The organism is Longimicrobium sp. (genome assembly GCF_035474595.1).
Lineage (GTDB): Bacteria > Gemmatimonadota > Gemmatimonadetes > Longimicrobiales > Longimicrobiaceae > Longimicrobium.
On record NZ_DATIND010000080.1, the window covers coordinates 1 to 54991 of the forward strand.

Below are 54991 nucleotides of genomic sequence, written 5' to 3' on the forward strand. Positions count from 1 at the left end.
GCGATGATGCCGGTCCCGAGGACAATCGGCGCGGTGCGAGCGAACTCGGCCTGCCACGGTCGCACTCCACAGGAAGATGCCACTGAAGTGGCGGCTACAACGGCACGCAGTCCGCCTTCGCGGACTTCATCGGTGCGAGACGACCCGCGGCGCGCCGACTCGCATCACCGCGGCCGCGATGATGCCGGTCCCGAGGACAATCGGCGCGGTGCGAGCGAACTCGGCGCAGGCCGAGTGCGTGCAGTTGTAGCCGCCACTTTAGTGGCATCTTTCCAACACCGGCCTTCGCACTAACGCACCAACGCACTCCCGCACTCCCGCACTCCCGCACTCCCGCACTCCCGCACTCCCGCACTTCTACCGCCGCCGATACTGCTTGCCCGGCAGCGATTCGACCAGCTCGCGCAACTCCAGCCCCAGCAGCGCGGCCAGCACGTTGCTCGGCGCCAGCTCGGCCGCGGCGGCGATGTCGTCCACCGGCCGCGGGTCCGCCGTGAGCGCGGCGTAGACCTTCGCCTCGTCGGGCGCCAGGTCCGCGGGCGGGGGCGGCGGCACGTCGGGGTTGGCGGGCGACGCGGGGCCGGCCGACGCGGTGAAGGCGTGGCCCACGCCGCGCAGCTCCTCCAGGATGTCGGCCGCGGTGGTGACCAGGCTGGCGCCCTCCTTCAGCAGCTGGTTCGTCCCCGCGCTCTGCGGGCTGCCGATGGGACCGGGCACGGCGAACACCTCCTTCCCCTGCTCCAGCGCGTAGCTCACCGTGTGCTGCGCCCCGCTCTTCTCCCCCATCTCCACCACCAGCACGCCCAGGCTGAGCGCGGCGATCAGCCGGTTGCGGCGCGGGAAGTTCCCCGCGTTCGGCTCCTCGCCCGGCGCCAGCTCGGTCAGCAGCAGCCCGCGCTCGCGCACCCGGGCGAACAGCTTCTCGTTCTCCGGCGGATAGACGCGGTCGATGCCGTGGCCCAGGACGCCGACGGTGGTTCCGCCCGCGTCCAGCGCCGCCGCGTGCGCCGCGCTGTCGATCCCCCGCGCCATCCCGCTGACGATGGACAGCCCCGCGCGCGCCAGCTCGCCGGAAAGGGAGATGGCGGTGCGCCGCCCGTAATCCGTGGGCGAGCGCGTGCCCACCACGCCGATGCCGGGCGCGGCCAGCAGCGCCAGGTCGCCGATGGCGAAGAGGAGGTACGGCCGGTCCGGCAGATTCCGGAACGCGTCCGGGTACGCCGCGTCGTCGGGGGTGATGGCCACGGCGCCCGCCTCGCGCAGCGTCCGCATCGCCTCGTGGGTGCGGCGCAGCCCGTCGTCGGTGGCCGCGGCGCGGAGGCGCTTCACGAACTCGCGCCCGAAGCCGGGGACCGCCGCCAGCTCGTCCTCGCGCGCGGCCAGCACGCGCTCGGCCGAGCCGAAGCGCGCCAGCAGCGCCGACAATCGCGCCGGTCCGATGCCGTCGACGATCGCCAGCCGGAGGATGGGTTCCAGCGCGGAGGAGGAGAGGGGCATCCGCGGGCCTCAGGGGCGCCAGGGCTCGGGCTGGTCGTCGTGCGCCTTCTCCTCCTCCACCGCCTTCGCCGCGTGCTGCCACAGCCCTTCCAGCAGCGTGTCCAGCCCGCGCCGGGCCACCGAGGAGATGACGAACTGCCCCCACGCCTCGGGCGCGTCGACCCGCGGCGTGGGCCAGTCGGGCGGGAGCAGGTCGGCCTTGGTGAAGACGACCGCGTGCGGCTTGGCGGCCAGCTCGGCCGAGTAGGCGCGCAGCTCGTCCATCAGCCGCGTGTACTCCTCCTGCGGCTCCAGCGCGTCGGCGGGGATCATGATGGCCAGCGTGCGGGTGCGCTCGATGTGGCGCAGGAACTGGTGCCCCAGCCCCTTCCCCTCGTGCGCGCCCTCGATGATCCCCGGGATGTCGGCGACGACGAAGGTGCGGTGCCCGGGGAGCTGCACCACGCCCAGGTTGGGCGTCAGCGTGGTGAACGGATAGTCCGCCACCTTCGGCGTCGCGGCCGAGACCGAGGAAAGGAAGGTCGACTTCCCCGCGTTCGGCTCGCCGACCAGCCCCACGTCGGCAATCAGCTTCAGTTCCAGCGCGATCCGCCGCTCCTGCCCGGCGAGGCCCGAGTCGGCGCGGCGCGGGGCCTGGTTGGTGGAGGTGGCGAAGCGCGCGTTCCCCCATCCCCCGCGCCCGCCCGCGGCCACCACCATCTCCTGTCCGTTCTCCAGCAGCTCGCCCAGCACCTCGCCCGTCTCCACGTCGCGCACCGTGGTTCCCGGCGGCACGCGCAGCACCAGGTGCTCGCCGCTGCGGCCGGTGGAGTTGGTGCCCTCGCCCTTGTTGCCGTTGGGCGCCGCGTACTTCTGCCGATAGCGATAGTCGAGCAGCGTGGACATCTGCCCGTCCGCCCGCAGGATGATGTCGCCGCCGCGGCCGCCGTCGCCGCCGTCAGGGCCGCCCATGGGCGCGAACGACTCGCGGCGGAACGAGGATGCCCCCGGCCCGCCATCGCCCGCCTTGATCTGGATTTCCGCGTAATCGAGAAACACGTCCGCCCACCTCCGGATAAACCCGTCAGGGGGATGAAGATCACCCCTCCCGATCCATCTCTTCTCTCCTCCCCACCGCCGGTTTCGGTAGATGGAGATCGGAGGATCCGCCCCAATGCAGCCCTGCAGTCGCGGAGCGACTTGGTGCTTTTGTTGCCCCCGATTTCAATCGGGGGAAGATGCCAATGGCTCGGGCGATGCCGCCGCCTTCGCGCGGATCTCGCCCCACAGCGCGCGCACCCGCTCCGCCGCTTCGGGGGCGACGAAGCCGCACGCGATCTCCATCGCCTCGTCCACCTCGGCCACCGACGCGCCGGTGTTCAGCGCGCCGCGGAGATGCGAATGCAGCTGGCGTGGCACGTTCCAGACCGCCAGCAGCGCGGCGATGCACAGCTCGCGCACGCGCAGCTCCAGCCCCGGCCGCCCGATCACCCGGCCGTAGCCGCCGGTGACCATCCAGTCCTCGAAATCGGGGTGCAGCGCGCGGACGTTCTCGCGCAGCTTCCCGTAGTTCGCGCCGTAGACGGCGTGGCAGACGACGTCTCCCCGCGCCTCCCACGACGCGGGATCCTCCCCCAGCGCGGGCGGGGCGGGGGAGCCGCCGACCTCGCGCCAGACGCCGAGCGAGTTCAGCGCGTCCGGAAAGCCCACGAACAGGTGCGACTGGAGGATCACCTCCTCCACCGCCGTCGCGTCGGCCGCGCCGCGCGCCTCCTCCAGCGCGCGCCGCACCGCCCCCGCGTCGCGCGTCGCCAGGGCGGCGGCCACGCGCAGCAGCGCGCGCCGCGCCGCGTCAGGCATCCGGCGCCTGCAGGGCGATCGCGGGGCGGATCTGGCCGACCGGCTCGCCGCGCGTGTTCAGCAGCTCGGGATAGGCGTGGTGATGCAGCGCGCCGTAGTCGTCCTCGCTGATCAGGTCCAGCTCGCGCAGCACGCCCAGGATGGCCGGGGCCACCGCCCGCGCGGCGCCGTCCTCCACCTTCAGCGCGATCCCCAGCTCCGCGCCGGGGACGCCCACGCAGTAGACGCCTTCCGCGCCGACCTTGGCGAAGAGCCGCCCCGCCGCCTGCCGCATCAGCTCCGTGCAGATGCGCCCCTCGCCCGCCACCATCTCCGGGTGCGTCGTCATCGCCTCGAAGACCACGGTGGGCGACCGCTCGCCCGCGCGCACCGCGGCCGCGAAGGCGGCGAACGACAGCGCCATCTGCCGCAGCGGCAGCGCGAAGCAGGGCACGCCGCACCCGTCGGTCGCCAGCGCGATCGCCTCTTCCGGCATCCGCGTCCAGCGCGACACCTCGGCCAGCAGGCGCCGCTGCACCGGGTGCTCGGGGCGGTGGTACTCGGCCGGCTCCCAGCCGTGCGCGCGGGCCAGCATCATCATCCCCGCGTGCTTGCCGGAGCAGTTGTTGTGCAGCCGCCCGGGCTCCAGGTGCGCCTCCTCCAGCTTCCGCCGCGCGTCGTCGTCGAACGGGGGGTGCGGCCCGCACGCCAGCGCGTCGCTGGTGACCGCCGCCTTCTCCAGGATGCGCGTGGCCACGCCCGTGTGGTCCGCGCTGCCGGAGTGCGAGCCGCAGCAGAGCGCCAGCTCCTCGGGCGTCAGGCCGTAGCGGTCGTACGCGCCGTCCTCCACCAGCGGAAGCGCCTGCAGCGGCTTGGCGGCCGAGCGGAAGAAGGTGATCAGGTCGGGGTCGCCGGCGCCGGCCCGCAGGCGGCCCTCGGCGTCGACCACGGCCACGTGCACGCGGTGGCGGCTTTCCGGCACGCCGCCGCGCGTGACCTCGATGCTGCACTCCGTCGCTTCGTTCATCCGTTTCCCGGGGTGGCGGTCGCGGGGGGAAGATAAGCGCGCTCCCCGGCGCGGCAACCGCCCGCAGCGGACGCCGCCCGCATTCCGCCACCGGCGCAACAGCCGCTCCATCTCCGTGCCCCATCCCGCAACCAAACAGGGCGCCTCGCAGGGGAGCGCCCGGTTGCATCCGCTTGGCCGCATTCGCGTCAGCCGCCCCAGCCTTCCGGCGTCGCGTCGAAGTCCTCGGCCATGTGGATGAGGCCGCGAGCGCTCCCTGGGCGGCGCGGCTGCCGTGGAATCCGAAGCGAGACGATCTTCGCGACGGGCTCGCCTTCCCGGGTGAGGATCACTTCGCCATGCCGCATCGCCAGATCGACAACGGCGCGAAGCTCATCCGATGCGTCGCCCAGATCGAAGGTGGTGCTCATGGATCCCGCAGGGTTGAGGTGATCATATCTTCAATTAAAGGATGATCTCGACGGAATCCCACAATGCGCAACCAGCCGTTGCTGTCCGTGTTGAGCCGCGCTCCGATGCGGCCGCATCCGCACCGATCCGCGGATCAGGCGCGCGCCACATCTGCCTGCGGGCGCAAAGCGGACGGATATGCACGCGCTCCGGGCCGGGCGTAATCGTTCCCATAAATCTGGAATTTCCGCGTGAACAGGCGATGTTTGCACTCCAATCGCGACGTAGAATGTCTCATGCAAGCCCGTTGCGTCGCCGAACGCACAGGTTTATTGTTGGCTGAAAACGTAAAATCTACGGAGGCGATTCCCATCGCGCGGAGTTCGCGTGTGGGGCCTTCACACCTGGAGCGGAGGCGGACGATGCGCAAGAAGCTCAGCCTGAACGTGGACGAGCTCGCGGTGAGCTCGTTCGAGACCGGCGAGGGTGAAGCGGCCGGGCGCGGCACGGTGCATGGAGAAGCGGCGGCGTGTACCTGCAACGCCTCGTGCGTGTGTCCCAGCGCCATCTACTGGTGCGCGGAGATCGCGTACACCGTGTACTCCTGCGACTACACGAAGAACGCGAGCTGCATCACCACTCCCACGTGAGCGCAGAGGGGTGCGGGCCAGGCCGGTCCGCACCCCTTCCCGCATCTCCCCGATCCTCCGGAGGTGGACCGATGAAGAAGCTCAGCCTGAACCTCGAACGCCTGGCCGTCACCTCGTTCTCCACCTCGGCGGCCGAGGAGGGGCGCGGCACCGTGCGCGCGGCGGCGGACGACTGCACCTGCGCGCGGTCGTGCGCCTGCCCATCGGCGTACTTCTACTGCAACACCAACCCGGTGAACACCATCTACTCGTGCCAGTACACGGCCAACGCCAGCTGCTGGTACTCGAAGGGGTGCACTCCGGCCTGAAGCACCCGCTGCCCGGCCCACCCCGCGAGCAGAACGTTCCCAACCCGCGAAGTGGAGGCACGATGCAACGCAAGAAGAAGCTGGACATGGACGCGCTGGCGGTGGACAGCTTCCAGACCACGGAAGCCGAGGAAGGCCGGGGCACCGTGCACGCGCGCGGGATCGAGCCCACGCCGCCGGAATACGCGTGCACCTGCGCCAACACCTGCCTGTGCAAGACGGCGTACTACCACTGCGGGACCGGATACTACACCATCTACTCCTGCGACTACACGCAGAACGGCAGCTGCGCGGTCACGCAGTGACGACGGGCGGCGGGAGCGGGGCATCGCGCGCCGCTTCCGCTCCGCCCGGAAGGCATTCGTTCCACGGAGGAGCCATGCAGACCCGGAAGAAGCTCGATCTGGACACGCTGGCCGTCGACTCCTTCGCCACGGCGGCGGAGGATGGAGCGCGCGGCACCGTACGCGCGCACGAGAACGAGCCGGACGTGGCCGCGAGGGGGTGCACCTGCCAGGGCACCTGCCTGTGCCCCACCGCCTACTACAACTGCGGCACCGGCCCGTACACCATCTACTCGTGCGAGTACACGGCCAACAACAGCTGCCACGTGTAGCCGGAACGCACGGGTTCATCTCCGCCGGGCAAAGGGACGCAAGCACGATGAAGAAGCTGAAGCTGGACCCCGGGTCGCTCTCCGTGCAGGGATTCGAGACCGCGCCCGCCGCTCCCGCCCGCGGCACCGTGCAGGCGCTGGCCAGGGGCGTCTGCACCGCGCTGGCGAGCTGCCCGTGCGACACCGGCCAGTGGGCATGCGGCCCGTTCACCAACCAATCGTGCGACTACACGCGGGCCGGCAACACCTGCGACTCGTTTCCCACCGAGGTGGACCCGACCTGCATCTGTGCGTGACACGCCGACCCCAACCCGGAGACGGACGATGAAGAAGCTGGAGCTCTCGATCGACCAGCTGGCGGTGGACTCGTTCCCCACCGAAGCCGCCGCGCTCGAGGAGCGCGGCACCGTGCGCGGCGCGGCGGCCCCGTGCACCGCGTTCGACAGCTGCTACTGCAACACCTCGCTGTACCGCTGCGGAACCATCCGGGCAACATACTCGTGCCCGGCCACGCAGATCTGCCTGTAGCGCGGCTCGCAACCGGGAGACGGAAGATGAAGAAGCTGGAGCTCTCGATCGACAGGCTGGAGGTGGACTCGTTCCCCACCGCGGCCGCCGCGCCGCCCGAGCCGGGGACGGTGCAGGGGCAGGCGGCCGACTGCACGTCGCCCGCGACCTGCAAGTGCCCCACCTCGCTGTGGGCGTGCGGCACCGTCGCGTTCACCGCGTACTCCTGCCCGGCGAGCTGGAACTGCGTCTGAAGGAGGAGATGATGAAGAAGAAGCTGGAACTCTCGATCGACGCGCTGGCGGTGGACTCGTTCGCCGCGGGCCAGGCGGAGCGGCGGATGGAGGGAACCGTGCACGCCGCGGCCCGGCCGTGCACGTCGTGGAGCACCTGCCAGTGCCCCACCTCCGCCTACATCTGCTCCACCCAGCCGGCGACCGCCATCTCCTGCCCCGCCACCTCGCTCTGCTGAGCGGCGGGACGGACGAAAAGAAGAGCCGCGGGGGGATCGTCTTCCCCTCGCGGCTCTGCTTATCTATTGGTCACGACGCCGGTGCGGTGACGCTACGAGCGCGCACTCACGCACTTCCGCACTATCTCGTGCTCTGCGCCGTGTTCCGCGCCGGCGGCTGGCAGACCGGCCACGACCCCCGCTGCCCCGTCCGCTGGTCGACGGGGAACTCGGTGCGGCGCTCGCGCGGGAGGCGCTGCGGCTCCTCGCTGGCCAGGTACGCCAGCATGGCCGTGAGCGTGGCGTTCATCCGCACGTCGTCCCACGAGATCTTGTCGTAGGTGTCGCGGTTGGTGTGCCAGGTGTACGTGCCGTAGTCCCACGACAGCGACCCCAGCCCGAACGCCGGCGCCCCCGCGCACACGAACGACGCGTTGTCCGTCCCCCCCGCTGACGGCAGTCCGGGGTCGTTCAGCTGGATGCTGTCCACCAGCGCCGGCGGCAGCATGGCGAACCAGCGGCGGAAGTACGGCGCCACCCCGGTGAAGCCCTGGAACGAGAAGTTGCGGATGCGCCCGGTGCCGTTGTCCTGGTTGAACAGCGCCTGGAGGTTCTGCACCACCTGCGGATGGTCCTCCACGTAGGCGCGCGAGCCGTTCAGTCCCTGCTCCTCGCCCGCCCAGTGGCCGGCCAGGATGGTGCGCGCCGGGCGGGGATACACGGACTTCAGGATGCGCATCGCCTCCATCATCACCACCGTGCCCGTGCCGTTGTCCGTCGCGCCCGAGCCGCCGTCCCACGAGTCGAAGTGCGCCGACAGCATCACGTACTCGTTCGGCTTCCGCGCGCCCCGCATCTCCGCGATCACGTTGCTGGCGGGCAGGTCGCCCGGGAACCGGGCCTGCGCGTCCACCCGCATCCGCGGACCCTGGCCGTGCTCCGCCAGGCGGTAGACCAGGCCGTAGTCCTCGCAGCTCAGGTCCAGCGTGGGCGCGTGCATCGTCCGGGCGTTGAAGATCTTGTCGACGCCCCACCCCAGCGACCACAGGTTGGTGATCACCCCCGCGGCGCCCGCGTCCTCCAGCACCCGCGGCAGGGTGCGCGTGTCCTGCCCCGTCCGGCGGATGCGCGCGGTCCACGCCTCGGCGGCCGCGGCGCGCTCCGTCTTCATCCGCTCGAAGCTCTCGGGCATGGCCCAGCGCGCCCAGTTGCTGTCGGGGCGGCAGGTGGGCTGGGGCTGGGAGATGAGGACGAACTTGCCGCGCGCGCCCGGCAGCCACGCGCGGAACGCCGCCGAGTCCGCCACGTCGGGGAGGATGACGGCGGGCGCGGTGACGGGGCCGTCGGTCCCCGGGCTCCACGCCAGCATGGTGGCCTCGAGGGTGCGCACGCGCGGCGCGACCAGGTCCACGTGCGTGTACCCGCGCTGCCACCCGCGCCAGGTGCCCCACTGCTCGGCGCGCGCGGTGATCCCCCAGCCGGCGTACCTGCGCACGGCCCAGTCGTACGCGGCCTGGATGGCGGGCGAGCCGGTGAGGCGCGGGCCTACCGAGTCCAGCAGCGCCTGCGCCAGCGGCTGCACCTGCGAGCGGTTCATCCCCTCGTCCCAGATGCGCTGCAGGACGGGGTCGCTGCTGGCCCACGCGGGCGCGGGCGGCGCCTGCTGCGCGCGTGCGGGATGGACGGCCAGCGCGCACGCCGCCGCCAGGGCGAACGGAAGGGTTCGCTTCATTCGTGTCTCCTGAGGTGTAAACGGAAGCCGGGGCGACCATGATGGCGCCCCGGCACGGGTTGCTGCAAGGAGATGGCGGGAGATCAGGAGATGGCGGTGCGCGGGGTTCGCGGCGCGGGCGCTCCGCGGAGAAGCCCTTCCGTGCTCAGGTCCTCGTCCACGTCGGGCCAATGGATGCCGAAGCCCGCGCCCGAGACGCGCCAGTTGGACCGCTGCGCCGGCGTGGCGTGCAGCAGGCGCGGGTACCACGCCAGCGGCACCGTGATGGTGCGGCCGTCGGCCAGGTCCACGCTGAGCGTCTCTTCGCCCAGGCGAACGCCCTTCACGCGATCATGCGCCTCCGGTGCGGAAGTAGTCACGTAATCCCCACATAAGTGAAGGACGGAAGATGCACCGCGATATGTCGATAGAGATGAACGCTGTATCGATGGATACTGCCTGACAAGTGGACGATCCGGATAGGCCAGCGGTGGGACTTTTTCTCGATATGAGGCTCGGGATGAGCGGGGGATGAAGCGAGGTGGTACAGGGCTGATGCACGGTGGCGCGGCTCGTGCAATGCGGAGGCGACTCTGGGCGGAGATGACAACCCGTTGCGCAGGAGTGGGTTATGGCGAGTCTGGGACGGAAGCTGATGTGGGCCGTGGTAGGCGGCGCGGTCACCAAGACGGCGCGGAGCATGACGCGCAACGCGCTGACCACCCCCGGCGGCGCGCCGCGGCTGCCGCAGCCCGTGCGCCGCAGCCGCAACATGGAGACGGCGCTGCTGCTGGCCCTGGGCACCGGCGTGGTGCTGGCGCTCGGCGACGTGCTCTCGGAGCAGACCAAGACCACGGCGAGGGTGAAGCAGCCGAAGCCTGCGTACTGAACAGAAGGTGCGAAAGTGCGAGAGTGCGAAGGTGCGAGAGTAAGGGCCACTCTCGCACTCTCGCACTTCTTTTTCGGCTTACTTCACGGTGATGGGGACGAACGCCTCCAGGTCGTCCCACTGCAGGCGCAGCACGCCGCCGCCGGCCTGCGGCTCAAGGCGGACGGTGAACTCCTCCAGCGGCGTGTCGATGCGGCGCGTCTGCATGTCGATGCGCGCCAGGTCCTGCGCCGCGTCGTACTCCGTTCCCCACTGGCCCGTCTGCCTGTTCACGATCAGCTTCCACCCGCTCTGCGTGGGCAGGGTCCAGAGCGTGTACCTGCCCGCGGGCACGCTCACGCCGCCGATCGTCAGGTCGCGCGTGGTGGTGAAGCCCGTGGCCGCGTTGGCGCCGGTGCGCCAAACCTGCCCCCACGGCACCACGTTGCCGAACACCACGCGGCCGCGCTTGAACGGCCGTCCGTAGTCCACCGCCAGGTGCGCCCCTCCGAAGTCCGCCACCGCCGAGTCGCGCGGGCTGAGCGGCCCCATCCCCTGGTGCGCGGCGTCGCGGCGCGCGAACTCGGTGGCGAAGGCGTCCACGTCCACGTCGGGAACGCGGTGCACGATGAACTTGGCCGTGCTCTCGATCCCGTTCAGCCCCAGCAGGCGGCCGCGCGCGTCGGTGGCCACGCGCTGCACGCCGGCCACGTTGGCCAGCCGCATCGAGTCCGCGCCCACCGCCGACACGAGCATGGGGTAGCTCTGGTTCGCGCCGATCGGCACCAGCGCCAGCGTCACGGTGTCGCGGCGCATCGCGCGCGCCTGCATCATCGCCTGCTCGTAGAACACGTGCGACAGGTTCACCAGCGGCACCGCGCGCGGCGCGGCGATGCGGAAGCTGTACACGCTGTCGCCGCGCTGCACGCGGGTGAAGGCGCTGTCGGCGGTGAACTGCGCCGCGGCGGTCACGGCCGGCTGGCCGCTGCCGGGCTGGCTGCTGGTCATCTCCATCCGCTGCACGCTGCCGTCGGGGTTCAGCACGGCCGTGTAGCTGCGCACGGTGGTCCGCGGCGAGCGCGACACCATCTGCCCCTCCAGCCGGTCGCCGGTGCGCGTGTACTTCTCCACCGCCAGCGTGTCGCTGCCGAGGGTGACCACGAAGGCGGCGGTTTCGCCCTGCGCCTGGGCGCCGGCCCGCGACGCCGCGCACGCGACGAGCGCTGCGGCCAGGGTGCCGCGGAGGATCGAATTCATTAGCGTCGCACTCCGGTCCGTTGAACGGTTGGGATGGGAACTACAAGGTCGTGCTGGGGCGCTGTGTGCACAAGAATCGCGTAGGGCGCAGTGCGAAGCCGAGCGAGCGGTCGAGGAGGATCAAGGGAGGGGTGACGAAACGATGGCGTACGGGCTGATCGAGTTCCTGGAGGACGGCAATGGCAGGGCGATGCTGTGCCGCACGAGCAACGGCCAGCCCACGGGCGCGGACGGGGTGATGGATCCGCTCGCCGCGTTCATCGAGGAGACGTCGCCCACGCTGCTGCGGCAGGGCTCGCCGGGCGCGCTGTACATGGCGCAGCTCTTCGCCGCGCGCGAGCACGAGGCCGGCCGCGAGATCCGCGTGGTCGGCGGCCAGGGCGAGCTCGGCATCACCGCCGCCGAGGTGGAGCAGCTGCCGCCGCCCGGCTACCTGTACGAGATCTCCTTCCCCCGCGAGGGCGAGCGCGGCCAGCCGTCCATCCGCACGCGCGCGCTCGGCGAGCCCGGAATCACCACGTAGTGCGAAAGTGGTTTTCACTCTCGCACCTTCGCACTTTCGCACCTTCAGTTCACCGCCAGGCCCCGCTGCTCCCGCAACTCCTGCTCGGCGTCGTGCAGCGCGTCCCAGGCGCGCTCGGCGTAGCGGTCGTCCAGCACTTCGCGCGGGGCACGCTTCGTGGGCCAGGGCGTCGCGGCGTCGTCCGGGTTGCCGGGGTAGAGGCCGACCGCGGCGCTGACGATGGCCTGCGCCACCTGCTCGCGCGTCTGCCGGTCCAGGCGGCCGAGCACGGCCAGCGTGCGCAGCGGGCCCTGCGTGAAGGCGTCGGCCAGGATGGCGGCGTACTCGTCGCGCAGGCGGCCCTGCCCCAAGTCGTCAATGCGCGTGAGGAGGCCGGCGAGCGCCGCATTGTCGTCGTCCTTCACGCCGCGGAAGATCAGCACGCTGGCCACGCTCGGCCACTTCGCCTCGCTCTCGGCAAAGGCGTCGGCCACCAGCTCGTCGTCCAGCCGCGCCAGCAGCTCGCCGGTCTCCATCCCCTCCAGCTCCACCACGAACGGGTCGCGCGGGGGCGGCGTTCCGGCGGGGCGCGAGCTGGCGCGCGCGGCCGGCGGCGGCGCGGAGACGGCCTCGCGCCCGCCGCCCACGATCACCACCTCGGTGCCCACCTGCACGTCGTGGTACAGCCGCAGCGCGTTCGCGTCGGACAGGCGGATGCAGCCGTGGCTCACGCGCCGGCCCAGCAGCTCGGGCTTGTCGGTGCCGTGGATGGCCAGCCCGTGCCCGATGTACACCGCCGCCGCGCCCAGCCCGCGCGTGAAGCGCCGCTTGGGATCGTTCGGCCCGGGGACGGCGAGATTGTGTTCGAGGAAGTACCAGTCGGGCGCGATCCAGTCCGGCTCGCGCGCCTTGTGGGTCACGTGGTAGGCGCCGTTCGGCGTGTGGAAGTCCCACGCGTCGCGGTCCGTCTCCATCCTCAGGCCCGTTCCCGTGCCCACCGGCGCGCGCCACAGCACCCGCCGCCCCTTGGCGAAGTAGAGCTCGTTCTCGTCCAGGTCCACCACCACGGCGTAGCCGCCGCGCGCCAATGCCTCCGAGCGCACGCGAACCGGCTGGCGCGTGGACACGGGCGTGGCGCCGCGGCCGCCGCGCTGCTGTGCGTCCGCGGCGCCGCCCGCATGCAGGGCCGCGGCAAGCGCGGCGGCGATCGGAAGAGCAGTGGAGATGCGCATCTTTTCCAGCGGGGGACCGGGTGCGGAAGGGACCGTCGATCGTCCGTCAGGCTACCCCGCACCGGAGGGGCAGGGTTCCGTCGTCCCGATGCGCAAGTCCGGTTCCGCGCCGGACCCGCCATCCTGATTCTTCCACGCGGGGACGGAAGATCGCGAAGGAAGGATCGAGACACCTTGCGTCGAAACGTCAACCGTCATCGCCACGCCAACGCGGAAGGAATCCGTCCTGATCGATGAAGTTCTTGACAGCGCCGGTTTTCCATTCCACACATAACGACACAAACTGTTGGCGTAATATAACCTCGTCGAATCGGAGGGACCGATGAAGAAGCTGAAGCTCGCCCTCGAGGGCCTGCGCGTGGAGTCGTTCGCCACCGGCGACCTCCGGCGCGGAGGGACGGTGCGCGGGTTCTACGCGGAGGTGGAAAGCCGTGACATCTGCATTCTCACGCGCACGGCCTCGGATCCCGCCATCACCTGCCAGGTGGAGTGCGGGACCAGTCTCGGCTACACCTACTGCGTGGACAGCTGCGAGGCCAATCCCACGAACCCCGCCACCTGCCCCTGCCAGTAGCCGTTCCGACGGGCAGGACGCACGAAGGCCCCGGCCGGGACCGCCCGCCGGGGCCTTCGTGTTTTCGGGAGATGAAGATCGGTCAGGCGACCATCATCATCGGCTCTTCGAGGTAGCTCTTCAGCGTCTCCAGGAACTTGGCGCCCGTCGCGCCGTCGATCACGCGGTGGTCGCAGGAGAGGGTGACGCGCATCCGCTGGCGGATGGCCATGTCGCCGGCCTCGTCCACCACCACCCTGGGGCCGATGGCGCCCACCGCCAGGATCGCCGCCTCGGGCGGGTTGATGACGGCGGTGAACTCCTCGATCCCGAACATCCCCAGGTTGCTGATGGAGAAGGTGGAGCCCGTGTACTCGTCGGGCTTCAGCTTCTTCTCCCGCGCCCGCCCGGCCAGCTCGCGCACCTCGGTGGCGATTTCGGTGACGCCCTTGCGGTCCGCGTCGCGCACCACCGGCGTGATCAGCCCCTCGTCCACCGCCACCGCCACGCCGATGTGCACCGCGTCGTGGAAGCGGATGGCGTCGCCGGTCCACGCGGCGTTCACCCACGGGTGCTTGCGCAGCGCCGCGGCCACCGCCTTGATGACCAGGTCGTTGGGGGAGACCTTCACCCCCTGGTCCTTGAAGCGCTCGTTGATCTTCCCGCGCAGCCGCATCGCCTCGCCCATGTCGATCTCCACGGTGAGGAAGAAGTGCGGCACCGGGCCGATGGACTGCGTGAGCCGCTTCGCGATGGTCTTGCGCATCGGCGAGAGCGGAAGGTCGCGGTCGCCCGCGCCCGCCGGCCGCACCTGCGGCGCGGCGGGAGCGGGAGCCGCCGCCTCGGGCTGGGCAGACGCCTGCGCGGCCTGCTGCGGCGCCGCCTCGGCCTGCGCGCCGCCGCCCTGCATGGCCGCCTCCACGTCACGCTTGATGATGCGCCCGCCGGGGCCGGAGCCCTGCACGCCGCCCAGCTGCACGCCCGACTCCGACGCCATCCTGCGCGCCAGCGGCGACGCCTTCACCCGCCCGTTCCCGGCCGCGTCGCCGGACGTATCCGCGCCGCCGCCCGCCTGCTGCGCGCCGCGGTCGGTCCCCGCCACGCCCGACGCGGGAACCGGCGTCGGCGCGGCGCCCTTGGGCGTGTCCTCGGCGGGGGTGCCGCGCTCGGCCGAGTCCTGCTCCGTCTGCCCGGCGGCGGCCACCGCGGCGGCGCCCCGGCCCACCTCCGACGAGCCGGCGGCCTGCGCCACCGTCTCCTGCTTCGGCGCCTCGGCCACCGACGCGGCCTGGTCCGCCTGCGCCTCGCCCGCGCCGGTAAGCGCGGACACGTCCTCGTCCGCGCCCGCGATCACCGCGATCACGGTGCCGACGTTGGCGGTGTCGCCCTCGCCGATCATGCGCTTGCGCAGCACGCCCGAGCCGCGGGCCACCAGCTCCATCGTGGCCTTGTCGGTCTCGACCTCGGCCAGGACGTCGCCCTCCTTGACCTGGTCGCCCTCGTTCTTCAGCCAGGTGGCCAGGCGCCCCTCTTCCATCGTGGGCGAGAGCGCCTCCATGTAGACCTTGGTCGCCATCTTCCGTTCACTGGAAAGTGCGGAAGTGCGTGAGTGCGGAAGTGCGTGGGTGCCGTTGCGCACTCACGCACTTCCGCACTTCCGCACTATCGGTAAAGAACCCGGTTCACCTTCTCCACCACCAGCTCGGCGCTCGGCTTCACGGCCTTCTCCAGCGCCTTGGCGTACGGCATCGGCACGTCGGCCTGGGTCACGCGCAGCACCGGCGCGTCCAGCAGGTCGAACGCCTCTTCCTGGATCAGCGCGGCCACCGTGGCGGTGATCCCGCCATGCGGCCACCCCTCCTCCAGCAGCACCGCGCGGTTCGTCTTCCCCACCGAGTTCAGGATGGTGTCCACGTCCAGCGGGCGGATGGAGCGCAGGTCCACCACCTCGGCGTTGATCCCGTCCTTCTCCAGCATCCCCGCGGCCTGCAGCGCCACGTGGATCATCTTGCCGTGGGTGATGATGGACACGTCGCTCCCCACGCGCTTCACCTCCGCCACGCCCAGGGGGATGATGAAATCGTCGTCCTCGGGCACCTCGCCCTTCAGGTTGTACAGCATCTCGCCCTCGAACACGGCCACCGGGTCGTCGTCGCGGATGGCGGCCTTCAGCAGCCCCTTGGCGTCGGCCGGGGTGCCGGGGACCACCACCTTCACGCCGGGATAGTGCGCCACCTGGCTCTCCAGCGCCTGCGAGTGCTGCGCCGCCAGCTGCAGCGCCGCGCCGGTGGGCCCGCGGAAGGTGATCGGCATCTTGAACTGGCCGGCGCTCATCGAGCGCATCTTGGCCGCCGAGTTGAAGATCTGGTCGAAGGCCAGGATGGCGAAGTTCCAGGTCATGAACTCGATCACCGGCCGCACCCCCGTCATCGCCGCGCCCACGCCCAGCCCCGCGAACCCCAGCTCGGTGATGGGCGTGTCGACCACGCGCATCTCGCCGTACTTGTCCAGCAGCCCCTTGGAAACCTTGTACGCGCCGTTGTAGACGCCGACTTCCTCGCCCATGAGGAAGACGTCGGGATCGCGCGCCATCTCTTCATCGAGGGCCTGATTGAGCGCCTCGCGATACGTGATTACTGCCATTGGGCCATCCGCAGGTTCAAAGTGCCTAGTGCCTAGTGCCTAGTGCCTAGTAACAGCTCATCTCTCCAGCGACTTGCGAAGGGAGACGAGTATCCGCGTGACTCAAGGCACGCGCTCAACAGGGCACCCGATTCCTCTTCACCTAAGTATCCGAGCTCTTTCGCCAGATAAAGCTGGCTGCGCACCTCACCGGCAGATCCGCGGGCGATCGCAAGAAACCGCGCGAACTCGGCACGGCTGTTCCGGTTGAACCTTTCGGCGATATTCGACATCACCGACACTGCCGCTCGTTGTATCTGATCCCGCAGGCCAAAGTCCCTGGCGAAGCGCGCGTTGGCCGTAACGCGATAGATGGCCACGCACAGGTGCTTCGACTTCTGCCACGCAACAAGATCCTCGAATCGCTCAACCCGCACCATTCCTCCCGGGTTCGATTACTTGGCACTTGGCACTAGGCACTTGGCACTTGGCACTTCCGTTCTCAGCGCTCCCTCATGTCGAAGTAGAGCCGGCCGTTCACGTCCTCTTCGGCGTAGATGTCCTTGTAGATCTCGTCGACCGCCGGCTCGGGCGAGTTCTCGGCGAACTCGGCCGACTGCTCGGAGACGCGCTTGGCCTCGGCGTCCATCTCCTCCAGCTCCTGCTGGCTGAGGATGTCGTTGCGGGCGAGGAGCTGGGCGAAGATGGTGATGGGATCGTTCGCCTTCTCCTTCTCCACGTCTTCCTTCGTCCGGTAGACGCCGGAGACGGGGTCGGACATGGAGTGCCCCACGTAGCGGTAGGTGCGCGCCTCGATGAGCGTGGGCCCCTCCCCGCGGCGGGCGCGCTCGGCGGCCTCGCCGGCCACGCGGTACATGTCCAGCACGTCCATCCCGTCGGCCACGGCGCTCGGCATGGCGTACGCGCTGGCCTTCTGCCAGATGTCGTACAGCGACGCGGCGCGCTCCCACGCCGTGCCCATCCCGAAGCGGTTGTTCTCGACGATGAGGATCATGGGCAGCTTCCACAGCGCCGCCATGTTCAGCGACTCGTGGAAGGCGCCCTGGTTCACCGCCGCCTCGCCGCAGTACACCTGGATGACGCGGTCTTCCTGGCGGTACTTGATCTTCCACGCCACGCCCAGCGCCAGCGGGATCTGGCCGCCCACGATGCCGTGGCCGCCCAGGTAGTTCTGCTCGGCGCCGAACATGTGCATGGAGCCGCCCTTTCCGCCGCTGCAGCCGTCGCGGCGGCCGTACAGCTCGGCCATCACCGCCCCGGGGTCGATCCCCTTCTGCAGCGCGTGCACGTGCTCGCGGTAGGCGGTCATCACGTAGTCGTCGCCACGCAGCGCGTGGATGGCGCCGATGGCGACGGCCTCCTGGCCGATGTACAGGTGGCAGAACCCGCCGATCTTGCCCAGCGCGTAGCTCTCGGCCGCCTTCTCCTCGAAGCGGCGGGCCAGGAGCATGTCGTACATCATCTTGCGCAGCGTCTCGCGGTCGAGCCCCTGCAGGCGCTCCTCGTCGCTCTTCGGCGCCTGCTCCTGCGGCTCCTCGGGCGCGCCGCCCTGCTCCGGTCCGGCGTCGCGCGCAACGGGCTTCCGTGTCTTCGTATCAGGCATCGTACCCTTCAGTTCGAACCGGGTGAATCCCTCGGTTTCGCCGTTCCGCTGCCATCCCGCTCACGCCTCCGGCGCGGGATTCACGTTCCGGTAGATCTCGGCCAGCGACAGGTCGCATCCGATGGCGTCCAGCCGCACGAGGTCACCGAGCCGCTGGTAGATGGTGCAGTCCCAGGCACCTTCGGGACCGCGGGCGTACATCTCCACCCGCGGCTCCTTCTGCGAAACCAGCACGTACGCGGCCAGCGACGGCACCTGCCGGTACGCCGCCGCCTTCACCGTGCGGTCGCGCACCTCCGTGCCGGGCGAGAGGACCTCGAACACGACCGCCGGGTTGGTGACCACGTCGTGCGTACGGTCCAGGTAGCGCGGCTCGCCGCAGAGCACGAACACGTCGGGATACGCGTACTCGCCTCCCGTGCCGACCTGCACCTTCACGTCCGACTGGTACACGCGGCACCCGCCCGGCAGGCGGAAGTACAGGTGCGAGCCGATGTTCTGCGCGATCGCGGCATGGCGCGGCGATGCGCCGGCCATGGCCACGATCTCGCCGTCGAAGAACTCGCTCCGCTGCTCGGCCGCGCGCTCGCGCACCAGGTACTGGCGCGGCGTCAGGCGGCCGTACGGCCGCGGCGGTGCGCCGGGTGTGTCGAGAGTCGGCATGTCTGCCTCTCCGGAAGCCGTGGACGATGAATGCTCCTCGTCGCCGGCCTCTCCGCCGCGCCCGCTGTCGCCGTTGTGGTTCCCGCCCGGCGCTTCCTCGCGCCGGCGCCGCAGCAGCTCCTGGACGGCCTGGAGCTGCCCCGCCGTGTCATTCGGCCCCCCGCCGCCCCCGGGGCCCACCGCCTACAGGCTCCCGAGCTGCACCAGCCGCGGCGCGGGCGGCGCCACCAGCGAGGCGCGGATCGCGGCCTCGGCGGCGTCGATGCGCACCTCGGCGCCCACGTCGGCCTCGAGGATCTCGGTGATCCGGCCGGGGCCGTCGGGGTCGATGGTGCGCGCCTGCTCCTTGGCGTGGTACGACGAGCGCACCAGCGGCCCGCTCTCCACGTGCCCGAAGCCCAGCTCGCGCTCGCCCACGTCCTTCCACGAGCGGAACTCGTCGGGGGTAACCCAGCGGTCCAGCGGCACGTGGTGCTCGCTGGGGCGCAGGTACTGCCCCATCGTGAGGATGTCGACCGAGGCGTCGCGCAGGTCCCGCATGGAGCGGCGCACCTCGTCGGGGGTCTCGCCCATCCCCAGGATGATGGCGCTCTTGGTCAGCTGCCGCGGGTTCATGCGCTTCACCGCGCCCAGCAGCGAGATGGAGCGCCAGTAGCGCCCGCCGGGGCGGATCCAGCGCGAAAGCCGCTCCACGGTGTCGATGTTGTGGGCCAGGATCTCGGGACCGGCCTCGACCACCGTGCGCAGCGCCTCCTCGTTCCCCTTGAAGTCGGGGATGAGCACCTCCACGGTGCAGCCGGGGACGCGCTCGTGGATCTGGCGGATGGTCTCGGCGTAGATGGCCGCGCCGCCGTCGGAGAGCTCGTCGCGGTTCACCGAGGTGATCACCGCGTGCTCCAGCCCCATGGCCGCCACCGAGTCGGCCACGCGGCGGGGCTCGTCCCAGTCCAGCTCGGCGGGCATGCCGTGGGCGACCGCGCAGTACTTGCAGGCGCGGGTGCACACGTCGCCCAGGATCATGAAGGTGGCGGTGCCGCTCTCCCAGCACTCGCCGATGTTGGGGCAGTGCGCCTCCTCGCACACGGTGTGCAGCCCCTGCGAGCGCATCAGCCCCTTCAGCCGCAGGTAGTTGGTGCCGCCGGGGGCACGCACCTTCAGCCACTCGGGCTTGCGCGCGCGGTGGCTCACCGGCTCGTGGCCGTCGGGGCGCGGAAGGTTCACCGTGCCCTTGCTCTTGACGATCCCGTTGTCCTTGCCGCGCGGCGCGTAGCCGCCGGCGGGAACGCCGGGCGCCTGGGTGCTCATATCTCCATCTCCCGGGCGGCGAACGGTGGCCGCCCACGGATCGAACGCAAGGTAGGCAGCGGAGACGCGGGACGGGTCCGAAGCCGTGCTCCGGACCGCATGGACCGTTCCGCGCCTGTGGCTCGGAAAAACGCTGAAAGTTACCGCCCGCCGGGTGGCGGAGCAACCGCGCCCCTCCGGCGCGCGCCCCGGCGGCGTTCGCGACATTCTGCGTCTCGCGCCATCGGAGGCGGCGCATGATATTGGGGATGCGGTCAACGCGCGGCATCCTCCTCCCGATGCTTTCCGCCATGACGATCCCCCCATCCCACGCTCCGCGTCCTCGCCGCGCTGGCCGTGACGATGGTCGCGGCGGCGCCTGCGGCCGCGCTGCAGGGCACCGTCACCTTCACGTGTTCGCGCGGATCCCGTTGAATCCCTGACGTATGATGTGGTAGGATGTGTCCCGGTTACCCGCACCCCGGTCATCCGATGCGCCGCACGAATCCCGTCCGCCCCGCCCTTCTGGCCGCGCTTGCCTGCTTCGCCGCGGCCAAGGCCGCGGCGGCGCAGCAGAGCGCCGTCACCTTCAGCGTGTTCGCGGCGGAGACGCAGCAGGCGCTTCCGGGCGTGCAGGTGTCCGTCGACAACCGCGTCCGCGGGGTCACGGACGCGCGCGGGGAGCTCCGCGTCGCCGGGCTGGGCGCGGGGACGCACCGCGCCAGCGTTACGCTGATCGGCCGCATCCCCCGGGCGGTGCTGCTGCAGCTGGCCCCCGGCGAGGAGCGCGACGCGCTGGTGCTGATGGAGCCGATCGCCGTGTCCCTTCCCGGCATCACGGCGGCGGCGCGCGAGCGGTCGCGGGACCCGCGCGTCGAGGAGTTCTACCGCCGGGCGCAGAACTCCACCGTGGGCCGCTTCATCACCCGCGCGCAGATCGAGGAGCGCAACGCGCTGGTGTTCTCCGACATCTTCCGCGGCATGCCCGGTGTCCGCGTGAGCCCGGGGCCCGAGGGGAACACGGTGCGCAACGCGCGCGCGGTGGCCATGAGCAACGGGGGCGACTGCGCGCCGATCTACTTCGTCGACGGCTTTCCCTACCGTCCCGACGGCCCCGTGGACACCGAGTTCTTTCCCGCGGACATCGAGGGGGTGGAGCTTTACATGGGGAACGTGCCCGCGCAGTGGGGCGGATCCAGGGCCATGTGCGGGGTGATCGTGATCTGGACGCGCACCACCGCGGCGCCGGCGACGCGGAATTAGGCGACAGGGGAAAGGGACAGGGGACAGGGGGCGGATCAGCGTCCTTGCCCGGGGTGGTGTGATCGATGCGGCGGCGCGTCCAGGGGCGGGCGCGCCGCTTCCTCTTGCCGCGCACGGCGGGCCTCGCGAGCTTTCGGGTCCCACCAAGTCAACTCCAGCGGCGGCCCGGATGGCGCCGCCCGGCAATCGTCGCCCCCTCCGCCCGCGAGGAACGATGAGCACGGAGTTCGATCGCGCCGTCACGGCACTCGGCACCCGCTACCGCACCTTCTTCTCCGGCCGCGAGGCCGTTCCCTTCGCCGTCCGCTCCAACGGGCGGCTGGAGCGCTTCGGGCCGGGCGAGCCGCGCTTCACCCTCGTGGCCAACAACGGCAAGGGCGCGTCCGCGCTGGGAAGCCTGGACCTGCTCGCCGTCACCGCCGGCTACCTCAACGGCGACATCGACCTGGAGGGCGACTTCCTGTCCGCCATCGACGTCCGCGACTTCTTCTCCGACCGCCATCCGCTGCAGTTCGCCTGGCGCTTCGTGCAGCCGCTGCTCAAGGGCCGGGTGAAGGCCGACGAGAGCTGGATCGCCGAGCACTACGACTACGACCAGGACTTCTACCTCCTCTGGCTGGACCGCCGCCACCGCTGCTACTCGCAGGCGATCTTCGAGCGCGACGACGAGCCGCTGGAAGACGCGATCACGCGCAAGCTGGACTTCGCGCTGGACGCCGTGGGCGCGAAGCCGGGTGACCGCGTGCTGGACATCGGCGGGGGGTGGGGCGCCTTCACCGAGCACGCGGGGCAGCACGGCGTCCGCGTCACCTCGCTCACCATCTCCCGCCAGTCCGAGCGCTTCCTGCGCGCGCTGATCGACCGGGAGACGCTGCCGTGCGAGGTGCGGCTGGAGCACCTGTTCCGCCACCAGCCCGCGGAGCGCTACGACGCCATCGTGAACCTCGGGGTGACGGAGCACCTGCCGGACTACCGCGCCACGCTGAAGAAGTACGGCGAGCTGCTGAAGCCCGGCGGCAGGATCTACCTGGACGCCAGCGCCACGCGGAAGAAGCACGGGCAGGTGGCCTTCCTGGTGAAGTACATCTACCCTGGAAACGGCTCGCTCATGTGCCTGCACGAGTACCTGGCCGAGGTGGCGCGCTCGCCCTTCCGCCTGCGCGGCGTGTGGGACGACAATCACAGCTACGCGCTGACGCTGCGGCACTGGGCCACGAACCTGGACCGCGCCCGCGAGGAGATCGAGCGGCGCTGGGGGAAGGAGCTGTACCGCAAGTTCCAGCTCTACCTCTGGGGCGCCGCCGAGGGCCACCGCAGCGAGCGCAACCAGGCGTACCGGGTGGTGCTGGAGAATCCGGGTTGATGGAAAGAAGTGCTGAGTGCTGAGTGCTGAGTGCTGAGTGCTGAGTGCTGAGTGCTGAGTGCTGAGTGCGCCTCCGGCCTCGCGCCCTCTCCGGCCGGCCGAGGCCGTCCACCTCTCCCGTACCGGGAGAGGTAGCTCCCTCACCATGGGTGCGGGCCGCGACGCTGCGCTCCCGGCGCCGATGAAGTCCGCGAAGGCGGCGCGAAGGCGGACTGCGTGCCGTTGTAGCCGCGACTTCAGTCGCATTTTCGCCACCTTCGAGGCTCCGGATCTCCCCCCGTCCCCCGACGCCGATGCTGACCGCCGCCTCGCCGACGTCCCGCCGCTCCGGGCCCGCTGATTCCGCCGTCCGCGCGGCCGCCGCGTTCCTGCGCCGGCTCTTTCCCGTCCCCCGTCCGTTCGACGTACGACTGTGGGAGGGGACGGTGCTTCCGGCGGACGGCGAGCCGGGGTTCACGCTGGCGGTCGCCCGGCCGGGGGCGCTGCGGCGGATGTTCCGCATTCCGCTGGCCCTTTCGCTGGGCGAGGCGTACGGGCGGGGGGATTTCGAGATCGAGGGCGACGTGTGGACCGCGGCGCCGGGGATCCAGGCGTACCGGGAGAACATCCGCTCCGCGCGCGACGTGCGGGAGATCGCGCGGCTCTGGCGCGCGCTGCCGAAGGACGGCTTCGCGGGGGGCGCGGTCGGGCGCGCGCGGCTCGGCGCGGCGGAGGGGAGCCGCGAGTGGGACCTGAAGGGGATCCGCTACCACTACGATGCCGGGAACGACATCTACCGGCTCTTCCTGGGCCGGCGGATGCTGTACTCCTGCGCGTACTTCGCCACCGGCGCGGAGGACCTGGACGCCGCCCAGGAGCTGAAGCTGGAGCACATCTGCCGCAAGCTGCGGCTGCGGCCGGGCCACCGGCTTCTGGACATCGGCTGCGGGTGGGGCGGGCTGGTGATCTACGCGGCGGAGCGCTTCGGCGTGCGCGCGCTGGGGGTCACGCTCAGCCAGGCGCAGCACGACCTGGCCGTCCGGCGCGTGGCCGAGGCCGGGGTGAGGGACCGCGTGGAGATCCGCATCCAGGACTACCGCGACCTGCGCGAGGAGCCGTTCGACAGGGTCGCCAGCGTGGGGATGTTCGAGCACGTGGGCGGGCCGCGTCTCCCCCAGTACTTCGCCCGCATCTTCGGGCTGATGAAGCCGGGCGGGCTCTTCCTGAACCACGGGATCGGCGGGCGGGTGAGCCCGGGGCGCAGCGTGCGGCTGGCGGCGGAGAAGGCGCTCACCGAAAAGCTGGTGGGAAGCGCCGAGTTCCGCCGCCGCTACATCTTTCCCACCGGCGACCTGGTTTCCGTCAGCGAGGCCAACCTCCCCGCCGAGCGCGCGGGATTCGAGGTGCGCGACGTGGAGAACCTGCGCGAGCACTACGCCCGCACGCTGCAGTGCTGGACGCGCAACCTGGAGGCGAACCGCGACGAGGTCGTCCGGCTGGAGGGCGAGCCGAAGTACCGCCTGCGGCGCATCCACATGGGCGTGGCGGCGTGGCAGTTCGCGGCCGGGCACCTGACGCTGAACCAGGCGCTGCTCGCGAAGCTGGACGGCGGCCGCGCCTCCGTCCCCTGGTCGCGCGCGGACCTGTACCGCTGAAGCGCGGGATGGCGGACGCGCGAAGGGCCGCGGCTCGTGTGGAGCCGCGGCCCTTCGCGTTCAGGGATGGTGCGATCGGATCAGTAGCCGCAGTGCTTGTAGTCCTGCGTGCAGGTGTTGTATTCGGTGGGGTCGCCGCAAGTGTCGCCGCGGCTGAAGTAGCTGCCGCCGCCGCCGCAACCGTCCAGGCACGAGGCATACTCCGAGCATCCCGCGCCCATCCCCGTGTAGGGCTGCTGCGACGTGGTGCAGCCGGGGTCCACGCAGGACCAGCAGGTATACTCGTCGACGGTCGCCGCGTTGGCGTTCACGGTGCCGCGCGGCTTCACGCCGCCGCGGGTGCTGAACGATTCCACCTGCAGCTCGTCGAGGTTCAGGCTGAGCTTCTTCATGGTACGATATCCTTTCGCGCTTTCGCGTTGGGTGAATCCGGGCGCCATGCGCCCGCGATCATCGCGGCAGCATGCCGCATCCGCGCGGCCTGACAGATGAGGCCGCGCGCCGCCGCCGTTCGCCGGCGACGGCCCACCAGAAATCAGGATCCGTACCGGCCGCGGACCGCGCGGTTTTGCGTGTTTCCGGCCCCCTCCGCGCCGTTCCGGACCGCGGCCCTAAGCGATTTCGGGAAAAGAACATGGATTTGCGGCGAAGCAGCACTTCGTCGCATCGCTTAACGAGCGGGCGATTCGCTGTTTTGTGGCATGGATGGTACAGATTGGGACGTCGCGGACTCACCAGCTGCTTGAGAGGGGCATCCGTGTCCCGATGAGATTCAGGCGAGGGGAGATGACGAGGAGGACGACGGCTTCGGCGCCGGCTCGTCCTCGTACAGCTCCAGGTGGAAGCGGTGGAGGAAGCGCTGCGCCAGCGGGCCCAGGAGAACCGCGATCATGGAGAGGAAGACGACGCCGCTGAAGACGGAGTAGAAGATCCCGAACACCTTGGCGGCGGAGCTGCGGAAGGGCGCGAGCGGGCCCATCCCGGTGAGGATCATCGCCGCGTTGAGATACGCGTCCAGCCAGTCCAGCCCGTCGGTGGCGTGGTACCCCACCGCGCCGATGCTCAGCGCCAGGAACACCACGCCGAACACGACCGCCGCGTTGCGGGCGAAGCGCCGCATGAAGTGGCGCGGCGACGGCAGCGGCCGTATCCGTTTTCCGTGCGGTTCCATGGATCTCCCGTCGCTCAGGCGATGAGCTGGGCCGCCCCGGAAGCGGCTTCGGCGGCCGATGCGGATTCGGGCGCTCGCTCGTGGACCAGCAGCCGCGAGTCGTCCGCGTCGACCGCGGCGAGCAGGTCGATGCCGTTGGCGGCCAGGCGGCGCGCGGCGGCGGCGGGGCGGGCGTCGCCGCGGTCCAGCGCCCACTGCGCGTGGGCCGCCAGCAGCGCCGTCTCCAGTGCGCGCCCCAGCGTCATCGCGAAGCGGCGCGCGCCCGCCTGAACGGCCGGCTCGCCCGCGCGCGTGGCGTGGCGCATCCACTCCGCCGCGTGCTCGGTCGCCCGGAGGGCGGCGCGCGTGGGGGCGCCCAGCGACGCGTCGCGCACCTCCGCCGCGCACCGCGCGACCTCGGCCACGACCGGGTCCAGCCCGCCGGCGTCGTTCAGCGCGCGCAGCGTGTCCAGCGCGAGCACGTTCGTCGTCCCCTCCCAGATCGCCAGCACCTGCGCGTCGCGGAGGAGCGACGGGATCCCCGTGTCTTCCACGTACCCCGCGCCGCCGAACGACTCCACCACCTCGCTGGCGACGGCGACCGACTGGCGCGCGGTGGCCAGCTTGGCGATGGGGGTGAGGATGCGCAGCAGCGCGCGCCCCGCGTCGTCCAGCGCCCCCGCCTCGGCGCGGCCGAGCAGCCCGACCACGCGGAAGGTGAGGTGCAGCGCGCCCTCGAATTCCGCCTGCGCGCCGGCGAGCGTGTCCAGGTGCAGCGGCAGCTCTGAGAGCGGCTCGCCGAACGCCCGCCGCAGCGGCGCGTATGCCCGGGCCAGCGCCACGCCGCGCCGCATCAGCGCCGCCGCGCTCACCGCGTTCCAGGTGCGCGTCACGTTCAGCATCGGGGCGATGCTGCGCACGCCGCCGTCCAAGCCGCGCACGGGCGTGGCGACGGCGCCGTCCAGCGTCAGCTCCGCGGTCGGCAGCTTGCGCGTCCCCAGCTTGTCCTTCAGCCGGTCGATGCGGATGCCGTTCAATCGCCCGTCATCCCCCCGCGTCTCCAGGTAGAACAGCGCCAACCCGCGGCCGCCGGGCGCGTTGCCCTCGGGCCGCGCGAGCGTCAGCGCCATCTGCGACGTGGCGGCCGAGGTGAACCACTTGCGCCCGTGCAGCCGCCAGCGCCCGTCATCCCCCCGCCGCGCCACCGTCTCCGAGTTGCCGACGTCCGAGCCGCCCGCCGTTTCCGTCATCCACTGCCCGCTGGTCCAGAACGTCGCGGGGTCGCGGGAGACGAGGTGCGGCACCGCGCGCCGCGTCAGCCCGTCGTTGCCGGAGGCGAGGAGCGCGCGGGCGGCGCCATCGGTCATCGCCAGCGGGCAGGAGTAGATGTCGGTGGACGGGGTGAAGAGGTACGCCAGCGCGAACTGGTGCACCCGCGCGAACGGGCCGTGCGCCGGGTCGTACGCCGCCGCGACCACCCCGTGCTCCGCCGCGATGCGCTCGGCCGTGCACCAGAGCGGCGTCAGCTCGATGCGGTCGGTGCGGTTCCCCCACGCGTCCCACTGCACCAGCCGCGGCTCGTTCGGCAGGTCGGCCAGCTGCGCCGGGTAGAGCTCGGCGGAAAGGCGTCCCATCTCCCGCAGCCCCGGCTCGACCTCCGCGAGCACCTCCGCCGGCAGCACGCGCGCGAGGAGCGAGCGCAGCGCCAGGTCTGCGTCGTACTGGTTGCCGAGCGAGGGCGGCGTCTGCGTGAACGGCATGGGAGAGATGGAGATCGGGGAAGATGCGGACCGGCCCACGCCTGCAACGTCACCGTTGAACGCCGCTCACGCCAGAGCGGAGGCGATGCATTCAAGAGTCCCATCGCCACCTTTCTGTTGGATTTCCGTGGATGGAGATTAGAATCTAGCCGTTCGACTTCATCACCCCGCCTCCGGAGCCGCACCATGATCCGCCCACTGATCGCCATCGTCCTGACGCTGGCCGCGCCGCTCGCGCGGTCCACGCCGCCGCACGCCAGCTACCGCGCGTTCCACACGCCCACCGGCAACATCGGCTGCGCGGCGGACGACAACTCGGGCACGTGGGAGCTGAGGTGCGACATCGGCGAGAAGAACTGGCGCGGCCCATCGCACCCGCGCAGCTGCGACCTGGACTACGGCGACGCGCTGGGGATGAGCGCGTCCGGCCGCCCGTACTGGGTGTGCCACGGCGACACCGTGCTGGGACAGGGACCCGCGCTGCAGTACGGGCAGAGCTGGCGCGCCGGCCCGTTCACCTGCCTGTCGCAGATCGCGGGGCTGACGTGCAGCAACCGCACGGGGCACGGGATCTTTCTCAGCCGCGGGAATTACCGGGTCTACTAAGCCGGTGCCGGCCGCTACATCGTTGAAATCATCGTTGGGAGACGCGGAGATGAAGAGGTCGCGGTGAAGTCCTGAATCCCAAGCTCCATTCAGATAGAAAATACCCGGCCCTCTCGTTCGGAGAGGGCCGGGTGAACTGCTGAAGCCAGGCGGATCGATGATCGCCCGGTCCTACTCCTCCCAGGGCAGCTCCGGCTTGCCGAAGTGGCCGTAGTTCGTGGTCAGGCGGTAGATCGGGCGGAGCAGGTTCAGCCGCTCCACGATGGCGCCCGGGCGGAAGTCGAAGTTCTGGCGCACGTACTCGGCCGCCGCGCGCTCGTCGCCCGTGCCGAAGGTGTCCACCTTCACCGACACCGGCTGCGCCACGCCGATCGCGTACGCCACCTGCACCTCGGCGCGCCTGGCCAGCCCCGCCTTCACCACCTGCCGCGCCACGAAGCGGCAGAAGTACGCGCCCGAGCGGTCCACCTTGCTGGGGTCCTTGCCGCTGAACGCGCCGCCGCCGTGGCGCCCCATCCCGCCGTAGCTGTCCACGATGATCTTGCGCCCGGTCACGCCGGCGTCGGCGCTGGGGCCGCCCTGCACGAAGCTGCCGGTGGGGTTCACCATCAGCGCGATGTCGTCGTGGTACCACTGCCCCAGCGCCTCGGGAACCACGTTCAGCGCCACGAACTGGCGGATGGCCTCGCGGTCGGCGTCGGCCGAGTGCTGCGTGCTCACCAGCACGTCGGTCACCGCCACCGGCGCGCCGTTCTCGTAGCGCACCGAGACCTGCGTCTTGCTGTCCGGCCGCAGCCAGCCGACCGCGCCGTTCTTGCGGTGCGTGGCCAGCGAGCGCGCCAGCCGGTGGGCGAGGAGGATCGGCAGCGGCATCAGCTCCGGCGTCTCGTCGGTCGCGTAGCCGAACATGATCCCCTGGTCGCCCGCGCCCTGCTCGCCCGACAGGCTGGTGTCGGCGTCCACCCCCTGCGCGATCTCGGCCGCCTGGCGCGAGAGGAAGATGTGCACGTTCAGGTTGTCGGGGCGGAACACCTGGTCGGCGTCCACGTACCCGATCTCGCGCACCACCTCGCGCACCAGCTCGTCGTAGTTCACGCCGTGGTTCGAGGTGATCTCGCCCGCGAGCACCACGTTGTTCTCCTTGCACAGCACCTCGCAGGCCACCCGGCTGGCCGGGTCGGCGGCCAGGTGCGCGTCGAGGATCGAGTCGGCGATGGTGTCGCACACCTTGTCGGGGTGGCCTTCGCTGACCGACTCGCTGGTGAACGTGTACGCCACGGTGGCCGGGGCGCGCGTGGGGTCGAGGACGGTGCTCATGGTCTCTCGTTTCGGGGCTCGGGTGTTGGCGTCCGGCCGGTGCCGGAACGAAGAAAGGGTCCCCCGTCGCGAAGGGCGAGGGGGACCCGGACGACGCTTTAGGCGGTGATCCGTTGCCGGCGCGGGCCCGCCAAGCTGTCGCTGTTCAAAGCGCCCGCACCGCCCGCGCAACCGCCGCGGGCCGGATCTGTGGAATGTCAAAAGGGGTCCCCGGCGGATGCGACCGCCGGGGACCCCCCGAGCGGTTTAGCACATTTGTAACGCGGAGCAATCGCCAGAACTCGCCGCGGCGCCGGTGAAGGCGCGGAGGGATGATAACGGCGGCCGCGGGATCGGTCAAGCACCTTTCCCGACTCGTCGCGGGGGCCGTCAGCCGCCGGCCAGCATCTGCTCGCGGCGCGAGTCCACGTAGCCGAAGGTGGTCTCGCGGTTCCGGCGCTCGAACAGCACGCTCAGGCGGTCGGTGTACCCCACGTGCGCCCACGGCGCCGCGTGGTGGACGGTCCGGATCAGCTCGTGCACCGTCTTCTCCTTCCCGTTCACCGTGTACTGGCGGCCGCGGGTGACGATGATGGCGTCGTGCCGCCGGTTCACGGGGATCACGCCGTAGTAGCGCGTGGTGGTGACCTTGGGGTACGTCCACATCACGTCCGCGGGGCGCACGGCGTCCAGCCGCGCGAACGACGGGATCAGCATCCACTCCCTGCCCACCGTCACGCCCAGCACGGTCTGCCCGCCGCGCGCGATCTCCACCGCCAGCGCCTGCGCCACCTGCTCGGGGTCGCCGTATGCGGCCAGGGCGCGGAAGCTGGCGTGGCGGCGCGGGTCCAGCAGCGCCGGCAGGTGCCACGCGGCGTACAGCACGAAGATGCCGGCGATGACCCCGCCGACGATCCAGACGTCGTGGTCGCCGAGCCAGGCGCCGAGCAGGAGCCAGGCCGGCACGGCCGCCAGGCAGAGGAGCACGGCGCGGAGCGTAGCGCGGTGGAGGCGGCGGAGATAGGCGTTCGAATCCCAGGCGGGCATGGCGGACGGTCTCTGTGGGAGGGTGATGCGGGCAGGCGGAGTGCGGCTGAATTTCGGCCAATATAAAACCGTCCCCCGCCGCGCGCCAGCGCCGCGGCGGGGGATCGGATGGGTCCGGTGGATGGGGAACATCTGAAAGCGAGCCCAGCTCCGATCGCCCCCGCACCGCCACCGGAACCGCGTTCACCGCAGGCGCCGCATCACCGCCTTCGCGGCGCGGATGGCGAGGCCGCGCGGGGCCACGCGGACGGCGGCGACGGCAAGGCGGTTGACGAGGCCGGGGGTGACGGTCATCCGCCCGGTCTCCAGCGCGTGGAGCGCGGCGTCCACAATTTGTTCCGGGGTGCGGATGCCAGGCGCCCGGTCGCGCACCTCGGTCCCGGCGACGGCCTGGAAGCCGGTCTTCACCGGGCCCGGGTTCACCGTCACCACGCGGACGCCGGCCTCGCGCGACTCGATGGCGAGGGCTTCGGAGAGGGAGATGAGGAACGCCTTGGACGCGGCGTAGGTGGCGATCAGGGGGATGGGCTGCGCGCCAGCGACGGACGCGACGTTGACGATCCCTCCGCCGCGGCCGCGCATCCGGTTCAGCGCGTGGTGCGCCAGCTCCATGGGGGCGATGCAGTTCACGCGTACCATCTCCGACTGGCGCTCCAGCGGCAGCTCGTGGAAGGCGCCCTTCAGCCCGAAGCCGGCGTTGTTCACCAGCAGGTGGATGTCTCGCCCCTCCGCCGCCTGGCGCCAGAGCTCGCCCGCGGCACCGGGCTCGCCCAGGTCGGCGGGGAGCACCAGCGTGCGAATGCGGTGCGCGGACGCGAGCTCGTCCGCCAGCGCGCGCAGGCGGTCCTCGCGGCGCGCGGCCAGCGCCACGTGCATCCCGCGCCGCGCCAGCTCGCGCGCGAACGCCTTGCCGATGCCGGACGACGCGCCGGTCACCAGCGCCCAGCGCCCGCGATACTCCCACGCATCCCGCGCCATGCTCCTCCTCGATTTCTGATCGCCCCTAGCACCCCGGCCGTGACTGTCGTCGATGTAGCGATCCGCGCGCCACCGCCGCCCCGCAGGTCTCACGCGGAGCCGCGGAGACGCGGAGATGCTGCCCCGGCACCTCCGCTCCTCCGCGTCTCCGCGGGAGATCCAGCGAGGCGGGGAGACGCGGGAAGCCTCCGTCGCTCCGCTTCTCCGGCGCGAACCCGTCCGGCGGTGCAAATGCATTGGCCTTCTGGTCTCGCTCGGGAACATCTGTGACGGGCGGGAGGTTGTGATCTTCCCGAAGTCGTGTATTTTCCTTCGCTCCGGCCCTCACGTCCGCCGGAAGATCTCCCCCATCCCCACATCGCTGTCCCGCCGCCTGTCGGCAATCGCACGCCGGAGCCTTCCCGCGCGCGCCCACACGTTTCTGTCCACGGGACCCCCGCATGCACCGACGAATTTCCACGCGTTTCGCGGCGGCCGCGCTTGCCGTGCTTCCGCTGCTGGCCGCCTGCGGCGACCGGGCCGGCACCCCGGCGTCGCCCGTCGACCGCCCCATCGACCTGCCCCGCAACGCCGTGGCGGCGCTGCGCTGCACGGCCAGCGTGGCCCGGGCGTCGGTCACCTGCGACCCGCTGGCGCTGACTCCCACGGCCAACGGCTTCCGCGCCAGCGCGCACGTGCTGGGCGGCCAGGGCACCTACGTGCGCCTGGCCTCGTCGGGCGTGGCCTACAACACGGGCACGTCGGTGTTCTCGTTCAACATGACGGTGCAGAACCTGTCCACGCTGGCCCTGGGCACGGCCGACGGGAGCACGCGCCACGCCAGCGGCGTGCAGGTGTTCTTCGCCAGCGCCCCCACCGCCACCGCGGGCGAGGGCGAGATCACCGTGGCCAACGCCACGGGGCAGGGCACCTTCACCAGCACCGGGCAGGACTACTTCCAGTACGGCGGCGCGGTGGGCGGCGTGGACCAGGGCGAGCTGGGCGCCGACGGCATCCTGGCCACCGCCGAGGTCTCGGCCTCCAAGCCCTGGCAGCTGAGCATGCCGCTCAGCGTGACCACCTTCAGCTTCACGCTGTACGTGGCCACCGAGACGCAGCCGGGCACGCTGGCGTCGGCGGCGCCGCAGGTGACCTCGGTGTCGCCCTCGCCGCTGGTGCCGGGCGCCACGGCCACGCTCACGGGGATCAACTTCAACGCCACGCCGGGCAGCAACACCGTCAGCATCGGCGGGCGCGCGGCCTCGGTGACGGGCGGCGACGCGACCTCGCTGCAGGTGACCGTGCCCTGCACGGCCAGCGGCAACGTGGCGGTGAACGTCACGGCCAACGGGATGCGCGGCGCCGACCGGACGCACCCGCTGCAGGTGGCGCAGCGCACGCTGGGCGTGGGCGAGGCGGTGGTCCTGACCAGCTCGTCCGAGTCGCAGTGCAACGAGCTGGCGGCCACGGGCACGGCCGCGCGCTACGTGGTGACGGTGTTCAGCGTGAACGCGTCGCCCTCGTCGAACGCGCCGTTCCAGTTCTCGGCCGACGGCGACGCGCCGGCGGCCGCGGCGCCGGCCGCCGTGCGCGCGCCCGAGCAGCTGGCGCCCGCGCGGCTGTCGCTGGACGACGCGATGGAGGCGGCGCGGCAGAAGGTGGCCGACGAGCGGCACTACGACCTGCTGGAGAAGAACCGCGCCGCCTACGAGCTGGGCCGCGCGCAGTTCCCCCGCGGCCGGGCGCCGCGCGGAATGCGGCTCAACCGTGACGTGGTGTACGGCGACCCGCCGTCCACGCGCCAGTTCCGCGTGTCGAACATCTCGCCGCCGGCGGGGCAGACCATCTGCAGCAGCTTCTACGTGGTGAACGCCACCCGCGTGTACTTCAACGGCAAGCTGGCCATCTACGAGGACGACGCCACCCCCGCGGGGCTGCGCTTCTCCGACAACGCCTCGATGGCGGCGTACTACCAGCAGATCGGCGACCAGTTCAACGCCGACATGGAGCCGATCATCCGCAACAACTTCGGCGACATCCTGCGCCGCGACGCCGAGACCGACAACAACGGGATCGAGATCGCGCTGTTCACGCCCCGCATCAACAACTCGTTCAGCGGCGTGGCCGGGTTCGTGGTGAGCTGCGACCAGTTCCCCAACAACGACACCACTACCGCTCCGCGCGCGGCCGGCGGCCCCTACACCGGGCTGGATGCCAGCGGCGCCACCGCCAGCTTCGGCGCCAGCAACTTCGGCGAGTACTTCTACGCCTACCAGCCCACCATCAACGGCACGGGCTTCGGCACCGTGGGCACGCCGGACTACTGGTACCGCACCATCCGCAGCACCTTCATCCACGAGAGCAAGCACGTGGCCTCGATGGCGGCCCGCGTGGCCAACAACGCCCCGGCGTTCGAGGCGAGCTGGCTGGAGGAGGGCACCGCGCGGCACAGCGAGGAGCTGTGGATGCGCAACGCGGTCGACAACGTGGCGTGGAAGGGCAACACGGGGTACGGCAGCGCCGCGAACCCCATCAACCTGTACTGCGACGCGCGTCCGACCACCGCCGCGTGCAACGCCAACACGCGCCGCCCTGCGGTGATCATGCAGCGGCACTTCTCCACGCTGGCCAACTACCTGGTGGGCCAGAACGGGCGCTTCTACTCGCCGTTCGGCCCCTCGCCGAACGACACGCAGTCGCTCTTCTACGCGTTCTCGTGGTCGCTGGTGCGCTACTCCATCGACCGGTACGGTGCGTCGGACGCCGCGTTCCTGACGGCGCTCACCAACTCGACCACCTCGGGGGTCACCAACCTGAGCGGGCGCGCCGGTGTGTCCATCGGCCAGCTGGTGGGCGGGTGGGGGCTGTCGCTGTACGCCGACGACTATCCCGGGCTGGCGGCGCCGAGCGCCGACATCCAGCTCCCCACCTGGAACACGCGCGACATCTACGCGGGGCTGAACGCCGACTTCCCCGCGACCTACACCAGCCCGTTCCTGCTGGTGCCCACGCCGCTGTCGTTCGGCTCGGTCGCCCCGCTGGCGTCCACCACCATGCGCGGCGGCGGCACGCGCTACTTCGAGTTCAGCGGCACGCAAACGGCCGCGCAGCTGCTGCGGCTCGAGGCCAGCGGGGGCGGAACGCTCCCGACCGACCTGCGCCTCGCGGTCGCCCGCCTGCAGTAGCGTGCTGATCCGCGCCGTCCTGGTCCCCTGCGCGCTCGCCGCCATGGCGTGCGTGCGGGGGACGCCGGCTCCGCCCGCCGCCGCGCTCGTCGCGGCGGCGGGCGACTCGCTTCGCGGCATGGTCGAGGTCGTCGGCTCGGAGCCGGGGACGTCGGTGGCGCTGCTGATGGACGGCGGCCGCCGTGCGGTGACGCTGGAGGGCGAGCGGCCGCTGCTGGACCGGATGGCGGGGCTGGAGGTCGCCGTATGGGGCGCGACCGTGCGGCCCGGCGTGTTCCGCGTCGATCGCTTCGCGGTCCGCGCATCGGGCGGCGTCGCGGCGACCGACGGCGTCCTGGCGCGGGAAGGCGGCGGGTGGGCGCTGGTGACGGGGGATGGGAAGCATCTCCCCGTCCCCCATCTCCCCGAGTCGCTGGAGGGGATGGAGGGCGCGCGCGTCTGGCTCGCCGGACCGCTCGACCGCCCGCCAAATTCATCCGGCATCCTCGCGGATCCTCCGCACCGCTGAACTCACGCGGAGCCGCGGAGTCGCGGAGTCGTGGCCCATGCACCTCCGCGACTCCGCGTCTCCGCGTGAGATCCAGCGAGGCATGGAGACGCAGAGAAGAAAGGGCTCCCGACGCATTCCGCGCCGGGAGCCCTTCTTCCGTCCCTGTCCCCTGTCCCCTACTCAGTCTCCACCACCATCACGAACCCCATCGCCCCGGCCGCGCAGACGGAGATGAGGCCGAACTGCTTGCCGCGGCGGCGCAGCTCGTTCAGCAGGGTGATGGTGATGCGCCCGCCGGTGGCGCCGAAGGGGTGGCCGATGGCGATGGAGCCGCCCATCACGTTGATGCGGTCCTCGTCCGGCAGCCCCACCGCCCTGTCCCGCCCCAGCCGCTCCTTCGCGATCTTGTCGCTGGTGAACCACTGGAAGTTGGAGAGCACCTGCGCGGCGAACGCCTCGTGCACCTCCATCAGGTCGATGTCCTGCATCGTCAGCCCCGCGCGGTCGAGCGCGACCGGGCAGGCGTACACCGGCCCCTGCAGCAGCTGGTCGGCGGGCGAGAGCGAGGCGTAGGCGTAGCTGCGGATGTAGCCCAGCGGCTTGTATCCCAGCGCCTTCGCCTTCTCCTCGCTCATGAGCAGCACCGCGCTCCCGCCGTCGGTCAGCGGGCTGGCGTTGCCGGCGGTGACCGTGCCGTACCTGCGGTCGAAGACGGGCTTCAGCGAGGCCAGCTTCTCCAGCGAGGTGTCGGAGCGGATGCCGTTGTCGCTGGTGACCACCTTCTCGTACTTCGGGGGGATGTACGCCGCGGCGATCTCCGCCGTCAGCCGCCCGTCGGCGGTGGCCGCGGCGGCAAGCTGGTGCGAGCGCAGCGCCCATTTGTCCTGCTCCTCGCGGGAGATGCCGTTCTCCTGCGCCATCTTCTCCGCCGATTCGCCCATCGTCAGCCCGGTGGTGGGCTCGGCGATGGCGGGGGTGACGGGGATCAGGCTCTTCGGGCGGATGGTGGCGAACGCCTTCAGCCGCTCGCCCAGGCTGCGCGCCTTGGAGGCGCGGACGAGGGCGTTGCGCATCTCGGGCGAGAAGAGGATGGGGATATCGGTGAGGCTCTCGGAGCCGCCGGCGATCACCACGTCGGCCAGCCCCAGCGCGATCTGCTCGGCGCCGCTGGTGATGGCCTGGTTGCTCGACGCGCACGCCCGGCCCACGGTGAACGACGGGACGGACGGCGGGATCCCGGCGCCCAGCGTGACCTCGCGGGCGATGTTGGGCTCCTTCACCGACTGCACCACCGTGCCGAAGATCACGTGGTCGATCTCGTTCACGTCCAGCTCGGCCCGGGCGATCAGCTCGCGGACGGCGATCTTCCCCAGCTCGGTGGAGGTCATGTCCTTGAAGTCGGTGCCGCTCCGGGCGAACGGCGTCCGGCACCCCTCCACGATGGCCACCCTGCGCCCGATGCGGTTCATCCTGATCCTTTATCGTTCAGTGCGCGAAATCCGGCGGAACGGTGGAACGTGACGGTGAACCTGGCTCATAGCAAGTGGAGTCTTGGCCGGGAATGTTTCGTGGGCCGATCACGGCGTGGGCCATACCGGAAATGCGCGCGGCGCCGCAACCTGCCGGCGCCGCGCGAGCTCACGCGTGAATCGTGTCAGGGGGCCGTGAGCCGGGCGTTCAGCATCCGTCCGGTGAGGCACCGGTGGGGCACTGCCCGTTGTCCGACATGCAGTTGAGGAAGTACGTGCAGTCGTAGCCGTCCAGCGTGCCGCAGTGATAGACGTCGCACGACTGGCAGCTTTCGACGCAGGTCTGCTCCAGCACGCCCCCGCAGGTGGCGTTTCCGCAGGTGTTTCCTCCGTCGCACGTCGCGTTCACGGTGTCACAGCGCCCGGTGTAACCGATGTGGCCGATGATCGTACCGGCCCCTTTCGGCCCGTTCGCGGTTGTGAACGACTCCACCACCAGGCTCTCGACCGACAGGCTGAGCTTCTTCATGTGTCTTGCACCTTGAAACAGGACAGGATCGCCGCGCGGTGGGGTACGGCAGGAGCGGGGCGCGGGCATATTAAGTCCGAAAAGGATAATTGACAAGACGAGGGTGCCTGGCTGCCCCGCGTGGCAACCCGTCATGCCGGCCTCACCGCACGCCCCACTCCCACATCCCGTACTGCACCTTCCTGTCGGGCAGGTGCCCGTTCGCCTTCAGCGCGAGCATGATCTGGCCGCGGTGGTGGGATTCGTGGGAGATCAGGTAGCCCAGGAACGCGGCCGGGTGCGGCTTGAATCCCTTGATCTTCTCCGCCTCCAATCCCCGCGCCAGCAGCGTCTCGATGGCGGATGCGGACGCCTGGAGCGCGGCGCGCAGCATCGCCCGGTCCGGCGCGGCATCGGCATCTCCCAGCTTCTCCAATCCTTCCAGCAGCTCGGGCGCGGCGGACTTCAGCCACATCAGCCGCACGTTGTGCACGTGCGCGAACGTCTTCCCCACGCCGCGCCCCTTCGTCGCACCGACGTCGGCCAGCGCGTCGCCCGCGATGGCGTCGAGCAGGTAGAGGTTGATGCGGTTGTGGATGCGCCAGGTGTCCAGCAGCTGCCCGGTGAGGGAGTCGGCAGTCATCGGTGAATGCGCTGTGGGAAGATGGAGGAAGATGCGTCCAGAGTGCTCGCGACGCCCATTTCCGTCAAGCATCATCTCCGCGAGCCGCGGCGGGGGTTGACGCGAAGGCGATCTTCATCTGCGTCTCCAGACCTTGGCAGATCTCACGCGGAGCCGCGGAGACGCGGAGGTGCACGCCCAGCCTCCTCCGCGTCTCCGCGCCTCCGCGTGAGATCCCGCTGTGCCCGAGGTGGCGAACAGGATGAGGAACGGCTAACATCACGGGTTCCACCCCATTGGAAAATCAACCGCTTGCCGCCCTGTGGAGGCGCGGGCGGAGAGCGCGCCGGGATAGAGAATGACCGAGACGAAGAAGCTGGACGCAGAGCTGGAGACCGCGCCCGACATGGTGGCGCTGGAGCACGGCGTTCTCGCCCACTGGGAGGAGCGCGGGTGCTTCGACCAGCTGCGCGAGAAGAACGCCCACGGGCCGGTGTTCCGCTTCCTGGACGGCCCCATCACCGCCAACAACCCCATGGGCGTGCACCACGCCTGGGGGCGCACGCTGAAGGACGTTTTCCTCCGCTACAAGGCGCTGCAGGGCTTCGTCTGCAACTGGCAGAACGGCTTCGACGCGCAGGGGCTGTGGGTGGAGGTGGAGGTGGAGAAGGAGCTGGGCTTCGCCAGCAAGCGCGACATCGAGGCGTACGGCATCGCCGAGTTCGTGCGGCGCTGCAAGGAGCGCGTGGCCAAGTACGCCGGCATCCAGGCCCGGCAGTCCATCCGTCTGGGGCAGTGGATGGACTGGAGCAACTCGTACTTCACCAACACCGACACCAACATCCAGGGGATCTGGCACTTCCTGCGGACCTGCCACGAGAACGGCTGGATCCACCGGATGCGCATGCCGCTGACCTGGTGCCCGCGCTGCGGCACCAGCCTGAGCGAGCACGAGGCCGCCGGCAGCCACCGCGAGCTGACGCACACCGCCATCTTCGCCAAGGCCACGCTGCAGGACGGCCGCCGCGCGCTGGTTTGGACCACCACGCCGTGGACCCTTCCCGCCAACGTCGCCCTCGCCGTCAATCCGGCCTCCATCTACTGCGAGGTGCACGCGGGCGGGAGCGACGAGGTGCTGGTGGTGGGCGAGGAGGCGCTGCCCTTCGTCCGCGCGAAGGACGTGCACATCCTGCGCACCTTTCCCGGCGCGGAGCTGGTCGGGCTGGAGTACGAGACCTTCTTCCCCGACACCGACGCCCAGCGCGGCGTCCCCCACCGTGTCGTCGCGTGGAGCGACGTGGACCCGCACGAGGGGACGGGGATCGTGCACATCGCGCCCGGGTGCGGCGCGGAGGACTTCGAGCTGGGGAAGACGGAGGGGCTGCCCACCATCCTTCCCATCGACGAGTCCGGCCGCTACGTGGACGGGTTCGCCTGGCTGACGGGGATGAGCACCGCCGAGGCGGCCCAGCCGATCGTGGACGCGCTGAGTGAGGCGGGGAAGCTGTTCAAGGCCGAGCCGCACACGCACAGCTATCCGGTCTGCTGGCGGTGCAAGACGGAGACGGTGTTCCGCCTCAGCGAGGAGTGGTTCATCCGCTCCGACTCGGTGCGTCCGCGGATGCTGGCCGCCGCCGAGGCCGTGCGCTGGGAGCCCGAGCACGTGGGCAAGCGCATGGCCGACTGGCTGACCAACATGGGCGACTGGAACATCTCCCGGAAGCGCTTCTACGGGATGCCGCTCCCCTTCTATCCCTGCGCCGAATGCGGGGAGGTGACGGTGATCGGCTCCAAGGCGGAGCTGCTGGAGCGGGCGGTGAACCCGGACGCCGACCTCCCCTCGCTGCACCGGCCGTGGGTGGACGAGATCCGCATCTCCTGCCCCCGCTGCTCGCAGCCCGTCTCGCGGGTGACGGAGGTGGGCGACGTGTGGCTGGACGCGGGGATCGTCCCCTTCTCCACCCTGGGGTACTTCGACGACCGCGAGCGCTTCCAGAAGTTCTATCCGGCGGAGTGGATCACGGAGATGCGCGAGCAGGTGCGCCTGTGGTTCTACTCCATGCTGTACATGAGCGTCACCCTCCTCGACCGCGCGCCGTACGACCGCGTGCTGTCGTACGAGTCGGTGGTGAGCGAGGACCGGCGCAAGTTCTCGAAGACGGGCTACATGATCGCCTTCGAGGACGCGGCCGAGGAGATGGGGGTGGACGTGATGCGCTACCTGTTCGCCCGCGCCAACGTGGGGAGCAGCGTGCGCTTCGGCTACAACCTGGGCGACGAGGTGCGGCGGCAGCTGCTGGGGCTGTGGAACGCCTTCGTCTTCTTCAACACCTACGCGGCGCTCGACAAGCCGGACCTGGCCGGCTTCCGCCCCGACTTCGAGCGGCTGACGACGGTGGACCACTGGCTGCTGGCGCGCACCAACGCCTACAAGCGCGCGGTGGCGACGGCGTACGACTCGTTCGACACGCCGTCCGTGGTGCGCGAGTTCGAGCTGTATATCGACGACCTGTCGAACTGGTACATCCGCGTGAACCGGCGCCGCTTCTGGCGCGGCGAGGACAGCGCGGACAAGCGCACCGCGTACTGGTGCCTGCTGCGCGCGCTGCGGGTGGCGCTGCAGACCATGGCGCCCGTCATCCCCTTCGTGACCGACGCGCTCTGGCAGAAGGTGGTGCGGCGCTACGACGCGTCGGTCGCCGACGTGGAGTCGGTCCATCTCGCGGGGTGGCCCAAGGACTTCCCGGTGCACGAAGGCGCGGAGATCGTGCTGAAGGACACCGCCGTCGCCCGCGAGGCCATCGCCCTGGCGCTCCGGCTGCGCAACGAGCACGGGCTGAAGGTGCGCCAGCCGCTGCTGCGCATGGACGTGGTCGCGAGCGGCGACGACCTGGGCGCGGTGGAGCGGATGCGCGAGGTGATTGCCGACCAGGTGAACGTGAAGGAGGTGGTGCCGCTCCGCAGCCAGGAGGAGCTGGAGGTGCCGTTCCTGACCCTGGACTTCGGCGTGGCCGGGCCGACGCTGAAGGGGGCGGTGAAGGAGCTGAAGGCGCTGCTGGCCGAGATGCGCCCCGACGACATGCTTGCGGCGGTGGAGATGTACGACCGGGAGCAGCCCGTGGCCCTTCCCGGCTGGCACGAGCCGCTGCCGCACCGGGTCTTCCAGCGCAAGACGCAGCCGCGCGAGGGGGTTCTCGTGGCGTCGGGGGAGACGATGACGGTGGCGCTGGACACCGAGCTGCCGCCCTGGCTGGTGGAGGAGGGGATGGTGCGCGACCTGATCCGCCAGGTTCAGGTGATGCGCAAGGACGCCGGCTTCCGCGTGGAGGAGCGCATCGCGCTGGGCATCGTGGGCGCGGACGAGACGGTGGCCCGCGCGGTGGACGCGCACCGCGACTTCATCATGGAGCAGACGCTGGCGCGCGAGCTGACCGCGGAGATGGACCACGCCGACTACAGCGGCGAGGCCCAGGTCGGCGAATCGACCCTCACCCTCGCCCTCCGCCGCCTCGGCTGAACGGCCACGGCGGGACGGACGTCGAGAGCCCCAGCCCTGGTTTCCGGGCTGGGGCTCGTTTCGTCGAGAGATACAGATCCCCCCCCCCGAAAATGCGACTGAAGTCGCGGCTACAAAGGCACGCAGTCCGCCTTCGCGGACTTCATCCGCGACGTATCCCATGCTCCGTGTCGCGAATCCGGCATCCGCTGGCCGGTGGCGCGGTGGCGCACCGCCATGGGCCCCGCGGGATGTCCGCGAAGGCGGACAGTGTGCAGTTGTAGCCGCGACTTCAGTCGCATTTTCCTTCCGCATAGGCTGCGACGGGTTTGTCGAACCGGCGGCATGGGGGATGCGAGAGGGGTTCGCCCCGAAATCCGGCCGCAGGATCCCGGGTTGGACGGTAAACCGATCCGCCGAGGAGGTGACGATGGACGCGACGATGACGGAAACCCCGCGCTACAGCGCGCCCGCCGCCATGGGCCGCCCGCGCACCGAGGTCAACCGCATCCGCAACGAGGTGCCCGAGCTGGCCACGCCCGTTTGGGCCAAGCGCCTGTCGGTGGGGCTGGGCTGGTTCAGCATCGGGCTGGGGCTGGCCGAGCTCGCCGCCACCGGCCCGCTCACCCGCTGGCTGGGGGTGGAGGACCACGCGAAGCTCGTGCGCGCCTACGGGCTGCGCGAGGTCGCCACGGGCGCGTCGATCCTGATGGGAAGCCGCATCGCCCCGTTCCTGTGGGGGCGCGTGGCCGGCGACGCGGTGGACCTGGCTTCGCTGGGCGCGGCCATGCGCGACGAGGACAGCAACCGCCGCAACCTGGCCATCGCCATCGGCGCGGTGGTGGGCGTCACGGCGCTCGACATCCTGGCCGGGCAGCGGATGAGCGCCACGCGCTCGTAGCGCTCGGAAGCGGGGGAGATGCGCCGGACGGCCCATCTCCCCCGAACCACGAGGTGATTCGGAGACAGGCGGGCGGAAGGCGTGCGGGAGCAGTCGCGCGGGCAGTTCCGCCGGCACGGTGTGAACCCGGAAGACGATGCGCGGAGGTGGCTGGATGAAGGCGCTGCTCTGGCACGGCAAGCAGGACATTCGGTGCGAGACCGTTCCCGATCCGGTGATCGAGGAGCCCACGGACGCGATCGTCCGCATCACCTCGACGGCGATCTGCGGGAGCGACCTGCACCTGTACGACGGCTACGTTCCCTTCATGAAGCCCGGCGACATCATGGGGCACGAGCCCATGGGGATCGTGGAGGAGGTGGGGAGCGCGGTCACCAACCTGAAGCGCGGCGACCGCGTGGTCATCCCCTTCACCATCTGCTGCGGGAGCTGCTGGTTCTGCCAGAAGGGGCTGTGGAGCTGCTGCGACACCACCAACCGCAAGCCCGAGATCGCCCAGAAGCTGATGGGGCACGCGCCGGCGGGGCTGTTCGGCTACTCGGCGCTCACCGGCGAGTATCCCGGCGGGCAGGCGCAGTTTCTTCGCGTGCCGCACGCCAACGTCATCTGCCTGAAGATCGAGAACTCGCTCCCCGACGAGCAGGTGCTCTTCCTCTCCGACGTCTTTCCCACCGGGTGGATGGCGGCCGAGAACGCCGACATCGAGCCGGGCGAGACGGTGGCGGTGTGGGGATGCGGGCCGGTGGGGCAGTTCTCCATCCAGAGCGCGTGGATGATGGGCGCCGGCCGCGTGATCGCCATCGACCGCGTGCCCGAGCGGCTCAGGATGGCGCAGGAGCACGGCCGCGCCGACGTCATCGACATGAGCGAGGGGCACGTCTACGACAGGATCCAGGAGATGACGAACGGCCGCGGCGCCGACCGCTGCATCGACGCGGTGGGCGCCGAGGCGCACGCGTTCGGCAGCGTGGACAGCATGATGGACGCGGTGAAGGTGATGCTGCTGCAGGAGACCGACCGCCCGCACGTGCTGCGCGAGGCCATCATGTGCTGCCGGAAGGGGGGCACCATCTCCATGCCCGGCGTGTACGTGGGGCTGGGCGACAAGATCCCGCTGGGCGCGTTCATGAACAAGGGGCTCACCCTCAAGACCGGCCAGACGCACATGCTGCGCTACATGGAGCCGCTGCTGCGCCGCATCGAGGGGGGCGAGATCGACCCGTCGTTCATCATCACCCACGTGCTGCCGATCGACGAGGGCCCGAACGCGTACAAGACCTTCCGCGAGAAGCAGGACGGCTGCATCAAGGTGGTGCTGAAGCCCTGGGACGAGCCGCGCGCGCAGGCCTGATCCGCGTCTCGCCATCTGGCGAAAGGACGGCCGCCGGGCCAGGGTGCCCGGCGGCCGTCGCCACGTCATGGGACGGTGCGGTGCCGCTTGGCCGCGTCCTTGCGAGCCGGGGACGCGCGCACGCCGCATCCCCCGCCCACCCGCCGAATCCGCATGATCTGCATCCTGCACGGGTACCTGCTCGAAGGCTCCGGAAGCAACCTGTGGACGCGCTCGGTGGTCGAGTCGCTGTGCCGCAACGGCGAGACGGTGCACCTGATGGCGCAGGAGAACCATCCCGATCGCTACCCCTTCATCACCGAGGCGCGCCGCTACGCGCCCGACGGCACGGTGGAGACCTTTTACCGCGCGGATGGGACCGGATACGCGGGGCAATGCATCCTGCACAAGCCGGTGCTGGGAGACACGCTGCCGGTGTACGTGTGGGACCGCTACGAGGAGTTCCCGCGCGTGGTGCCCATGGTGGACCTGCCCGACGACGAGATCGAGGCGTACGTGGAGACCAACGTCCGCGCGCTCACCCGCATCGTGCGCGAGAACGGCGTCACCGCCATCCACGCCAACCACGCGGTGCTGATGTCGGTGGTGGCGCAGCGGGTGTGCGCGGCGGAGGGGATCCCGTTCAGCATCATGCCGCACGGCTCTGCGCTGGAGTACGCGGTGAAGCGCGACGCTCGCTTCCTGCGCCTGGCGACGGATGCGTTCGCGGCTGCGGACCGCATCTTCGTGCACGGCGACGAGATGCGCGCGCGGGTGCACGACGTGTTCGCCGGCATCCCGGGGCTGGACGCGAAGATGGTGGACCTGCACCTGGGGGTGGACACCAGCCAGTTCGAGCCCGTGCCCCGCGCCGGCCGCGAGGCGAAGGCCCTGCAGCTGCGCGACGCGCTGGTCGGCGTCCCGCGCGGCCGCACGCCGGAGCAGACGGCGGCCATGCTCGCCGGGCTGCGGGGCGACCTGGCCGGCCCGGCGCTGGAGGCGGCGCTCGGCGCCGGCCGCGGCTTCGCGTCGAAGTCCCCCGACGCGGGGCTGGAGGAGAAGCTCGACACGGTGGATTGGGAGCACGGGCGCACCCTGCTCTACGTCGGCCGCCTGATCTCCGCCAAGGGCGTGCAGGAGGTGGTGGCCGCGCTGCCGCTGATCCTGGAGCGCGCGCCGGAGATGCGCCTGCTGCTCGTCGGCCACGGCCCCCTGCGCGAGCCGCTGGAGGCCATGCTGTGGGCGCTGGAGCACGGCGAGCGCGCGCTGTTCGCCGAGACCGTGGCCCGCGGGCGGGCGCTGGAGGGCGACCCCGAGGGCGAGGGCGGCGGGCACGAGCTGACCAAGGTGGCGCGCTTCGTGGAAGACCTGGAGGCGCGCGGCGAGCTGGACGCGTACTTCGAGGCGGGACGGCGGAACGTGCGGTCGGACCGGGTGATCTTCACCGGCTACCTGACGCACCGCGAGCTGCGCCACCTCTTCCCGTGCTGCGACGCGGCGGTCTTCCCGTCGGTGGTGAAGGAGGCGGGGCCGCTGGTGTTCCTGGAGGCGCTGGCCAGCGGCGCGTTTCCGCTGGGCACCTACTTCGGCGGGATGAAGGCCAGCATCGACTCGGTGGCCGAGGTGCTGCCGCCCGAGGTGGCCGAGGTGATGAAGCTGGACCCCGCGCCGGCGCACACCGTGGCCGACATCGTCCACCACGTGCCGCTGGCGCTGGAGGCCGGCGAGCGCTACAAGGAAGCGCTCTTCCGCGTCGCCCGCGACCGCTACGACTGGTCCAGTGTGTCGCGCACCCTGTCGGACGAGCTGAGCTCGCTGTCGGCAACCGACACTGGAAAGCAGACGTCATCCTGAGGGGCTGAATGGACGGTTCGCGGGCTGGCTTTCTCACCGGCGACTGAAGTCGCAGCAACAACTACGGGAAGCCTCGCAAACTGCGCGAGGCTGTCAGGATGGGGGCTCGGTGGCACGGAGAAAACGCCGGTCATGATCAATCGCACGAAGATGCTCGAAATCGCCAGGGGGATCGCCATCCTCCTGGCGTTCCTCTACCTGGGCGACGCGGTCTCGGCGCTTCTCCATCTCCCGCTGCCGGGGAGCGTGGTGGGGATGGTGCTGCTCGCCGTCTCGCTGCAGCGGAAGTGGCTCCCGTTCGAGTGGGTGCGGCCCGCGGCGCACCTGCTGATCCGCCACATGTCGCTGCTGTACATCCCGCCCGGCGTGGGGGTGATGGTGTACTTCGGGCTGATCCGGCGCGAGTGGCTGCCGCTCGCCGCCGCGGGGGTGGTGGGGATGGTGGCGGTGCTGCTGGCGGTCGGCGTCCTGCAGCAGCGGCTGGAGCGGCGTGGCTGAGCGCATCGGCTGGTCCGTCTTCGCGATCGCGATCACCATCGCCGCGTACGAGGCGGCGCGGCGGCTGTACGCGCGCTTCCGGCATCCGCTGCTGAACCCGCTGCTCGTCGCCATCTGCGCGTTGATCCTGCTGTTGCGGGGACTGGGGATCTCGTTCGGCGAGTACGATCGCGGCGGGCGGCTCATCTCCTTCTGGCTGGGCCCGGCCGTGGTCGCGCTCGGCGTCCCCCTCTACCTGCAGGTGGGCGAGATCGTGCGCCGCGGCCGGGCGATGCTGGTCTCCATCCTCGTTGGCGGCGTGGTGGGAATCGTGAGCGCGACGGCGACGGCGCTGCTGCTGGGCGCGCCGCGGCAGGTGGTCCTCTCCGTGGCCCCGCGCTCGGTGACCACGCCGATCGCGATGGGCGTGGCGCAGAAGCTGGGCGGGCTGCCGCCGCTGACCGCGGTGCTGGTGATCTCCACCGGCGTCCTCGGCGCCGTGGCCGGCCCGGCCATCCTGCGCCTGGCGGGCGTCCGCAGCCACACGGCGTGGGGGCTGGCGATGGGCTCGGCGGCGCACGGCATCGGCACCGCGCGCGCGGTGGAGGAGGGCGAGGTCGAGGGCGCCACCAGCGGCCTCGCCATCGGGCTGATGGGGCTGGCGACGGCGGTGCTGGCGCCGATGCTCGTCCCCCTGCTCCTGCGCATCTTCGGCGCGCGGTGAGCTGCGCGGCGTCCTGCGTGGCGGCCGATCTTCTTGCGTTTCCTCGACTTCCCGCACAATTGTTGTCCCGCCCGCCCGCATCATCCCTCCCCGAAAGAATCGCCGATGCTTCGCCAGCACCTGGTCCAGAACGCCGTGCGCGGCGACGACAGCGGGTTCCGCTGGCGCGGCACCGAGGTGTCGCGGCTGGAGGCGCTTTCCGACGCGGTGTTCGGCTTCGCCATCACCCTGCTGGTGGTGTCGCTGGAGCCGCCGCGCACCTTCGATCAGCTGATGGTGGCGGTGCGCGGCTTCTTCACCTTCGCCGCGTGCTTCGCGCTGCTGTTCATGGTGTGGCTGAACCAGTACCGCTGGTTCCGGCGCTACGGGCTGGAGGACGCGGCCACGGTGTGGCTGAACGCCATCCTCCTGTTCGTCATCGTCTTCTTCGTGTATCCGCTGAAGTTCGTGTTCGGGCTGGTGGTGGGGAAGATGATGGGCGGGCAGGGAAACCTGGCGCGGCTCGCGGACGGCACGGTGGTCCCCATCTTCACCGCCGAGCGGCAGGGGGTCACGATGATGCTGATCTTCGGCGGGGGCTACATGGCGGTGTTCCTGATCTTCGCACTGATGTACGGCCACGCCTGGCGCAGGCGCGACGCGCTGCGGCTCGACGAGCTGGAGCGGTACGAGACGCGCGACAACATCCGCGAAACGCTGATGCACGCGGGGATCGGCGTGCTGTCGGTGGCCCTGTCGCTGCGGTTCGGCTCGCTGGAGGGCGGGCTGACGTACATGCTGGTCGCGCCGGTGATGACGGCGCACGGCTTCATCTCCGGCGCCGGCCGCCGCCGCCTGGTCGCGCGCCTCGCCCGCGAGCATGCAGATGCGGATACGGCGCCGCCGCGCGAGCCGCAGACCGCGCCGATGTAGCCACCGGTGAGACGCGAATCACGCCGCTGGCGCATGGGGTGCGGGCGGCGAAGTTCTTCGGTGGGAGCGACTTGACTGCCTCTCCAGAGTTGGAGAGATTCTATTTCGATTCCGAACCGTTCTGTTTACTGGAGGTCTCGATGGGCTTTAGACGCACGCCTCCACTTTCGTTTGAAGGTACCCGCGAAGTGCTCGAGGAGATGTCTCGTCCGCCGGAAGACACGCCGGAGCGGCGGCGCATCATGCAGCTTGTGCATGAGATCGAGGCGGCAAAGAAGCAGCGCAAGCTCGAAGAGGAAGCAGCAGCGAAGAAGTAGAAGCGCGGAGTCGCGCATTCTGCCGGGCAAGTCGAGATCACGGCCTGCCCGGCATTTCTTTGCCACCTGTTTTGGCCGGGGAGGATACGATGAGCCAGCGAATCATGCACGGAGACATCGTGGTCCGGAGGCTCGACGGTCCACCCGAGCCGGGTTTCGACTGTGGCCATGAGGAGCAGAACACATTCTTGTACAGGTACGCCTGGACTGACCAGCAGCAGCAACTCTCCGTCACGTACCGCTACTATGTTCACGGGATTTTCGCCGGCTTCGCGGCGCTGGCGATGGATGGGCTGGCACTGTCCTTTCGCGAGCGCGGGGTGCACATCCGTTATGAAACAGTCGGCGCCCTCAAGCTTGGGCAACTCGGCGTGGACAGGCGATTCCAGGGTCGCGGGCTTGGCGAGGTGATCGTAGCCGATGTAGCCACACTGGCGCGCGAATTCGCCCTCCAGGTGGGTTGCCGCTATATCGCCATCGACGCCAGGCCCGGGCTGGAACGCTGGTACGAGGCCTTGTCATTCAAGCGAAACAAGCTGATGCAGGAGCGGCTGCGCCAGTTCGCGATGGAGAAGAACCGCGATCCGGACCGGCTCGCAACGAGCATGCGTTTTGACATCCGCTCATAGCCGATCTTCTGGACGCGAGTCGGGAGTCGCCCGCGCTGGGTCGCGATCGTGTCTGTCCGCTAGTGCGGAGCGTGCGCGACTTCTGCGCCGAGTGCGGCCTTACTCCGGAAGGAGGCGAAGAATGAACTACCGCGGGTACACGGCTCGCTACGACATCGACGAAGACGACCGCGTCCTGGTCGGCAGGATCGACGGCATTCGCGACGTGGTGACGTTCGAGGGGGATACGTTCAACCAACTGGAGGAGGAGTTCCACCGGTCGGTTGACGAGTATATCCGCTATTGCCGCGAGCAGGGCGCGGAACCCGAGCGTCCGTACTCGGGCACCTTCCTGATCCGGACCACCCCCGCTCGTCATGCCGCCGTGGCGAAACGGGCCCGCGAAGAGAATACGAGCCTCAACAGCTGGGTGATCGCCGCGCTCGACAGAGCCCTGGAACGAACACCGGACGAGGAAGTGGTCAGCGCGTTCGAGAAGCGCTGAGGCTCCGATGGTTCCGGCACAACTTGACCACCTGTCCGTACCTCACCCCCTCCGCCCGCTCCCGGCCGCGTCCTTCAGCTCGCGGAAGAGGCGGGCGAAGTCGTCGGGGCGGTAGTTGGCGTTGAGGCCGCTGGGGTTGGGGAGGATCCAGACGCCCGCCCCGCCGACCGTCTCCTCCTGTGGCCCCATCGCTGCTTTGGGCCGCGCGAAGGCGGTGCGGTAGGCGCCGAGGCCGAGGACGGCCAGCCAGCGCGGCGCATACCGGGCCACGCGCGCTTCCAGCAGCCGCCCGCCCTCGGCCAGCTCGGCGGGCGTGAGCTCGGCGGCGGCGGTGGTGGCGCGCGCCACGACGTTGGTGATGCCGCAGCCGTAGCGCAGCAGCTCCTGCTCCTCCCACGGGTTCAGCACCCGCGGGGTGAAGCCGCCCGCGTGCAGCGCCTTCCAGAAGCGGTTTCCCGGCCGCGCGAAGTGGTGCCCCACGGCGGCCGTGTACAGCCCGGGGTTGATCCCGCAGAAGAGCACGTCCAGCTCCGGCGCGATCACGTCCGGCAGCGTCTTCCCGTCCGCGGCGCGGATCTCTTCGGGCGTGGGCCGTCGCGGTTTCTCCATCTCCATTCCTGTTCGGTTGGATCAACAGCAGGAGTCAGCGCGCTGACTCCGTGACCTCGATGCTTCATCCCTATCCCTCATTCCCGGCGGTGCGAGGACCAGTGGATGGCGGCGATGCGCCAGCCGGCAGGGGTGCGGATGAGCACCATCAGCTCGGCGCCGGCGGAGTTCACGTCGCGCCCGCGGAACCGGCCGCGCGTGACGCTGGTCGCGCTCGCCCACGCCACGTCGCCGCGCACGCGGACGCGCGTGGGGCCGCGCTCGGAGCGCACCGCTCGCGCGAACTCGATGTCGGCGGCCAGGTGGTGGGCGCGGTACTCGGCGCGCGTCTCACGGTCGCCGCTCTCCAGCACCTCCACGTCGGGCGCGAGGAGCGCGAGCGCGCCAGCGCTGTCCGCCGTCGCCAGCGCCGCGTGGAAGCGCGCGACGGTGTTCGCCACTGCGGCCGAATCGGCGGACGTGCGATGCTGCGCCGCGGTGGGATGGGGGATCGCGGCGAAGGCAGCGGCGAGCGCGAGCGTGAGCATCTTCATGACGATCTGGGGATCCGGGTGAGCGGGTGGGCGCCTCCGGCGAATCTGGCGCGGTCATCGGGGTGGGGCAACGCGTGAGGGTGATCCGAAGCGTACGGAAGTACGGAAGTTGTAAAAAGATGGGGATCGGGCCCGATCCCCGCCGCCACGGCGTTTCGCCGGGCGCGGGGATTCGCTACACTTGGGGACCGAAACGAAACCGCAACTCCGCACCCTCTCGCCCCATGCACCGTCTTCTCCGCCGCGGCGCGCCGGCGCTGCTGGCCGCCCTCGCGCTGGCGCCGCATCTGGCCGCGCAGCAGCCGCTGGACGCGCGGTACCGCGACGCCGCCAACCGCCTGATCGGGGCCGCGCTCGCCGACAGCTTCGCCTACAACCGCCTGGCCACGATGGTCGACCGCTTCGGCAACCGCCTGAGCGGCTCGGCCAGCCTGGAGGCGACCATCGACTGGGCGATGGAGCAGATGCGCGCCGACGGCCTGCAGAACGTGCACGGCGAGGCAGTGATGGTTCCGCACTGGGTGCGCGGGGAGGAGAGCGCCGAGCTCGTGCTCCCGCGCGCGGTGCCGCTGCACATGATCGGGCTGGGCGGCAGCGTGGCCACCCCGCCGGGCGGCATCACCGCCGACGTGATCGTGGTGGGGAGCGAGCAGGAGCTGGCCGCGCGCGGCGCCGAGGCGCGCGGAAAGATCATCCTCTTCGACGTCCCCTTCACCACCTACGGCGAGACGGTGCGCTGGCGCACGGCGGGCGCGCTGGCGGCGGCGAAGGCGGGCGCGGTGGCGGCGCTGATCCGCTCCGTATCCTCCTTCTCCATGCAGAACCCGCACACCGGGTCCATGCGCTACCCCGACAGCACCGTCGCCCGCATCCCCGGCGCGGCCGTCAGCGTGGAGGACGCGATGATGCTGCACCGCATGCAGGCGCGCGGCGAGCGCATCCGCGTGCACCTGACGATGGGCGCGCGGACGCTCCCCGACGCGCCCTCGCGCAACGTCGTGGCGGAAATCGTGGGGAGCGAGCGCCCCGACGAGGTCGTGGTCATCAGCGGCCACCTGGATTCGTGGGACGTGGGGACGGGGGCGATGGACGACGGCGGCGGGAGCGTGGCCGCGTGGGAGGCGGTGCGGCTGATGCACCGGCTGGGGCTGCGCCCGCGGCGGACCGTGCGCGTCGTGCTCTGGACCAACGAGGAGAACGGCACCCGCGGCGGGCAGGGGTACCGCGACCAGCACCGGGGGCAGCTGGACCGGCACATGCTGGCCATCGAGAGCGACAACGGCGTCTTCCGCCCCAACGGCTTCCGCTTCCAGGGCTCCGACGCGGCGCTGGCGACCCTGCGCCAGATCGCCCGCCTGCTGGAGCCGATCGGCGCCACGAAGATGGACCCGGGCGAGGGCGAGGCCGACGTGGGGCCGATGATCGCGCTGGGCGTGCCCGGCCTGGGGCTGGACGTGGACGGCACGCGCTACTTCTGGTACCACCACAGCAGCGCCGACACCCTCGACAAGCTGGACCCGCAGGAGATGGCCAGGTGCGTGGCCGCCATGGCCGTGATGGCCTACGTGGTCGCCGACATGCCGGAATCGCTCCCGCACCAGGTTCCCGCCGCGCGCTAGCGGGCCAGCGGAGGAAAGTGCGTGAGTGCGTGAGTGCGTTGGATCTTCGCAGACTCCGCACTTCCGCACTTCCGCACTTCCGCACTTCCGCACTTCCGCACTTCCGCACTTCCGCACTTCCGCACTTCCGCACTTCCGCACTTCCGCACTTCGATTTGCCCGCTCCGGAGCGTCCACGCGCGACCCTTGCGCGCAGGCGCGATTTGCGCGCATGTTGGCGACACCGGGCCCGACACGGCCGGGCCCCTCCGGCGCGCGGCCTTCGAATGCCGCCCCCGCGCCAGCATCCCCACCTGCCCGCGCCGCCGTGACGGTGACCGACCCCGCCGACGTCCTCCGCGACCCCGCGCGCCTGGCCGCGCTCGCCGACACCGGCCTGCCCGACTCGGGTCCCGAGGAGATCTTCGACCGCCTCACCCGCCTGGCCGCGCACCTGCTGGGCGCGCCCACCGCGCTCCTTTCCCTCGTCGACGACCGCCGCCAGTACTTCAAGAGCGCCGCCGGGCTCCCCGCGGAGCTGGCCGGCGTGCGCGAAACCCCGCTCTCGCACTCCATCTGCGCGCACGTGGTGGCCGGCGGCGCCCCGCTCATCGCCGGCGACACCAGCGCCGACGCGCGGCTCCGCGACAACCCCATGGTCACCGTCTTCGGCGTGCGCGCGTACGCCGGCTATCCGGTGGCCACGGCGGGCGGGCAGGTGGTGGGCAGCTTCTGCGTGGCCGATACCGAGACGCACGACTGGGGCGACGCCGAGCTGCGCGCGCTGGCCGACCTGGCCGCCGTGGCCGCCTGCGAGGTGGAGCGCCGCCGCGCCGAGACCGTGCGCGTGCGCGGCGAACAGGGCGTGCGCGAGGCCGAGGGGTGGTACCGCGCGCTGGTCGAGCAGTCGATCATGGCCATCTACTGCTACCAGGACGGCCGTTTCCTCTACGTGAACCCCAAGACGGCCGAGATCTTCGGGCGCGGGCAGGCCGAGCTGCAGCAGCCGGGGGCGCTGGAGCGCATCATCCACCCCGACGACTACCCGCGGATGGCCGAGAACATCCGCATGCGCCTGGCCGGCGAGATCCCCACCATCCGCTACACGCTGCGCGGCGTGCGCCCCGACGGCGAGATCATCTACCTGGACGTGCACGGCACCCGCACCGACCTGGGCGGGCGCCCCGCGCTCATCGGCGTGGGGTACGACATCACCGACCGCGTGCGCGCCGAGCGCGAGCGCGAGGCCGCCATGCGCGCGCGCGACCGCTTCTACGCCATGGCCAGCCACGAGCTGCGCACCCCGGTCAGCACGGTCATGCTGTACAACGACCTGCTGCTGGGCGGGATGTACGACCCGCTCACCGCGGCCCAGCGCGAGGCGGTCGAGCGCTCGCAGTCGTCGGCCAGGCACCTGCTGGACCTCATCAACGACCTGCTGGACCTGTCCAAGCTCGAGGCCGGGCGGATGGACGCGCGCCACGACGAGGTGGACGTGGCCGAGCTGGTGCGGAGCGTGGCCGTGGAGCTCACCCCCATGGCCGCCGACCACGGGAGCACGCTGTCGCTGGAGCTGGAGGGGCGCCCCGGCCCGGTGGTGGGCGACGGGCTGCGCATCCGGCAGATCCTGATGAACCTTCTGTCCAATGCCATCAAGTTCGGCCAGGGGCTCCCCATCGAGGTGCGCTGCGCTGCGGAGGAGGGCGGCGGCGTCTCGGTCGCCGTCACCGACCACGGCGGCGGCATCGCGGCCGAGGACCTGCCGCGCATCTGGGAAGACTTCGTGCAGCTCGGCAGCGGCGACGCCGCGGGCACGGGGCTGGGGCTGCCGATCGCGCGGCGGCTGGCCGAGCTGCTGGGCGGCGCCATCGAGGTGGTGTCCGCCCCGGACGCCGGCAGCACCTTCCGCCTGCGCCTCCCCGGCGCCCCGGCCGAGGTTCAGGGGTAGACCTTCTTTCCTCCTCTCCAACCAGCAGCGAACTGCGGGTTTGGGGCGTGTTGGGCGCTGGGGCGCCCAAACGGGCTGCGCGCGCGGTAGGCAACGATACGACTGTTGCCAACCGCGCCGGGCCGCCGCCGCGCCCGGCCTCGCGGCGATTCCTCCACATCCGCCCGCGCGCGGCGCCGTCCCGGCCCTCCGGGCGCGCATCCCTCACGCGGGTGCGCGCCCGGAGCCTCTTCCTGATCGCGCGGAGCCCGCTTCGCCGCCGTGCCCGCCGGAGCCCTCCCCCCGCGGCTGGGGCCGCGTACCTCCTCCCGATAACGGGGCCGATAACGGGAGGGGGTAACTTCGATCGCGGCGCTCGGACGACGTCGCACTCGTCGAGCGGTGTGGGATGCGAGGCCCGATCCCGCATCGCGGCGTGCGGCGAAGGCTCTCCCCGCGGTGAGTTCTCCCCTCCCCCGCGGAGCGGGCGGAGGGGCCGGGGGAGGGGGGCAGCCAGGCGGGCAAGATGATTCCTTATTTGCGGGAAGCCTCTCCTCGCGATGAGGTCTCCCCCTCCCCCAGGCAGTTTTTGGGGGAGGGGGCGGGAGGAGAGGGCCGCGGCGCCGCGGACGTGCACTGATGCAGCGCTCCACTCCGAATCGCATCTTCCCGCTCTTCTGCTTTCGGGATATATTCGGTATACAGATTGCTATCGCCATCCGGCGCATGGTGGCCTCGGTGGCAAAGAGTGCGGAGCAGGGCCTGCGGGGAAGAGAAGTTAGGTTGGGATGGCGTGCCCGAACGGCACCGGCGGCGGCGCGCGGGTGTACCGGCGTGCTTCCACGAGGGCGCCCGGCGGGGTTAGCTTTCGTGGCTTGGACCCGAATCCCGCACGCCGCGCCGCCGACCGATGAATCCGCACGCCCTGAACGTCCTGGAGTACCGCGAGGCGCTGGACCTGGTCGCCCGCAATGCCGCGTCCGAACTGGGCGGGCAGGCGGTGCGCGCGCTGGAGCCCTCGGCCGACCTGGGGTGGATCGTCCCCGAGCTGGAGCGCGTGGACGAGATGCGCGCCTTCCTGGGCGGCGACAGCGGGTGGTCCATCCCCCCCATCCCCGATGCGCGCGGGGCGGTGCGGCGGCTGCGCATCGAGGGGTCGGTGCTCGAGGCCGGGCAGCTGCGCGACCTGCGCATCCTGCTGGCCTCGTCGCGCACCACGCGGCGGGCGCTGCTGGCGGGCGGCGGGGCCGAGCGCTTCCCGCTGCTGGCGCTCGTCGCCGGCGGGCTGCTGGACGCGGAGAAGGAGGAGAGCGCCATCGCCCGCGCCATCGGCGACGACGGCGCGGTGCGCGACGACGCCTCGCCCGCGCTGTCGCGGCTCCGGCGCGACATCAGGACGGTGCGCGGGCGGCTGGTGGAGCGGCTGGCGGGGTACATGGCCTCGCTCCCCGAACACTACCGCGTGGCCGATGCCTCGGTGACCGTGCGCGACGGGCGCTACGTGATCCCCGTGCGCCGCGAGGGGCGCGGCGAGGTGGGCGGCATCGTGCACGACGAGAGCGCCACCGGCGCCACCCTGTTCGTGGAGCCGCCACTGGCCGTCGAGGCCATGAACCGCCTGCGCGAGCTGGAGGCCGAGGAGGCGCGCGAGGTGCTGCGCATCCTGCGCGAGCTCACCGACCGCCTCCGCCCGCTGCAGCCCGAGCTGCTGGCCACGCTCGACGCGCTGGTGGCGCTCGACAGCCTGTACGCGCGCGCCCGCTATGCGCTGCGCGTGGACGGCCGGCGCCCGGCCATGCTCCCCGCCGGCACCGAGCACTACAGCGTGGTGAACGGCCGCCACCCCATCCTGCTGGCGCGCACCCGCGACGTGGTGCCGTTCGACCTGATGATGGACGGGCGCGAGCGCACCCTGCTGATCTCGGGCCCCAACACCGGCGGGAAGACGGTGCTGCTGAAGGCTATCGGCCTGGTCTCGCTGCTGGCGCAGAGCGGGGTAATCCCGCCGGTGAGCGAGGGCACGCGCCTGCCGGTGTTCCGCGAGGTGTTCGCCGACATCGGCGACGAGCAGAGCATCGAGGCGTCGCTCTCCACCTTTAGCGCGCACCTGAAGAACCTGCGCGAGGCGCTGGAGGGCGCCGGCTTCGAAAGCCTGGTGCTGACCGACGAGGCCGGGAGCGGCACCGACCCGGTGGAGGGGGGCGCGCTGGCCGCCGCCGTGCTGACCGAGCTCACGCGGCGCTCCTGCTTCACCGTGGCCACCACGCACC

At 70.9% G+C, this 54991-nt stretch carries 55 protein-coding genes and 1 pseudogene (1 of these 56 cut by a window edge); 30 read left to right on the forward strand and 26 right to left on the reverse strand.

Annotated elements, in window-relative coordinates:
- Positions 1 to 357: 357 nt before the first annotated feature.
- The 5 genes from dprA to VLK66_RS13340 form a co-directional block, all read right to left on the reverse strand.
- Positions 358 to 1497 (reverse strand): DNA-processing protein DprA, encoded by a 1140-nt coding sequence (dprA, locus tag VLK66_RS13320; RefSeq protein WP_325309919.1) that lies wholly within the window; start codon positions 1495 to 1497, stop codon positions 358 to 360.
- 9 nt (positions 1498 to 1506) lie between these two features.
- Positions 1507 to 2535 carry a GTPase ObgE gene (gene obgE, locus VLK66_RS13325; RefSeq protein ID WP_325309920.1) on the reverse strand — a complete coding sequence of 343 codons (1029 nt, stop codon included), beginning with the start codon at positions 2533 to 2535 and terminating at the stop codon, positions 1507 to 1509.
- Positions 2536 to 2700: 165 nt separating this feature from the next.
- Positions 2701 to 3336, reverse strand: coding sequence for a carboxymuconolactone decarboxylase family protein (locus tag VLK66_RS13330; RefSeq protein WP_325309921.1), 636 nt, complete (start codon positions 3334 to 3336; stop codon positions 2701 to 2703).
- The gene (locus VLK66_RS13335) at positions 3329 to 4342 is read right to left on the reverse strand and encodes an asparaginase (protein WP_325309922.1); all 1014 of its coding nucleotides are present in this window, start codon (positions 4340 to 4342) and stop codon (positions 3329 to 3331) included. The genes VLK66_RS13330 and VLK66_RS13335 overlap by 8 nt, the downstream gene beginning before the upstream one ends.
- A gap of 188 nt (positions 4343 to 4530) precedes the next feature.
- Positions 4531 to 4752 carry a hypothetical protein gene (locus tag VLK66_RS13340; RefSeq protein ID WP_325309923.1) on the reverse strand — a complete coding sequence of 74 codons (222 nt, stop codon included), beginning with the start codon at positions 4750 to 4752 and terminating at the stop codon, positions 4531 to 4533.
- A gap of 402 nt (positions 4753 to 5154) precedes the next feature.
- Here VLK66_RS13340 and VLK66_RS13345 point away from each other — a divergent pair, with 402 nt between their 5' ends.
- The 8 genes from VLK66_RS13345 (at position 5155) to VLK66_RS13380 (ending at position 7285) form a co-directional block, all read left to right on the forward strand.
- Positions 5155 to 5382, forward strand: coding sequence for a hypothetical protein (locus VLK66_RS13345; RefSeq protein WP_325309924.1), 228 nt, complete (start codon positions 5155 to 5157; stop codon positions 5380 to 5382).
- Between the two features lie 71 nt (positions 5383 to 5453).
- Positions 5454 to 5690, forward strand: coding sequence for a hypothetical protein (locus tag VLK66_RS13350; RefSeq protein WP_325309925.1), 237 nt, complete (start codon positions 5454 to 5456; stop codon positions 5688 to 5690).
- Between the two features lie 62 nt (positions 5691 to 5752).
- Positions 5753 to 5995 (forward strand): hypothetical protein, encoded by a 243-nt coding sequence (locus VLK66_RS13355; protein ID WP_325309926.1) that lies wholly within the window; start codon positions 5753 to 5755, stop codon positions 5993 to 5995.
- Positions 5996 to 6069: 74 nt separating this feature from the next.
- Positions 6070 to 6306 (forward strand): pinensin family lanthipeptide, encoded by a 237-nt coding sequence (locus tag VLK66_RS13360; protein ID WP_325309927.1) that lies wholly within the window; start codon positions 6070 to 6072, stop codon positions 6304 to 6306.
- Positions 6307 to 6353: 47 nt separating this feature from the next.
- Positions 6354 to 6602: a hypothetical protein gene (locus VLK66_RS13365; protein WP_325309928.1), complete on the forward strand. Its 249-nt coding sequence runs from the start codon at positions 6354 to 6356 to the stop codon at positions 6600 to 6602.
- A 28-nt stretch (positions 6603 to 6630) separates the two neighbouring features.
- Positions 6631 to 6834, forward strand: coding sequence for a hypothetical protein (locus VLK66_RS13370; RefSeq protein WP_325309929.1), 204 nt, complete (start codon positions 6631 to 6633; stop codon positions 6832 to 6834).
- Between the two features lie 26 nt (positions 6835 to 6860).
- Positions 6861 to 7067, forward strand: a complete 207-nt coding sequence (locus tag VLK66_RS13375; protein WP_325309930.1) for a hypothetical protein — start codon at positions 6861 to 6863, stop codon at positions 7065 to 7067.
- An 11-nt stretch (positions 7068 to 7078) separates the two neighbouring features.
- Positions 7079 to 7285: a hypothetical protein gene (locus VLK66_RS13380; protein ID WP_325309931.1), complete on the forward strand. Its 207-nt coding sequence runs from the start codon at positions 7079 to 7081 to the stop codon at positions 7283 to 7285.
- A gap of 121 nt (positions 7286 to 7406) precedes the next feature.
- Here the strand turns inward: VLK66_RS13380 and VLK66_RS13385 are convergent, their stop codons facing one another.
- Both VLK66_RS13385 and VLK66_RS13390 read right to left on the reverse strand, forming a co-directional pair.
- Positions 7407 to 8996, reverse strand: coding sequence for a M28 family peptidase (locus VLK66_RS13385; RefSeq protein ID WP_325309932.1), 1590 nt, complete (start codon positions 8994 to 8996; stop codon positions 7407 to 7409).
- A gap of 83 nt (positions 8997 to 9079) precedes the next feature.
- A complete protein-coding gene (locus tag VLK66_RS13390) occupies positions 9080 to 9322 on the reverse strand; it encodes a DUF2442 domain-containing protein (protein ID WP_325309933.1) in 243 nt (80 codons plus the stop codon).
- A 284-nt stretch (positions 9323 to 9606) separates the two neighbouring features.
- Between VLK66_RS13390 and VLK66_RS13395 the strand changes: the two genes are divergently transcribed.
- A complete protein-coding gene (locus tag VLK66_RS13395) occupies positions 9607 to 9864 on the forward strand; it encodes a hypothetical protein (protein ID WP_325309934.1) in 258 nt (85 codons plus the stop codon).
- Between the two features lie 78 nt (positions 9865 to 9942).
- On the opposite strand, the gene VLK66_RS13400 is transcribed toward VLK66_RS13395, so the two are convergent.
- A complete protein-coding gene (locus VLK66_RS13400; RefSeq protein WP_325309935.1) occupies positions 9943 to 11100 on the reverse strand; it encodes a DUF2911 domain-containing protein in 1158 nt (385 codons plus the stop codon).
- A 142-nt stretch (positions 11101 to 11242) separates the two neighbouring features.
- On the opposite strand from VLK66_RS13400, the gene VLK66_RS13405 reads away from it, so the two are divergent.
- Entirely contained in the window at positions 11243 to 11623 is a 381-nt protein-coding gene (locus VLK66_RS13405; protein ID WP_325309936.1) for a hypothetical protein, read from the forward strand.
- Positions 11624 to 11667: 44 nt separating this feature from the next.
- Here VLK66_RS13405 and VLK66_RS13410 read toward each other — a convergent pair whose 3' ends face one another.
- Positions 11668 to 12834 carry a L,D-transpeptidase gene (locus tag VLK66_RS13410; protein WP_325309937.1) on the reverse strand — a complete coding sequence of 389 codons (1167 nt, stop codon included), beginning with the start codon at positions 12832 to 12834 and terminating at the stop codon, positions 11668 to 11670.
- A gap of 322 nt (positions 12835 to 13156) precedes the next feature.
- Here VLK66_RS13410 and VLK66_RS13415 point away from each other — a divergent pair, with 322 nt between their 5' ends.
- Positions 13157 to 13408 carry a hypothetical protein gene (locus VLK66_RS13415; protein ID WP_325309938.1) on the forward strand — a complete coding sequence of 84 codons (252 nt, stop codon included), beginning with the start codon at positions 13157 to 13159 and terminating at the stop codon, positions 13406 to 13408.
- A gap of 82 nt (positions 13409 to 13490) precedes the next feature.
- Here VLK66_RS13415 and VLK66_RS13420 read toward each other — a convergent pair whose 3' ends face one another.
- The 6 genes and pseudogenes from VLK66_RS13420 to lipA all read right to left on the reverse strand — a co-directional run bounded on the left by VLK66_RS13420 (position 13491) and on the right by lipA (position 19601).
- Positions 13491 to 14963, reverse strand: coding sequence for a pyruvate dehydrogenase complex dihydrolipoamide acetyltransferase (locus VLK66_RS13420; protein WP_325309939.1), 1473 nt, complete (start codon positions 14961 to 14963; stop codon positions 13491 to 13493).
- 86 nt (positions 14964 to 15049) lie between these two features.
- A pseudogene (locus VLK66_RS13425) lies at positions 15050 to 16033 on the reverse strand (pyruvate dehydrogenase complex E1 component subunit beta); the annotation flags it as partial.
- Positions 16034 to 16062: 29 nt separating this feature from the next.
- The gene (locus VLK66_RS28635; RefSeq protein ID WP_349260506.1) at positions 16063 to 16449 is read right to left on the reverse strand and encodes a four helix bundle protein; all 387 of its coding nucleotides are present in this window, start codon (positions 16447 to 16449) and stop codon (positions 16063 to 16065) included.
- Positions 16450 to 16511: 62 nt separating this feature from the next.
- On the reverse strand, positions 16512 to 17633 hold the full coding sequence (gene pdhA, locus VLK66_RS13430) for a pyruvate dehydrogenase (acetyl-transferring) E1 component subunit alpha (RefSeq protein ID WP_325309940.1): 1122 nt from the start codon (positions 17631 to 17633) through the stop codon (positions 16512 to 16514).
- 60 nt (positions 17634 to 17693) lie between these two features.
- A complete protein-coding gene (locus VLK66_RS13435) occupies positions 17694 to 18296 on the reverse strand; it encodes a Uma2 family endonuclease (protein WP_325309941.1) in 603 nt (200 codons plus the stop codon).
- A 183-nt stretch (positions 18297 to 18479) separates the two neighbouring features.
- Positions 18480 to 19601, reverse strand: coding sequence for a lipoyl synthase (gene lipA, locus VLK66_RS13440; RefSeq protein WP_325309942.1), 1122 nt, complete (start codon positions 19599 to 19601; stop codon positions 18480 to 18482).
- Positions 19602 to 20072: 471 nt separating this feature from the next.
- Between lipA and VLK66_RS13445 the strand changes: the two genes are divergently transcribed.
- The 3 genes from VLK66_RS13445 (at position 20073) to VLK66_RS13455 (ending at position 23840) form a co-directional block, all read left to right on the forward strand.
- Positions 20073 to 20843, forward strand: coding sequence for a TonB-dependent receptor plug domain-containing protein (locus tag VLK66_RS13445; RefSeq protein ID WP_325309943.1), 771 nt, complete (start codon positions 20073 to 20075; stop codon positions 20841 to 20843).
- A gap of 214 nt (positions 20844 to 21057) precedes the next feature.
- Complete coding sequence (locus VLK66_RS13450) at positions 21058 to 22206, forward strand: class I SAM-dependent methyltransferase (protein WP_325309944.1); 1149 nt, start codon at positions 21058 to 21060, stop codon at positions 22204 to 22206.
- Positions 22207 to 22499: 293 nt separating this feature from the next.
- Entirely contained in the window at positions 22500 to 23840 is a 1341-nt protein-coding gene (locus VLK66_RS13455; protein ID WP_325309945.1) for a cyclopropane-fatty-acyl-phospholipid synthase family protein, read from the forward strand.
- An 80-nt stretch (positions 23841 to 23920) separates the two neighbouring features.
- On the opposite strand, the gene VLK66_RS13460 is transcribed toward VLK66_RS13455, so the two are convergent.
- The 3 genes from VLK66_RS13460 to VLK66_RS13470 form a co-directional block, all read right to left on the reverse strand.
- Positions 23921 to 24232: a hypothetical protein gene (locus tag VLK66_RS13460; RefSeq protein ID WP_325309946.1), complete on the reverse strand. Its 312-nt coding sequence runs from the start codon at positions 24230 to 24232 to the stop codon at positions 23921 to 23923.
- Positions 24233 to 24612: 380 nt separating this feature from the next.
- Entirely contained in the window at positions 24613 to 24960 is a 348-nt protein-coding gene (locus VLK66_RS13465) for a hypothetical protein (protein WP_325309947.1), read from the reverse strand.
- A gap of 65 nt (positions 24961 to 25025) precedes the next feature.
- Complete coding sequence (locus VLK66_RS13470) at positions 25026 to 26750, reverse strand: acyl-CoA dehydrogenase family protein (protein WP_325309948.1); 1725 nt, start codon at positions 26748 to 26750, stop codon at positions 25026 to 25028.
- A 186-nt stretch (positions 26751 to 26936) separates the two neighbouring features.
- On the opposite strand from VLK66_RS13470, the gene VLK66_RS13475 reads away from it, so the two are divergent.
- Complete coding sequence (locus VLK66_RS13475; protein ID WP_325309949.1) at positions 26937 to 27356, forward strand: DUF6636 domain-containing protein; 420 nt, start codon at positions 26937 to 26939, stop codon at positions 27354 to 27356.
- A 171-nt stretch (positions 27357 to 27527) separates the two neighbouring features.
- Here the strand turns inward: VLK66_RS13475 and metK are convergent, their stop codons facing one another.
- The 3 genes from metK to VLK66_RS13490 form a co-directional block, all read right to left on the reverse strand.
- On the reverse strand, positions 27528 to 28673 hold the full coding sequence (gene metK / locus VLK66_RS13480) for a methionine adenosyltransferase (RefSeq protein WP_325309950.1): 1146 nt from the start codon (positions 28671 to 28673) through the stop codon (positions 27528 to 27530).
- A gap of 369 nt (positions 28674 to 29042) precedes the next feature.
- Entirely contained in the window at positions 29043 to 29699 is a 657-nt protein-coding gene (locus VLK66_RS13485) for a DUF6709 family protein (RefSeq protein ID WP_325309951.1), read from the reverse strand.
- Between the two features lie 183 nt (positions 29700 to 29882).
- Entirely contained in the window at positions 29883 to 30677 is a 795-nt protein-coding gene (locus VLK66_RS13490; protein WP_325309952.1) for an SDR family oxidoreductase, read from the reverse strand.
- A gap of 440 nt (positions 30678 to 31117) precedes the next feature.
- On the opposite strand from VLK66_RS13490, the gene VLK66_RS13495 reads away from it, so the two are divergent.
- The gene (locus VLK66_RS13495) at positions 31118 to 33841 is read left to right on the forward strand and encodes an IPT/TIG domain-containing protein (RefSeq protein WP_325309953.1); all 2724 of its coding nucleotides are present in this window, start codon (positions 31118 to 31120) and stop codon (positions 33839 to 33841) included.
- A gap of 1 nt (position 33842) precedes the next feature.
- Positions 33843 to 34349, forward strand: coding sequence for a hypothetical protein (locus VLK66_RS13500; protein ID WP_325309954.1), 507 nt, complete (start codon positions 33843 to 33845; stop codon positions 34347 to 34349).
- 158 nt (positions 34350 to 34507) lie between these two features.
- Here VLK66_RS13500 and fadI read toward each other — a convergent pair whose 3' ends face one another.
- From fadI to VLK66_RS13515, 3 genes are all read right to left on the reverse strand, one after another.
- The gene (fadI, locus tag VLK66_RS13505) at positions 34508 to 35800 is read right to left on the reverse strand and encodes an acetyl-CoA C-acyltransferase FadI (RefSeq protein WP_325309955.1); all 1293 of its coding nucleotides are present in this window, start codon (positions 35798 to 35800) and stop codon (positions 34508 to 34510) included.
- A 208-nt stretch (positions 35801 to 36008) separates the two neighbouring features.
- On the reverse strand, positions 36009 to 36329 hold the full coding sequence (locus VLK66_RS13510; RefSeq protein WP_325309956.1) for a hypothetical protein: 321 nt from the start codon (positions 36327 to 36329) through the stop codon (positions 36009 to 36011).
- Between the two features lie 142 nt (positions 36330 to 36471).
- Positions 36472 to 36951 (reverse strand): DinB family protein, encoded by a 480-nt coding sequence (locus tag VLK66_RS13515; RefSeq protein WP_325309957.1) that lies wholly within the window; start codon positions 36949 to 36951, stop codon positions 36472 to 36474.
- A gap of 337 nt (positions 36952 to 37288) precedes the next feature.
- Between VLK66_RS13515 and ileS the strand changes: the two genes are divergently transcribed.
- The 10 genes from ileS to VLK66_RS13565 all read left to right on the forward strand — a co-directional run bounded on the left by ileS (position 37289) and on the right by VLK66_RS13565 (position 48054).
- Positions 37289 to 40447, forward strand: coding sequence for an isoleucine--tRNA ligase (ileS, locus tag VLK66_RS13520; protein WP_325309958.1), 3159 nt, complete (start codon positions 37289 to 37291; stop codon positions 40445 to 40447).
- A gap of 409 nt (positions 40448 to 40856) precedes the next feature.
- On the forward strand, positions 40857 to 41327 hold the full coding sequence (locus tag VLK66_RS13525) for a hypothetical protein (protein ID WP_325309959.1): 471 nt from the start codon (positions 40857 to 40859) through the stop codon (positions 41325 to 41327).
- A 154-nt stretch (positions 41328 to 41481) separates the two neighbouring features.
- Entirely contained in the window at positions 41482 to 42678 is a 1197-nt protein-coding gene (locus VLK66_RS13530; RefSeq protein WP_325309960.1) for a zinc-dependent alcohol dehydrogenase, read from the forward strand.
- A gap of 153 nt (positions 42679 to 42831) precedes the next feature.
- A complete protein-coding gene (locus VLK66_RS13535; protein WP_325309961.1) occupies positions 42832 to 44511 on the forward strand; it encodes a glycosyltransferase family 4 protein in 1680 nt (559 codons plus the stop codon).
- A gap of 132 nt (positions 44512 to 44643) precedes the next feature.
- Positions 44644 to 45009, forward strand: coding sequence for a CidA/LrgA family protein (locus VLK66_RS13540; RefSeq protein WP_325309962.1), 366 nt, complete (start codon positions 44644 to 44646; stop codon positions 45007 to 45009).
- Positions 45002 to 45712: an LrgB family protein gene (locus VLK66_RS13545; protein ID WP_325309963.1), complete on the forward strand. Its 711-nt coding sequence runs from the start codon at positions 45002 to 45004 to the stop codon at positions 45710 to 45712. The genes VLK66_RS13540 and VLK66_RS13545 overlap by 8 nt, the downstream gene beginning before the upstream one ends.
- 105 nt (positions 45713 to 45817) lie before the next feature.
- Complete coding sequence (locus VLK66_RS13550) at positions 45818 to 46624, forward strand: TMEM175 family protein (RefSeq protein ID WP_325309964.1); 807 nt, start codon at positions 45818 to 45820, stop codon at positions 46622 to 46624.
- A 38-nt stretch (positions 46625 to 46662) separates the two neighbouring features.
- Positions 46663 to 46941 carry a hypothetical protein gene (locus tag VLK66_RS13555; RefSeq protein ID WP_325309965.1) on the forward strand — a complete coding sequence of 93 codons (279 nt, stop codon included), beginning with the start codon at positions 46663 to 46665 and terminating at the stop codon, positions 46939 to 46941.
- An 89-nt stretch (positions 46942 to 47030) separates the two neighbouring features.
- Entirely contained in the window at positions 47031 to 47570 is a 540-nt protein-coding gene (locus VLK66_RS13560) for a GNAT family N-acetyltransferase (RefSeq protein ID WP_325309966.1), read from the forward strand.
- 121 nt (positions 47571 to 47691) lie between these two features.
- Positions 47692 to 48054, forward strand: coding sequence for a type II toxin-antitoxin system HicB family antitoxin (locus VLK66_RS13565; RefSeq protein WP_325309967.1), 363 nt, complete (start codon positions 47692 to 47694; stop codon positions 48052 to 48054).
- A 42-nt stretch (positions 48055 to 48096) separates the two neighbouring features.
- On the opposite strand, the gene mug is transcribed toward VLK66_RS13565, so the two are convergent.
- Both mug and VLK66_RS13575 read right to left on the reverse strand, forming a co-directional pair.
- Positions 48097 to 48663 (reverse strand): G/U mismatch-specific DNA glycosylase, encoded by a 567-nt coding sequence (mug, locus tag VLK66_RS13570; protein ID WP_325309968.1) that lies wholly within the window; start codon positions 48661 to 48663, stop codon positions 48097 to 48099.
- A gap of 77 nt (positions 48664 to 48740) precedes the next feature.
- Positions 48741 to 49196 carry a nuclear transport factor 2 family protein gene (locus VLK66_RS13575; RefSeq protein WP_325309969.1) on the reverse strand — a complete coding sequence of 152 codons (456 nt, stop codon included), beginning with the start codon at positions 49194 to 49196 and terminating at the stop codon, positions 48741 to 48743.
- Positions 49197 to 49420: 224 nt separating this feature from the next.
- Between VLK66_RS13575 and VLK66_RS13580 the strand changes: the two genes are divergently transcribed.
- The 3 genes from VLK66_RS13580 to VLK66_RS13590 all read left to right on the forward strand — a co-directional run.
- A complete protein-coding gene (locus VLK66_RS13580) occupies positions 49421 to 50815 on the forward strand; it encodes a M28 family metallopeptidase (RefSeq protein ID WP_325309970.1) in 1395 nt (464 codons plus the stop codon).
- A gap of 307 nt (positions 50816 to 51122) precedes the next feature.
- Entirely contained in the window at positions 51123 to 52742 is a 1620-nt protein-coding gene (locus tag VLK66_RS13585) for a GAF domain-containing sensor histidine kinase (RefSeq protein WP_325309971.1), read from the forward strand.
- An 889-nt stretch (positions 52743 to 53631) separates the two neighbouring features.
- Positions 53632 to 54991 carry the 5' portion of an endonuclease MutS2 gene (locus tag VLK66_RS13590; RefSeq protein ID WP_325309972.1) on the forward strand. Its footprint extends 1031 nt past the window's final position, so the window shows 1360 of its 2391 coding nt (coding positions 1-1360); the start codon lies at positions 53632 to 53634; its stop codon lies off the right edge, out of view.

What these genes read in the sequence shown, in the direction of transcription:
- dprA (WP_325309919.1), bottom strand. Translation starts at nt 1,497, where the DNA reads ATGCCCCTCTCCTCCTCCGCGCTGGAACCCATCCTCCGGCTGGCGATC.
- VLK66_RS13330 (WP_325309921.1), bottom strand. Translation starts at nt 3,336, where the DNA reads ATGCCTGACGCGGCGCGGCGCGCGCTGCTGCGCGTGGCCGCCGCCCTG.
- VLK66_RS13335 (WP_325309922.1), bottom strand. Translation starts at nt 4,342, where the DNA reads ATGAACGAAGCGACGGAGTGCAGCATCGAGGTCACGCGCGGCGGCGTG.
- VLK66_RS13340 (WP_325309923.1), bottom strand. Translation starts at nt 4,752, where the DNA reads ATGAGCACCACCTTCGATCTGGGCGACGCATCGGATGAGCTTCGCGCC.
- VLK66_RS13345 (WP_325309924.1), top strand. Translation starts at nt 5,155, where the DNA reads ATGCGCAAGAAGCTCAGCCTGAACGTGGACGAGCTCGCGGTGAGCTCG.
- VLK66_RS13350 (WP_325309925.1), top strand. Translation starts at nt 5,454, where the DNA reads ATGAAGAAGCTCAGCCTGAACCTCGAACGCCTGGCCGTCACCTCGTTC.
- VLK66_RS13355 (WP_325309926.1), top strand. Translation starts at nt 5,753, where the DNA reads ATGCAACGCAAGAAGAAGCTGGACATGGACGCGCTGGCGGTGGACAGC.
- VLK66_RS13360 (WP_325309927.1), top strand. Translation starts at nt 6,070, where the DNA reads ATGCAGACCCGGAAGAAGCTCGATCTGGACACGCTGGCCGTCGACTCC.
- VLK66_RS13365 (WP_325309928.1), top strand. Translation starts at nt 6,354, where the DNA reads ATGAAGAAGCTGAAGCTGGACCCCGGGTCGCTCTCCGTGCAGGGATTC.
- VLK66_RS13370 (WP_325309929.1), top strand. Translation starts at nt 6,631, where the DNA reads ATGAAGAAGCTGGAGCTCTCGATCGACCAGCTGGCGGTGGACTCGTTC.
- VLK66_RS13375 (WP_325309930.1), top strand. Translation starts at nt 6,861, where the DNA reads ATGAAGAAGCTGGAGCTCTCGATCGACAGGCTGGAGGTGGACTCGTTC.
- VLK66_RS13380 (WP_325309931.1), top strand. Translation starts at nt 7,079, where the DNA reads ATGAAGAAGAAGCTGGAACTCTCGATCGACGCGCTGGCGGTGGACTCG.
- VLK66_RS13385 (WP_325309932.1), bottom strand. Translation starts at nt 8,996, where the DNA reads ATGAAGCGAACCCTTCCGTTCGCCCTGGCGGCGGCGTGCGCGCTGGCC.
- VLK66_RS13395 (WP_325309934.1), top strand. Translation starts at nt 9,607, where the DNA reads ATGGCGAGTCTGGGACGGAAGCTGATGTGGGCCGTGGTAGGCGGCGCG.
- VLK66_RS13400 (WP_325309935.1), bottom strand. Translation starts at nt 11,100, where the DNA reads ATGAATTCGATCCTCCGCGGCACCCTGGCCGCAGCGCTCGTCGCGTGC.
- VLK66_RS13405 (WP_325309936.1), top strand. Translation starts at nt 11,243, where the DNA reads ATGGCGTACGGGCTGATCGAGTTCCTGGAGGACGGCAATGGCAGGGCG.
- VLK66_RS13410 (WP_325309937.1), bottom strand. Translation starts at nt 12,834, where the DNA reads ATGCGCATCTCCACTGCTCTTCCGATCGCCGCCGCGCTTGCCGCGGCC.
- VLK66_RS13415 (WP_325309938.1), top strand. Translation starts at nt 13,157, where the DNA reads ATGAAGAAGCTGAAGCTCGCCCTCGAGGGCCTGCGCGTGGAGTCGTTC.
- VLK66_RS13420 (WP_325309939.1), bottom strand. Translation starts at nt 14,963, where the DNA reads ATGGCGACCAAGGTCTACATGGAGGCGCTCTCGCCCACGATGGAAGAG.
- VLK66_RS28635 (WP_349260506.1), bottom strand. Translation starts at nt 16,449, where the DNA reads ATGGTGCGGGTTGAGCGATTCGAGGATCTTGTTGCGTGGCAGAAGTCG.
- pdhA (WP_325309940.1), bottom strand. Translation starts at nt 17,633, where the DNA reads ATGCCTGATACGAAGACACGGAAGCCCGTTGCGCGCGACGCCGGACCG.
- VLK66_RS13435 (WP_325309941.1), bottom strand. Translation starts at nt 18,296, where the DNA reads ATGCCGACTCTCGACACACCCGGCGCACCGCCGCGGCCGTACGGCCGC.
- lipA (WP_325309942.1), bottom strand. Translation starts at nt 19,601, where the DNA reads ATGAGCACCCAGGCGCCCGGCGTTCCCGCCGGCGGCTACGCGCCGCGC.
- VLK66_RS13445 (WP_325309943.1), top strand. Translation starts at nt 20,073, where the DNA reads ATGCGCCGCACGAATCCCGTCCGCCCCGCCCTTCTGGCCGCGCTTGCC.
- VLK66_RS13450 (WP_325309944.1), top strand. Translation starts at nt 21,058, where the DNA reads ATGAGCACGGAGTTCGATCGCGCCGTCACGGCACTCGGCACCCGCTAC.
- VLK66_RS13455 (WP_325309945.1), top strand. Translation starts at nt 22,500, where the DNA reads ATGCTGACCGCCGCCTCGCCGACGTCCCGCCGCTCCGGGCCCGCTGAT.
- VLK66_RS13460 (WP_325309946.1), bottom strand. Translation starts at nt 24,232, where the DNA reads ATGAAGAAGCTCAGCCTGAACCTCGACGAGCTGCAGGTGGAATCGTTC.
- VLK66_RS13465 (WP_325309947.1), bottom strand. Translation starts at nt 24,960, where the DNA reads ATGCGGCGCTTCGCCCGCAACGCGGCGGTCGTGTTCGGCGTGGTGTTC.
- VLK66_RS13470 (WP_325309948.1), bottom strand. Translation starts at nt 26,750, where the DNA reads ATGCCGTTCACGCAGACGCCGCCCTCGCTCGGCAACCAGTACGACGCA.
- VLK66_RS13475 (WP_325309949.1), top strand. Translation starts at nt 26,937, where the DNA reads ATGATCCGCCCACTGATCGCCATCGTCCTGACGCTGGCCGCGCCGCTC.
- metK (WP_325309950.1), bottom strand. Translation starts at nt 28,673, where the DNA reads ATGAGCACCGTCCTCGACCCCACGCGCGCCCCGGCCACCGTGGCGTAC.
- VLK66_RS13485 (WP_325309951.1), bottom strand. Translation starts at nt 29,699, where the DNA reads ATGCCCGCCTGGGATTCGAACGCCTATCTCCGCCGCCTCCACCGCGCT.
- VLK66_RS13490 (WP_325309952.1), bottom strand. Translation starts at nt 30,677, where the DNA reads ATGGCGCGGGATGCGTGGGAGTATCGCGGGCGCTGGGCGCTGGTGACC.
- VLK66_RS13495 (WP_325309953.1), top strand. Translation starts at nt 31,118, where the DNA reads ATGCACCGACGAATTTCCACGCGTTTCGCGGCGGCCGCGCTTGCCGTG.
- fadI (WP_325309955.1), bottom strand. Translation starts at nt 35,800, where the DNA reads ATGAACCGCATCGGGCGCAGGGTGGCCATCGTGGAGGGGTGCCGGACG.
- VLK66_RS13510 (WP_325309956.1), bottom strand. Translation starts at nt 36,329, where the DNA reads ATGAAGAAGCTCAGCCTGTCGGTCGAGAGCCTGGTGGTGGAGTCGTTC.
- VLK66_RS13515 (WP_325309957.1), bottom strand. Translation starts at nt 36,951, where the DNA reads ATGACTGCCGACTCCCTCACCGGGCAGCTGCTGGACACCTGGCGCATC.
- ileS (WP_325309958.1), top strand. Translation starts at nt 37,289, where the DNA reads ATGACCGAGACGAAGAAGCTGGACGCAGAGCTGGAGACCGCGCCCGAC.
- VLK66_RS13525 (WP_325309959.1), top strand. Translation starts at nt 40,857, where the DNA reads ATGGACGCGACGATGACGGAAACCCCGCGCTACAGCGCGCCCGCCGCC.
- VLK66_RS13530 (WP_325309960.1), top strand. Translation starts at nt 41,482, where the DNA reads ATGAAGGCGCTGCTCTGGCACGGCAAGCAGGACATTCGGTGCGAGACC.
- VLK66_RS13535 (WP_325309961.1), top strand. Translation starts at nt 42,832, where the DNA reads ATGATCTGCATCCTGCACGGGTACCTGCTCGAAGGCTCCGGAAGCAAC.
- VLK66_RS13540 (WP_325309962.1), top strand. Translation starts at nt 44,644, where the DNA reads ATGATCAATCGCACGAAGATGCTCGAAATCGCCAGGGGGATCGCCATC.
- VLK66_RS13550 (WP_325309964.1), top strand. Translation starts at nt 45,818, where the DNA reads ATGCTTCGCCAGCACCTGGTCCAGAACGCCGTGCGCGGCGACGACAGC.
- VLK66_RS13560 (WP_325309966.1), top strand. Translation starts at nt 47,031, where the DNA reads ATGAGCCAGCGAATCATGCACGGAGACATCGTGGTCCGGAGGCTCGAC.
- VLK66_RS13565 (WP_325309967.1), top strand. Translation starts at nt 47,692, where the DNA reads ATGAACTACCGCGGGTACACGGCTCGCTACGACATCGACGAAGACGAC.
- mug (WP_325309968.1), bottom strand. Translation starts at nt 48,663, where the DNA reads ATGGAGAAACCGCGACGGCCCACGCCCGAAGAGATCCGCGCCGCGGAC.
- VLK66_RS13575 (WP_325309969.1), bottom strand. Translation starts at nt 49,196, where the DNA reads ATGAAGATGCTCACGCTCGCGCTCGCCGCTGCCTTCGCCGCGATCCCC.
- VLK66_RS13580 (WP_325309970.1), top strand. Translation starts at nt 49,421, where the DNA reads ATGCACCGTCTTCTCCGCCGCGGCGCGCCGGCGCTGCTGGCCGCCCTC.